57 protein-coding genes and 1 pseudogene (1 of these 58 running past the window's edge) are annotated in these 55,529 nt (G+C 71.9%); 30 read left to right on the top strand and 28 right to left on the bottom strand.

All coding sequences use genetic code 11. From position 1 onward, the window contains the following. Positions 1 to 142, top strand: the 3' end of a protein-coding gene (locus ACWDVW_RS22605; RefSeq protein WP_449952091.1) for a hypothetical protein. The gene continues 197 nt to the left of window position 1, outside the view; 142 of the gene's 339 nt are visible here — the last part of the coding sequence; its start codon lies off the left edge, out of view; it ends in the stop codon at positions 140 to 142. A 33-nt stretch (positions 143 to 175) separates the two neighbouring features. On the opposite strand, the gene ACWDVW_RS22600 is transcribed toward ACWDVW_RS22605, so the two are convergent. The 3 genes from ACWDVW_RS22600 to ACWDVW_RS22590 all read right to left on the bottom strand — a co-directional run bounded on the left by ACWDVW_RS22600 (position 176) and on the right by ACWDVW_RS22590 (position 2,979). Next, the gene (locus ACWDVW_RS22600; protein WP_449952088.1) at positions 176 to 745 is read right to left on the bottom strand and encodes a nucleosidase; all 570 of its coding nucleotides are present in this window, start codon (positions 743 to 745) and stop codon (positions 176 to 178) included. Between the two features lie 66 nt (positions 746 to 811). Then, entirely contained in the window at positions 812 to 1,537 is a 726-nt protein-coding gene (locus ACWDVW_RS22595; protein WP_449952085.1) for a hypothetical protein, read from the bottom strand. A gap of 44 nt (positions 1,538 to 1,581) precedes the next feature. Beyond that, positions 1,582 to 2,979: an aminotransferase-like domain-containing protein gene (locus tag ACWDVW_RS22590; RefSeq protein WP_449952083.1), complete on the bottom strand. Its 1,398-nt coding sequence runs from the start codon at positions 2,977 to 2,979 to the stop codon at positions 1,582 to 1,584. Here ACWDVW_RS22590 and ACWDVW_RS22585 point away from each other — a divergent pair. After that, a complete protein-coding gene (locus ACWDVW_RS22585) occupies positions 2,978 to 3,895 on the top strand; it encodes a DMT family transporter (protein ID WP_449952080.1) in 918 nt (305 codons plus the stop codon). The genes ACWDVW_RS22590 and ACWDVW_RS22585 overlap by 2 nt on opposite strands. Before the next feature lie 248 nt (positions 3,896 to 4,143). Here ACWDVW_RS22585 and ACWDVW_RS22580 read toward each other — a convergent pair whose 3' ends face one another. The 5 genes from ACWDVW_RS22580 to ACWDVW_RS22560 all read right to left on the bottom strand — a co-directional run bounded on the left by ACWDVW_RS22580 (position 4,144) and on the right by ACWDVW_RS22560 (position 8,718). Then, entirely contained in the window at positions 4,144 to 5,082 is a 939-nt protein-coding gene (locus ACWDVW_RS22580) for a hypothetical protein (protein ID WP_449952077.1), read from the bottom strand. Between the two features lie 94 nt (positions 5,083 to 5,176). Continuing rightward, positions 5,177 to 7,117 (bottom strand): DNA/RNA helicase domain-containing protein, encoded by a 1,941-nt coding sequence (locus tag ACWDVW_RS22575; RefSeq protein ID WP_449952074.1) that lies wholly within the window; start codon positions 7,115 to 7,117, stop codon positions 5,177 to 5,179. Positions 7,118 to 7,245: 128 nt separating this feature from the next. After that, the gene (locus tag ACWDVW_RS22570) at positions 7,246 to 7,581 is read right to left on the bottom strand and encodes a nucleotide pyrophosphohydrolase (protein ID WP_449952071.1); all 336 of its coding nucleotides are present in this window, start codon (positions 7,579 to 7,581) and stop codon (positions 7,246 to 7,248) included. A gap of 62 nt (positions 7,582 to 7,643) precedes the next feature. Next, positions 7,644 to 7,838, bottom strand: a complete 195-nt coding sequence (locus ACWDVW_RS22565) for a DUF397 domain-containing protein (RefSeq protein ID WP_449952069.1) — start codon at positions 7,836 to 7,838, stop codon at positions 7,644 to 7,646. After that, positions 7,831 to 8,718 (bottom strand): helix-turn-helix domain-containing protein, encoded by an 888-nt coding sequence (locus ACWDVW_RS22560; RefSeq protein ID WP_449952066.1) that lies wholly within the window; start codon positions 8,716 to 8,718, stop codon positions 7,831 to 7,833. The genes ACWDVW_RS22565 and ACWDVW_RS22560 overlap by 8 nt, the downstream gene beginning before the upstream one ends. A 315-nt stretch (positions 8,719 to 9,033) precedes the next feature. Here ACWDVW_RS22560 and ACWDVW_RS22555 point away from each other — a divergent pair, with 315 nt between their 5' ends. Further along, positions 9,034 to 9,318 carry a DivIVA domain-containing protein gene (locus ACWDVW_RS22555; RefSeq protein ID WP_449952064.1) on the top strand — a complete coding sequence of 95 codons (285 nt, stop codon included), beginning with the start codon at positions 9,034 to 9,036 and terminating at the stop codon, positions 9,316 to 9,318. Continuing rightward, the gene (locus ACWDVW_RS22550) at positions 9,315 to 9,566 is read left to right on the top strand and encodes a hypothetical protein (protein WP_449952061.1); all 252 of its coding nucleotides are present in this window, start codon (positions 9,315 to 9,317) and stop codon (positions 9,564 to 9,566) included. The genes ACWDVW_RS22555 and ACWDVW_RS22550 overlap by 4 nt, the downstream gene beginning before the upstream one ends. Positions 9,567 to 9,575: 9 nt before the next feature. Here ACWDVW_RS22550 and ACWDVW_RS22545 read toward each other — a convergent pair whose 3' ends face one another. Beyond that, positions 9,576 to 10,247 (bottom strand): TMEM175 family protein, encoded by a 672-nt coding sequence (locus ACWDVW_RS22545; protein ID WP_449952058.1) that lies wholly within the window; start codon positions 10,245 to 10,247, stop codon positions 9,576 to 9,578. A gap of 181 nt (positions 10,248 to 10,428) precedes the next feature. Here ACWDVW_RS22545 and ACWDVW_RS22540 point away from each other — a divergent pair, with 181 nt between their 5' ends. The 3 genes from ACWDVW_RS22540 to ACWDVW_RS22530 all read left to right on the top strand — a co-directional run bounded on the left by ACWDVW_RS22540 (position 10,429) and on the right by ACWDVW_RS22530 (position 13,671). Beyond that, the gene (locus ACWDVW_RS22540; RefSeq protein ID WP_449952056.1) at positions 10,429 to 12,045 is read left to right on the top strand and encodes a flavin monoamine oxidase family protein; all 1,617 of its coding nucleotides are present in this window, start codon (positions 10,429 to 10,431) and stop codon (positions 12,043 to 12,045) included. 205 nt (positions 12,046 to 12,250) lie between these two features. Further along, entirely contained in the window at positions 12,251 to 13,366 is a 1,116-nt protein-coding gene (locus ACWDVW_RS22535; RefSeq protein ID WP_449952053.1) for a WD40/YVTN/BNR-like repeat-containing protein, read from the top strand. After that, the gene (locus ACWDVW_RS22530) at positions 13,363 to 13,671 is read left to right on the top strand and encodes a MoaD/ThiS family protein (protein ID WP_396750628.1); all 309 of its coding nucleotides are present in this window, start codon (positions 13,363 to 13,365) and stop codon (positions 13,669 to 13,671) included. Before ACWDVW_RS22535 ends, ACWDVW_RS22530 begins: the two co-directional genes overlap by 4 nt. A 34-nt stretch (positions 13,672 to 13,705) precedes the next feature. On the opposite strand, the gene ACWDVW_RS22525 is transcribed toward ACWDVW_RS22530, so the two are convergent. The 4 genes from ACWDVW_RS22525 to ACWDVW_RS22510 are packed head-to-tail and all read right to left on the bottom strand — an operon-like array spanning position 13,706 to position 16,963. Next, positions 13,706 to 14,332 carry a response regulator transcription factor gene (locus ACWDVW_RS22525; protein WP_449952051.1) on the bottom strand — a complete coding sequence of 209 codons (627 nt, stop codon included), beginning with the start codon at positions 14,330 to 14,332 and terminating at the stop codon, positions 13,706 to 13,708. Beyond that, positions 14,329 to 15,531: a sensor histidine kinase gene (locus ACWDVW_RS22520; protein WP_449952048.1), complete on the bottom strand. Its 1,203-nt coding sequence runs from the start codon at positions 15,529 to 15,531 to the stop codon at positions 14,329 to 14,331. Before ACWDVW_RS22520 ends, ACWDVW_RS22525 begins: the two co-directional genes overlap by 4 nt. 11 nt (positions 15,532 to 15,542) lie before the next feature. Further along, positions 15,543 to 15,986, bottom strand: a complete 444-nt coding sequence (locus tag ACWDVW_RS22515; protein ID WP_449952046.1) for an ABA4-like family protein — start codon at positions 15,984 to 15,986, stop codon at positions 15,543 to 15,545. Next, positions 15,983 to 16,963, bottom strand: a complete 981-nt coding sequence (locus ACWDVW_RS22510; protein WP_449952043.1) for a hypothetical protein — start codon at positions 16,961 to 16,963, stop codon at positions 15,983 to 15,985. Before ACWDVW_RS22510 ends, ACWDVW_RS22515 begins: the two co-directional genes overlap by 4 nt. A 170-nt stretch (positions 16,964 to 17,133) precedes the next feature. Between ACWDVW_RS22510 and ACWDVW_RS22505 the strand changes: the two genes are divergently transcribed. Further along, a complete protein-coding gene (locus ACWDVW_RS22505; RefSeq protein WP_449952040.1) occupies positions 17,134 to 18,144 on the top strand; it encodes a CehA/McbA family metallohydrolase in 1,011 nt (336 codons plus the stop codon). Positions 18,145 to 18,208: 64 nt separating this feature from the next. On the opposite strand, the gene ACWDVW_RS22500 is transcribed toward ACWDVW_RS22505, so the two are convergent. From ACWDVW_RS22500 to ACWDVW_RS22480, 5 genes are all read right to left on the bottom strand, one after another. Next, positions 18,209 to 18,601 (bottom strand): hypothetical protein, encoded by a 393-nt coding sequence (locus ACWDVW_RS22500; RefSeq protein ID WP_449952038.1) that lies wholly within the window; start codon positions 18,599 to 18,601, stop codon positions 18,209 to 18,211. Next, complete coding sequence (locus ACWDVW_RS22495) at positions 18,598 to 19,911, bottom strand: WXG100 family type VII secretion target (protein ID WP_449952035.1); 1,314 nt, start codon at positions 19,909 to 19,911, stop codon at positions 18,598 to 18,600. Before ACWDVW_RS22495 ends, ACWDVW_RS22500 begins: the two co-directional genes overlap by 4 nt. Next, a complete protein-coding gene (locus ACWDVW_RS22490) occupies positions 19,901 to 20,227 on the bottom strand; it encodes a type VII secretion target (protein ID WP_449952033.1) in 327 nt (108 codons plus the stop codon). The genes ACWDVW_RS22495 and ACWDVW_RS22490 overlap by 11 nt, the downstream gene beginning before the upstream one ends. After that, positions 20,214 to 20,615, bottom strand: a complete 402-nt coding sequence (locus ACWDVW_RS22485; RefSeq protein ID WP_449952030.1) for a YbaB/EbfC family nucleoid-associated protein — start codon at positions 20,613 to 20,615, stop codon at positions 20,214 to 20,216. The genes ACWDVW_RS22490 and ACWDVW_RS22485 overlap by 14 nt, the downstream gene beginning before the upstream one ends. 77 nt (positions 20,616 to 20,692) lie before the next feature. Next, entirely contained in the window at positions 20,693 to 21,460 is a 768-nt protein-coding gene (locus ACWDVW_RS22480; protein ID WP_449952027.1) for an SDR family oxidoreductase, read from the bottom strand. Between the two features lie 154 nt (positions 21,461 to 21,614). On the opposite strand from ACWDVW_RS22480, the gene sigJ reads away from it, so the two are divergent. Further along, the gene (gene sigJ, locus ACWDVW_RS22475) at positions 21,615 to 22,499 is read left to right on the top strand and encodes an RNA polymerase sigma factor SigJ (protein ID WP_449952024.1); all 885 of its coding nucleotides are present in this window, start codon (positions 21,615 to 21,617) and stop codon (positions 22,497 to 22,499) included. Between the two features lie 9 nt (positions 22,500 to 22,508). Here the strand turns inward: sigJ and ACWDVW_RS22470 are convergent, their stop codons facing one another. Both ACWDVW_RS22470 and ACWDVW_RS22465 read right to left on the bottom strand, forming a co-directional pair. Continuing rightward, the gene (locus tag ACWDVW_RS22470) at positions 22,509 to 23,132 is read right to left on the bottom strand and encodes a DUF6518 family protein (protein WP_449952021.1); all 624 of its coding nucleotides are present in this window, start codon (positions 23,130 to 23,132) and stop codon (positions 22,509 to 22,511) included. Positions 23,133 to 23,195: 63 nt separating this feature from the next. Then, positions 23,196 to 23,819 carry a CG0192-related protein gene (locus ACWDVW_RS22465; RefSeq protein WP_449952018.1) on the bottom strand — a complete coding sequence of 208 codons (624 nt, stop codon included), beginning with the start codon at positions 23,817 to 23,819 and terminating at the stop codon, positions 23,196 to 23,198. A 158-nt stretch (positions 23,820 to 23,977) separates the two neighbouring features. Here ACWDVW_RS22465 and ACWDVW_RS22460 point away from each other — a divergent pair, with 158 nt between their 5' ends. Then, the gene (locus tag ACWDVW_RS22460) at positions 23,978 to 25,606 is read left to right on the top strand and encodes a serine/threonine protein kinase (protein WP_449952015.1); all 1,629 of its coding nucleotides are present in this window, start codon (positions 23,978 to 23,980) and stop codon (positions 25,604 to 25,606) included. A 108-nt stretch (positions 25,607 to 25,714) separates the two neighbouring features. Here the strand turns inward: ACWDVW_RS22460 and ACWDVW_RS22455 are convergent, their stop codons facing one another. After that, positions 25,715 to 26,473: a FadR/GntR family transcriptional regulator gene (locus ACWDVW_RS22455; protein WP_396750601.1), complete on the bottom strand. Its 759-nt coding sequence runs from the start codon at positions 26,471 to 26,473 to the stop codon at positions 25,715 to 25,717. Positions 26,474 to 26,721: 248 nt separating this feature from the next. Here ACWDVW_RS22455 and ACWDVW_RS22450 point away from each other — a divergent pair, with 248 nt between their 5' ends. The 13 genes from ACWDVW_RS22450 to ACWDVW_RS22390 all read left to right on the top strand — a co-directional run bounded on the left by ACWDVW_RS22450 (position 26,722) and on the right by ACWDVW_RS22390 (position 39,909). Continuing rightward, entirely contained in the window at positions 26,722 to 27,903 is a 1,182-nt protein-coding gene (locus tag ACWDVW_RS22450) for an ABC transporter substrate-binding protein (protein ID WP_449952012.1), read from the top strand. A 70-nt stretch (positions 27,904 to 27,973) separates the two neighbouring features. Next, on the top strand, positions 27,974 to 28,924 hold the full coding sequence (locus ACWDVW_RS22445) for a carbohydrate ABC transporter permease (RefSeq protein ID WP_350694482.1): 951 nt from the start codon (positions 27,974 to 27,976) through the stop codon (positions 28,922 to 28,924). After that, positions 28,921 to 29,736: a carbohydrate ABC transporter permease gene (locus ACWDVW_RS22440; protein WP_449952009.1), complete on the top strand. Its 816-nt coding sequence runs from the start codon at positions 28,921 to 28,923 to the stop codon at positions 29,734 to 29,736. The genes ACWDVW_RS22445 and ACWDVW_RS22440 overlap by 4 nt, the downstream gene beginning before the upstream one ends. A gap of 7 nt (positions 29,737 to 29,743) precedes the next feature. Further along, positions 29,744 to 30,892, top strand: a complete 1,149-nt coding sequence (gene dgoD, locus ACWDVW_RS22435) for a galactonate dehydratase (RefSeq protein ID WP_396750594.1) — start codon at positions 29,744 to 29,746, stop codon at positions 30,890 to 30,892. Positions 30,893 to 30,894: 2 nt separating this feature from the next. Beyond that, positions 30,895 to 31,530 carry a bifunctional 4-hydroxy-2-oxoglutarate aldolase/2-dehydro-3-deoxy-phosphogluconate aldolase gene (locus tag ACWDVW_RS22430; RefSeq protein WP_449952006.1) on the top strand — a complete coding sequence of 212 codons (636 nt, stop codon included), beginning with the start codon at positions 30,895 to 30,897 and terminating at the stop codon, positions 31,528 to 31,530. Beyond that, positions 31,527 to 32,486 carry a sugar kinase gene (locus tag ACWDVW_RS22425; protein WP_449952003.1) on the top strand — a complete coding sequence of 320 codons (960 nt, stop codon included), beginning with the start codon at positions 31,527 to 31,529 and terminating at the stop codon, positions 32,484 to 32,486. The genes ACWDVW_RS22430 and ACWDVW_RS22425 overlap by 4 nt, the downstream gene beginning before the upstream one ends. 26 nt (positions 32,487 to 32,512) lie before the next feature. Then, entirely contained in the window at positions 32,513 to 33,742 is a 1,230-nt protein-coding gene (manD, locus tag ACWDVW_RS22420; RefSeq protein ID WP_449952000.1) for a D-mannonate dehydratase ManD, read from the top strand. Beyond that, entirely contained in the window at positions 33,732 to 34,298 is a 567-nt protein-coding gene (locus ACWDVW_RS22415) for a gluconokinase (protein ID WP_449951997.1), read from the top strand. The genes manD and ACWDVW_RS22415 overlap by 11 nt, the downstream gene beginning before the upstream one ends. A gap of 268 nt (positions 34,299 to 34,566) precedes the next feature. Further along, positions 34,567 to 35,166: a hypothetical protein gene (locus ACWDVW_RS22410; RefSeq protein WP_449951994.1), complete on the top strand. Its 600-nt coding sequence runs from the start codon at positions 34,567 to 34,569 to the stop codon at positions 35,164 to 35,166. A 138-nt stretch (positions 35,167 to 35,304) separates the two neighbouring features. Further along, complete coding sequence (locus ACWDVW_RS22405; RefSeq protein ID WP_449951992.1) at positions 35,305 to 37,134, top strand: AMP-dependent synthetase/ligase; 1,830 nt, start codon at positions 35,305 to 35,307, stop codon at positions 37,132 to 37,134. 284 nt (positions 37,135 to 37,418) lie between these two features. Next, positions 37,419 to 37,988, top strand: a complete 570-nt coding sequence (locus ACWDVW_RS22400; protein WP_449951989.1) for a hypothetical protein — start codon at positions 37,419 to 37,421, stop codon at positions 37,986 to 37,988. A gap of 65 nt (positions 37,989 to 38,053) precedes the next feature. Next, positions 38,054 to 39,259: a sensor histidine kinase gene (locus ACWDVW_RS22395; protein WP_449951987.1), complete on the top strand. Its 1,206-nt coding sequence runs from the start codon at positions 38,054 to 38,056 to the stop codon at positions 39,257 to 39,259. Then, positions 39,256 to 39,909, top strand: a complete 654-nt coding sequence (locus ACWDVW_RS22390; protein WP_449951984.1) for a response regulator — start codon at positions 39,256 to 39,258, stop codon at positions 39,907 to 39,909. The genes ACWDVW_RS22395 and ACWDVW_RS22390 overlap by 4 nt, the downstream gene beginning before the upstream one ends. On the opposite strand, the gene ACWDVW_RS22385 is transcribed toward ACWDVW_RS22390, so the two are convergent. Continuing rightward, on the bottom strand, positions 39,879 to 40,619 hold the full coding sequence (locus ACWDVW_RS22385) for a lysoplasmalogenase (protein WP_449951981.1): 741 nt from the start codon (positions 40,617 to 40,619) through the stop codon (positions 39,879 to 39,881). The two genes, ACWDVW_RS22390 and ACWDVW_RS22385, sit on opposite strands and share 31 nt — an antisense overlap. Positions 40,620 to 40,829: 210 nt before the next feature. Between ACWDVW_RS22385 and ACWDVW_RS22380 the strand changes: the two genes are divergently transcribed. Next, the gene (locus ACWDVW_RS22380) at positions 40,830 to 41,522 is read left to right on the top strand and encodes a hypothetical protein (RefSeq protein ID WP_449951979.1); all 693 of its coding nucleotides are present in this window, start codon (positions 40,830 to 40,832) and stop codon (positions 41,520 to 41,522) included. 61 nt (positions 41,523 to 41,583) lie between these two features. Here the strand turns inward: ACWDVW_RS22380 and dinB are convergent, their stop codons facing one another. The 3 genes from dinB to ACWDVW_RS22365 form a co-directional block, all read right to left on the bottom strand. After that, positions 41,584 to 42,777, bottom strand: coding sequence for a DNA polymerase IV (dinB, locus tag ACWDVW_RS22375; RefSeq protein ID WP_449951976.1), 1,194 nt, complete (start codon positions 42,775 to 42,777; stop codon positions 41,584 to 41,586). Positions 42,778 to 42,852: 75 nt separating this feature from the next. Then, complete coding sequence (locus tag ACWDVW_RS22370; protein ID WP_449951975.1) at positions 42,853 to 44,427, bottom strand: glutamate synthase-related protein; 1,575 nt, start codon at positions 44,425 to 44,427, stop codon at positions 42,853 to 42,855. A 43-nt stretch (positions 44,428 to 44,470) separates the two neighbouring features. Continuing rightward, positions 44,471 to 45,598, bottom strand: a complete 1,128-nt coding sequence (locus ACWDVW_RS22365; RefSeq protein ID WP_449951972.1) for a peptidoglycan recognition protein family protein — start codon at positions 45,596 to 45,598, stop codon at positions 44,471 to 44,473. Between the two features lie 360 nt (positions 45,599 to 45,958). Here ACWDVW_RS22365 and ACWDVW_RS22360 point away from each other — a divergent pair, with 360 nt between their 5' ends. The 4 genes and pseudogenes from ACWDVW_RS22360 (at position 45,959) to ACWDVW_RS22345 (ending at position 51,240) form a co-directional block, all read left to right on the top strand. Then, entirely contained in the window at positions 45,959 to 47,620 is a 1,662-nt protein-coding gene (locus ACWDVW_RS22360; protein WP_449951971.1) for a serine/threonine-protein kinase, read from the top strand. Positions 47,621 to 47,657: 37 nt separating this feature from the next. Continuing rightward, positions 47,658 to 48,413, top strand: coding sequence for a hypothetical protein (locus tag ACWDVW_RS22355; protein ID WP_449951968.1), 756 nt, complete (start codon positions 47,658 to 47,660; stop codon positions 48,411 to 48,413). Between the two features lie 86 nt (positions 48,414 to 48,499). Continuing rightward, positions 48,500 to 49,211: pseudogene (locus ACWDVW_RS22350) on the top strand (membrane protein); the annotation flags it as partial. An 802-nt stretch (positions 49,212 to 50,013) separates the two neighbouring features. Further along, positions 50,014 to 51,240 (top strand): MFS transporter, encoded by a 1,227-nt coding sequence (locus ACWDVW_RS22345; protein ID WP_449951965.1) that lies wholly within the window; start codon positions 50,014 to 50,016, stop codon positions 51,238 to 51,240. 11 nt (positions 51,241 to 51,251) lie between these two features. Here ACWDVW_RS22345 and ACWDVW_RS22340 read toward each other — a convergent pair whose 3' ends face one another. Beyond that, positions 51,252 to 51,602 carry a YchJ family protein gene (locus tag ACWDVW_RS22340; protein WP_449952139.1) on the bottom strand — a complete coding sequence of 117 codons (351 nt, stop codon included), beginning with the start codon at positions 51,600 to 51,602 and terminating at the stop codon, positions 51,252 to 51,254. 148 nt (positions 51,603 to 51,750) lie between these two features. On the opposite strand from ACWDVW_RS22340, the gene ACWDVW_RS22335 reads away from it, so the two are divergent. After that, positions 51,751 to 52,467: an MBL fold metallo-hydrolase gene (locus ACWDVW_RS22335; protein WP_449951962.1), complete on the top strand. Its 717-nt coding sequence runs from the start codon at positions 51,751 to 51,753 to the stop codon at positions 52,465 to 52,467. A gap of 105 nt (positions 52,468 to 52,572) precedes the next feature. After that, positions 52,573 to 53,316, top strand: coding sequence for a hypothetical protein (locus ACWDVW_RS22330; protein ID WP_449951959.1), 744 nt, complete (start codon positions 52,573 to 52,575; stop codon positions 53,314 to 53,316). On the opposite strand, the gene ACWDVW_RS22325 is transcribed toward ACWDVW_RS22330, so the two are convergent. Together ACWDVW_RS22325 and ACWDVW_RS22320 are read right to left on the bottom strand one after the other, a co-directional pair. After that, entirely contained in the window at positions 53,237 to 53,845 is a 609-nt protein-coding gene (locus ACWDVW_RS22325; RefSeq protein ID WP_449951956.1) for a class F sortase, read from the bottom strand. The genes ACWDVW_RS22330 and ACWDVW_RS22325 overlap by 80 nt on opposite strands. A 124-nt stretch (positions 53,846 to 53,969) precedes the next feature. Further along, positions 53,970 to 54,461, bottom strand: coding sequence for a hypothetical protein (locus tag ACWDVW_RS22320; protein WP_449951954.1), 492 nt, complete (start codon positions 54,459 to 54,461; stop codon positions 53,970 to 53,972). Positions 54,462 to 55,529: the final 1,068 nt, after the last annotated feature.

Genomic DNA, 55,529 nt, shown 5'->3' with positions numbered 1-55,529 from the left:
GGTGCTGGCCCGCTCGTGGCCGGCGGGGGTCCGCCGCAGGGGTGCCACCCGATCGATGTGGCGCTACTCCGAGCAGGACCAGGACGCCCCACCGGCCGACGACGACCCGTCGACGACCTCGTCCCGATCGGAGCGACGATAGGGGCAGGATCGCACGGCACGGTCCGGGACACGGTCAGAGGTGGTCCCGGACCCAGCCGGCGAGCAGCCGCGCGCAGTCGTCCACCGACTCCTTCCAGGTCCGGTCCGCCCCGGCGCCGGCCTCGTCACTGACCTGCTTGACCAGCCGCACCGGGACGCCGAATCGCAGCGCCGTCGAGGCCACCGCGTAGCCCTCCATGTCCACCAACTGGGCGCGTGCGGCCAGTTCGGCGCGCGCCTCGTCGTCGGCGATGAACCGGTCGCCAGTCGCCAGCACCGGCCCGTCGCCGCCCAGCGCCAGCGGCGCCCCGACGGCCTGCCCGGTCAACCGGCGGAGGAACTCCGTGTCCAGGTCGTGCTGGAGCACACTGCCGACCTGGTGGGTGCCCGTCCAGTCGGGGTGCAGCGCACCGGCCGTACCGAGGTTGACCACCGCAGACGGCAGCGGGCCACGGGCCAGCGTCGCCGCCACCGCGACCGCCGCGTTCACCTTCCCCATCCCGGTGAGCAGCACCGGCAGGCGCGCATCGAGGTAGACGGCCTCCTCGGCGATGGCCAGGACGAGCAACGGACGGTCCGGGCTGATCGTTCCGCGAAGATCCATCCGGCGATGGTATCGGCCGTTCGTGACCACCCCGTTGCCGGCGGCCACGGCCGGACGGGCGAGCAGTCAGTGTGCCCCCACGGTGGCAGCGGCGGCGGCGAGCAGGGTCCGCAGCTCGGCGTGCGGAAACCCACCGGCTACCGGTGCCCCACGGGTGCTGTAGAAGTCGCGCTTCTGCCCGTCCTCCTGGACGGCCCACCGATTGCCGGCCTCGTCGCTCTGCCAGACGACGCCATGACCACGGAAGTCCGCACCGACGAGCCAGTCCGTCCCACGCGGCCAGTAGCCGTCCCACCCCGCCGGGCGCAGCGAGGCGTACGCCGCCTCCACCGCCGCGACCGCCGCGTCCACGTCGTCGTCGGCGAAGACCGCGGCGTACCGGCAGAGCAGCGCCAGCGGTGCCCCGGGATGCGGCGAGCCCGGGTCGAGGGCGGCGATCGCCCGGCAGATCAGGTCGAGTTCCGACCAGCGCAGCGCGTACGGGTGCCAGTGCGCCAGATCGTCCCAACCCAGCTCCGCCGGCTCGGCCGAGCCCGGCACGACGATCTCCAGACTGTGGAAGTCGATCCCGACGTCGGCGGTCAGCAGCAGGCGACAACCGTCGCCCACCTCGAACTCCGCATCCGGGTCGTCGTCCTCCCCGTCCTCGTCGTCGTCAGGTTCGGCATCAAGGTCGTCGTCGATCAGGTCGCCGAGCCGGTCGGCGCCCGCGCGGTCCGCGTGGGCGAAGGTGTAACGAGCCCAGAACGACGGGCTGTGCAACGACTCGGACAGGGGTGCGGAGGCGGCCATCGCACGATTCTCGTCGAGCCGTACGACACGATGCCGGAGGGTGGTCACGCCACCGTGCGCAGCGCCCGGGCGAGTCGGCGGACGGCCTCGTCCATCACCTCCGGCGGGGCGGCGGCGTAGGTGAGGCGCAGGTGCGGCGCCGGTGGTTCCGCCGCGTACCAGGGGCGGCCGGGGAAGACGACGACCCCTTCGGCGGCTGCGGTCGCGGCCAGCGCCACGTCGTCGGTGCCGTCGGGCAGGCGTACCCAGAGGTGCAGACCGCCGCGCGGCACGGGCTGCCCGGCCAGGTCCGGCAGGTGCCGACGCAGCGCGGCCAGCAGCGCTTCGCGACGGGTACGCAGTGCGGTCCGCAGCGTCCGACGGTGTCGCGCCCAGGCCGGCGCGGTGACGACCTCGATGGTCGCCTGCTGCAACGGCCCGGCGACGAAGAAATCGTCCAGCAGTCGGGCCGCGCGCAGCCGGGCACCGGCCGGACCCCGTGCGCCGATCGCCGCGACCCGCAGACCGGGAGCGGCCGACTTGGTCAACGACCGCAGATAGACGACGTGCCCGTGCGGGTCGTCGGCGGCCAACGGTGCCGGGGCCACCCCGTCGAGCGTGAGATCGCGGGCGTAGTCGTCCTCGATCAGGAACGCCCCCGCGTCCCGTACCGCCTCGGCGACCGAGGTTCGCCGGTCGGCCGCCAACGTGGCACCGTGTGGGTTGGCGTGCAGTGGCTGGCAGTAGAACAGCCGCGCGCCGGTCCGGGCGAAGGCGGCGGCGAGCTGGTCGGGGCGTACCCCCTCGGTGTCGGCGGGCACCGGCACCACCCGCAGCCCGGCGGCCCGCGCGGCGGCCAACGCACCCAGGTAGGTCGGAGACTCGACCAGCAGGGTGTCGCCGGGCGCGGCGAGCGCCCGCAACGCCGTCGACAACGCGGCCTGCCCGCCCGGACAGATCACCATGTCCTCGGCGCGCAACCCGGTGCCCGCCTCGCGGGCGAACCAGGCCCGCAGGTCCGCGCGCCCCTCGGTCGGACCGCGCTGCCACGCGGCGGGCTGCCGGGCGGCGCGCGCGAGCGCGGCACCGAGCGCGGCGGCCGGCTGCAACTCCGCGCCCGGGTAGCCACCGGACAACGGGATCGCGCCATCCGGCGGTATCGCCAGTAACGCTTGCAGCTCCTCCTCACCGGCCGGGCGAGGGCCGAGCGCCACCGTCTGCCAGGACAGGTCGGGTGCCGGTGGCTCGTCCGGCCGGGCGGCCACGAAGGTGCCCCGGCCGGACCGCGCCTCGATCAGCCCTTCGCCCACCAACTGCCGGATCGCCTCGGCGACGGTGACCGGCGACGCGCGGTGCCGGGCGGTCAGCTCGCGCACCGACGGCAGCCGGGCACCGGGCTCCGCAGCCGCCGCCAGCCGCCGCAGGTCCAGGACAACGCGAGCGGATGCGTTATCGTGATCCATGAGAGCACAGAGTAGCGGTACTGTCCGCACGGCGATAGCAGTGGACCGGCCGCTCGGCCTCACCCTCGGCGCGCTCGGCGTCCTCGCCTTCTCCCTGTCACTGCCCGCGACCCGCGTCGCCGTACAGCACCTCGACCCGTGGTTCGTCGCCTTCGGCCGAGCCGTCGGTGCCGCGCTGCTCGCCGGGGCGTACCTGCGACTCACCGCAGCCCGGCCACCCACCCGCCGCCAGTGGCGACGCCTGGCGACCGTCGCCCTCGGCGTGGTCGTCGGGTTCCCGCTGTTCACCTCGCTGGCCCTCACCACCCAGACCGCCGCCCACGGCGCCGTCGTCGTCGCCGTCCTGCCCGCCATGACCGCCGTCTTCGCCGTGCTGCGTGCCGGCGAACGTCCACCGAGGCGGTTCTGGCTCGCCGGTGCCGCCGGACTGCTCGCCGTCCTCGTCTTCCTCGTCGCCACCGGTACCGTGCACGGCGCCCTGTCCCTGGCCGACCTCTATCTCCTGGCCGCCGTCGTCCTCTGCGGCCTCGGCTACGCCGAAGGCGGCGCGCTCGCCCGCGAACTCGGCGGCGCCCGGACCATCTGCTGGGCCCTGCTGCTCGCGCTGCCGGTCACCCTGCCCGTCACCGTCGTCGCCGCCGTGGTCCACCCGCCGACGGCCGACGCCGCCGCCTGGTCGGCCTTCGGCTATCTCACCGTGGTCTCCATGTTCCTGGGCTTCTTCGCCTGGTACGCGGGCCTGGCCCGAGGCGGCATCGCCCAGGTCGGCCAGATCCAACTGGCCCAGCCGGTGCTCACGCTGCTCTGGTCCGCGCTGCTGCTCGCCGAGACCGTGAGCGCGGCGTCGATCCTCGCTGCGCTGGTCGTGCTGGTCTGTGTCGTGTGGACCCAACGCACCCGCGTCCCCGCCGGGTGAGCGGTCGTGGACGTCACGCCGCGGCCGGCGCCAACTCTGCCGGTGCTGTCTCTACCGGCACGGCAGTGGCCTCGGCCACGAGCCCATGCCACCGTGTCCGCGTCGGCTGCTGTCGAGCTGACCCGTTCGTGCTATCGAGATGCAGACCTGCGGATCGGTTACGCCCTCGCACCGATCGACAGCGCGCCCGACCTCGTTGTCGTGCCGCCGCCGGACTGGGCGTGCGTCTGACGCCCGCTCAGGATTGCCTACTTCGGGGCCGCCGGAAGCCATCGAATGTCCAGGCGATCGGGAGGAAGTCTTCGGGCGTGCGCTTCGAAGAACGGGCGTGATAGCGGCCCGTACGCCGCACACTGTCGACCCGAAAGGTGATGCGTCGCCGAGAGGAGTTCGCCCCGCACATCCTGGCTGATGCGGATAGCGCCGGTGTTGTCCACATAGATATGGCCATGCTCGAAAAGCGCGTCGCAGCCAAGGAGACAGGCCGCCATGATGTTGCTGAGGTTCCTGCGCTCGCTGTTTGTCGCCTCGGAGCGCCGCTTGATGTGCGCGGCCGACACGAGACGTATCGGCAGCCTCCGTCCGCAGAGGTCACATGTCGCCTCGGTCTGCGTACCGAACTTCAACCTGCGGAGGAGTCGCTGTTCACGGCGCCGTTTCGCGGTGGCCAGGGCATCGAGATCATCGGCAAGCCCTATTTCTGCACTCTGGCCGTGGGTGGCTTCCTCCTGAAAGGCTGTGATCGCCATACTGCCGCCCGGCACCGGCGCTCCCTGCTTGGTGCCGGAAAGCCGGAGAGCCTCCATCGCAGCTCTTCCGAGCCGCAGTCCCGGCACATCCTCTAGGCTTTCGAGCACTTTAAGGTCGACCCGCTCGGGGTACGGCTTGTCGTCCCACACCACTGAATCCGACGTGTACAGGGAACAAGTGACCTCAGTGACCAGGACCTCGGTGAGGTTCTGTGCGAGGAAGCTATGCGGGTCCACCCTCGGGCCGCCGGGTGCGCCGAACCCAAGGATCAGGTAGTCGCCGGACCGTATTCGGGAGGCGACACCCCGATTGGTGGTGCCATCGCCGCTACGGCGATCGAGGACGCTGGTTTGCCAACCCCAGACGCCGTGGGTCCTGCCTGTCGCGTAGTTGACTCTGGAGGCCTTTCCGACATAGACGTAGAAGGACGCCGACAACCTTTCGCCCCCGATTGCACGAGATACTCGTGCGGTGGAGGCATGTTCACGTGCGAAAGCCTGTCGGTCCGCCTGACCGGGTCGACTCTAACCGCTACCTCGGAGATCCAGCCAGACCCACTGAGCCGCCCGTGGCCGCGTCGACCTCGTCGGACTCGTACGTCGTCTCCACCGGACGTTTGATCTGGATCAGCGAGGCCAGGTAGTCGCGGGTCTCCGGGTCGGTGGAGTACAAGACGGTGCCCTTCATGCCGCGCGTCATGAGCACCTTGTAGGTGTTGCGGATCAGCCGGTCCGCCTCGTCGTCGCTGAGCGCCTTGCGGCTGCGGAACGCCGGGTCCTTCGACTCCGCCCGAACGGTGACCAGGCGGCCGTCCCGAGCGACCAGGTCCGGCCCGAAGATGACGCCCGACCATGCGTACTCGAAGCCCTGCGCCGTGTAGACGCAGCCCACCTGGCCGAATCCGTTCGGATCGGTGGCCCAGAACGCGCTACCAGGTGCCTCGCCGACACTGCGGTCGCTCTTGACGTTCCACGGCCGCGCCCAGCCTCCGATCTGCACGTCCGCGACCAGGGAGTCGTCCGGGCGCGGGTCGCTCCACGGCCAGCAGTAGCCCGCCGACATGCGGGCGGTTTCCCCGGCGTCCTGGTGGCCGGACAGGAACGCCTCCATCTCCTCGGGTGACTCCGCCAGCCGTAGGTCGAACCGGCCGTCACCGGTCCAGACCGAGGGCTCACCGCCGTCGAGGCCGAGCAGGTCGAGAACCCACTGCTCGTACGCGTCGCTGCCGCCGCACCGGAACTGGTCGTGCAGCCGAACGACCTCGACGTGCAGGTCGAGCTGCGCGGCGTACGCGGAGATGACCTCGACGTTGCCCAACTCGCCCGGCTTGACCACCTGGTGCTCGTCGAGCAGGAAGACCGGCACCCGTGCCGCCGCGATCAGTTCGTCGATCTGGGGGCGTGCCTTGTCCCGCTTGGCCTTGGGCGTGAACCGGTTGACCGACGTCTCCCGGATGCGGTGTGCCTCGTCGCAGATCAGGACGTCGAGGCCGTTGCGCTCGGCGGTCATGAAGCTGTTGAAGTAGCCGAACAGGTTCTTCAGCCGCGAGGAGCCCTTGCCGGCGTACTTGCGCAGGGTCTGGGTGAAGGACCGGGAACCGGTGGCGTGCATGACCGACCGGCTCTGGCGGGCCAGCTCACCCAGGACCGACAGGGCGATCACGCTCTTTCCGCTGCCAGGACCGCCCGACACCACCACGACCGACTTGCGGTCCCCGGCGCGGGACCGTTCCACGGCGTGCAGCACGAGTTCGTACGCCAGGCGCTGCTTACCGAGCAACGTGAAGTGCGACCGCTGCTTCAACTCGGCCGCCGCGTACGACAGCAGGTGCTTGCTCGGTCGGACGGCGCTGGTGAGGAACCGGTCGGCGGCGGCCGCGCCCGACGCGGGGGCCAGGTGGCTACGCAGGAAGTCGAGGAACTGGCCACGCCGCTGCCGGGTGAAGATCCGGCTCTGCTCGGTGGGCCTGAGCTGGAAGAGTTCCTCCACGTCCCGGTCGACGGCGTTGTGCAGGTACGCGGCACCCGCGATCGGGTTGCGCCGTCCGGAGAGCACACCGAGGAAGTCGCCGAGGTACTCGCAGTAGCCACCGACCTGCACACCCGGATGCACACGCGGCTCGCGGACGCGCTCGACCAGCACCAGCCGGTCGGACCCCTCGTAGGACTCCGCCCGCGACCACTGCTTGAGTTCCACCACCACGTAGGAGTCTTCGTCGGTCTGTGGGTGCGTGCCGGCCAGGACCACGTCGACGCGCTTGCTGGTCAGCGGGAGCTGGTACTCGACGAGCATCTCGACCTGGCCGAGTCCGGCATCGACCAGATCCTGACCGAGTACCGGCAGGCTCCGCTCCCAGGATCTGCGTTCGGCCGGGCTCACCCCACGGCCGATCTGGTCGATGATGCGGTCGGCGAGATCGCCGACGGCGGCGTGACGGAGAAGTCCCTCGGCGGAGGTGCGGAACGTCGACAACACTTGCCCCCGGGCAGCACGAAATGATCGTGCGCATGGGGGGCGTGTCCGTTCGTCGCCGGAAGCCCGTCGTTACGCGCCTGTACGCGCCGGACTTTAGCGGAGAGATCATTTCTCCGCACGCACCGCTACCGCTTGGCCGCCGAACCCTTCGCCTCGCTGACGGGATAACGGGTGGCGACCTCGGTGAGCTTGTCCCTGGCGGCGTCCTCCAGGTCGATGTCGAGGACGTCCGCGAGTCGGGTCAGGTAGATCATCACGTCGCCGATCTCCGCGCGTACGCGGGCACCCGCCTCGGCGTCGGCCATGACCGCGCTCGCCTGCTCGGGGGTGAGCCACTGGAACTCGGCCAGCAACTCGCCGACCTCGCCCGCGAGAGCCATGGCGAGGTTCTTGGGCGTGTGGAACTGCTGCCAGTCCCGTTCGTCGGCAAAGGCGCGTACCCGCTCGGTCAGGTCTTTCACCGAGGCATGCTCTCACGGCCGACCGCAGGCGACCGGAAGGCTACTCGTTCACTCTGCGAAATCTAGGAGGCTGCCTGGAGCGTGTGGACGAAGGTGTTCCAGGCGGCTGGGGAGAAGGTGAGGGCGGGCCCGGCCGGGTTCTTGGAGTCGCGTACGGCGACGAGGTCGGGGAGGTTGTCGGCCACCTCGACGCAGGCGCCGCCGTTGTCGCCGCTACGGGTGCTCTTGCGCCAGACGGCGCCGGTCAGGTCAGTCATGCCGTATCTCCCCGATGAGCCTTTTGATCATGTCCTTCGATTCTGCCTCGCCGAGGGCGAGCGCATCCAGTCCCCGCCAGACCCGTTCATAGGCCGCCAGTTCATCGGGTTTGTCGAGATAGAGCGCTCCGGTCAACGACTCGCTGTAGACGATGGACGGCTCTGGTGCGGCCCGACCGCCCTTGGTCGCCGGAAAGTCGAGAATCATGAACGTGCCCGCGACGGCACCGGGCTGCGGGCCTGCTGCCAGCGGCAGCACCCTGACCGACACGTTCGGCAGATCAGACAGCCGGAGAAGGTGGTCGAGTTGACCGCTCATGATCGCGGGACCGCCGACGCCGCGTCGAAGAACCGCCTCCGACAGAACTGACTCAAGGCGGGGCGCGGCGGGGAGGCGGCGGGTGAGCAGTGCCTGGCGCTGCAATCGCACCTCGACGGCCTGCTCTCGTTCCTCATCGCTCATCATCCGCCCGAGGCGGATCAGTGCGTGGGCGTACTCCTTCGTCTGAAGGATGCCGGGGATCAGTGATTCGTCGTAGCCCCGCAGCCGCGAGGCGGCGGATTCCAGGCCGACGTACAGCTCGAACCAGCTCGGCACCGCGTCGCCGTACGCGTGCCACCAGCCTTTGGACTTCGTCTCGGCGGCCAGCCCGCGCATCGCGTCGGTCATCTCCGGCGACACGCCGTACAGCTCGCACATGGCCTTGACGTCGAGGATCCGGACCGACCCCATGCCGCATTCGAGGCGCCAGATCTTCTGCCGGCTGTACTCCAATGCCTCGGCGGCGGCGTCGAGGGTCACCCCGGCCTCGTTGCGGTACTGGCGCAGCAGTCGGCCGAGCTGGCGGCGCGGCACGGTCGATCCGATGTCCTCGGGCATTCGCACACTCCCTGGTTCCGGTACGCAACACTGCGTCACCCGTCTCTGTAACTCATAGGGGTTCCGGCAAAGAAAGTCAATGCATAAGCGCGAAATCCAGTGGTGGAACGTTGCGAACCAATTGCGGAGTGTCGCAGGATGACCACAGCGCGGCGGCCGGACGATTCCCCCCGGACGGCCGCCGCAGCGCACATCCCCCGTTGAGCAGCCCTGGTGCCGTACTGCGCAGTGAAGCTGCGGTGGCAGGGCGGGGTGGGTCGCCCGCCGGGGTGGGTGGGCGACCCACTCCATCCAGGACGTGGAAAGGCAGGCGACATGCCGAATCAGCGATCCTTTCCGGCCGGTGGGGCGACTTACCGCTCCGCCGCGTACGCCGGTCTGCTGCCCTGGCAGGTGCGTGGGCGCCGATTCCGTCGCGCCCGGCTCGGGCGGCGCGGTCTGGCGTCTGACGAGGTGTACGCGTTCCTGGACCGCGTCGCCGGTGACCTGGCCGCCCTGCGCGACGCGCTGTCCGAGAGTCGCCGCGAGACCGCCCGGGTCAAGGGCGCACTGCGCGACTGGCAGTCCGCGCAGGCCCGGGCTCGGGGCTACGACCGGTGAGCCGGCGCTACGTCATCCACCTGCCCGTGGTCGCCGCCGACCTGCCCACCGCGCAGCGGTTGGCCCGGGTGATCGGCCGCTGGACACTGATCATGCCGTGGGCCGACCCCGCCGAGACCACCGTCTCGGCCGAGGACGCCCAGGGCGTACGCCATCGGGTCTTCTGCGACCTGCCGCTGCTCGGCGGCCGGCGTTGCCTGCTGCACGCCGACCACGACGGCCGCTGTGCCCACCGCCTGCATCGGTAGACGTCGACCCTATCCGCAGCCACGGGTCGAGGGTGCTCTGGTGAGTCGGGCGGCGATGGCCTGCGCCAAGGGTAGGCCGACGAGCACCAGCAGGCCGGCGGTCGGCGCGGCGAGCGCGGTCAGGGTGGCGGCGGCGAAGGTCACGCTGAGCGCGACCGGCGGGGCCAGGGTTCGGGCGCTCGACTGACTCTTCGGGGCGCGCAGGTGGGGGTGGCGGTCGACCCACCATGCCTGGGTCAGCGCGAGAAGGCTGATGAGCAGCATGTTGCTGAGGTAGAGGACCGTCGAGTCGGTGCGCAGGTGTGTCTCGACGAAGAGTCGCGCGGTGGGGAACGGCAGGAAGACCACTGCCATCAGCCATGCCGTGTTGAGCAGGACGAGGGGCTCGTCGTAGTCGACGAGTTGTTCGTAGAGGTGCCGGTGGGTTCGCCAGAACAGTGCGATGACCAGGAATGACACCGCGAAGGAGAGGATGTCGCCGAGGTGCGCGGCGAACAGTTCGGCCACGGACTGCCGAGCCGTGCTCGCGTCGGCGAAGTTGACCAGGGGGAGCGCCAGCAGTGTCAGCGCGATCGCCACGGCCCCGTCGGTGAAGGCGGCGGTGCGCTGGAGGGTGCGCTGACGCCGTTCCCGGAAGTCGGGAACCTGCCGTGGGTCGGCGCAGCCGGCGTCCTCGCTCATGCCCTGATTGTGGCGAATCGGACACCCTTCGGTGTCGTGCTTCCTCGCCTTGCCGGTGGCGGTAGCGCGGACACGCTTGGTGTGTGCAGGAGCGCGATGACCATTCGGGCGGGTGTTACCAATGGGCTACGTCGATGAAACACGCCGCTGAGATCGTCGTCCATCGATCTAGGAGGCGGCGATGACGACACCCACCACGCGACGGCAGTTCCTCCAGGCGGTCGGGGTCTCCGGCGGCGCCGGGGTGCTCTACGGGACGATGGGCGCGCTCGGTCTGGCACCCGCCGCGCAGGCCGCGCCGCCGTTCCGGGCGCCGAACCGGTCGGACTTCACGCTGACCGGCCGGTCCGCGAAGTCCGTCGTCGTGCTCGGCGCCGGCATCGCCGGACTGACGACGGCGTACGAACTCGGCAAGGCGGGTTACCGGGTGACCGTGTTGGAGGCGCGTAGCCGCCCGGGTGGGCGTAACTGGACGGTGCGCGGTGGCACCAGCGAGACCGACCTGGACGGGCACACCCAGCGCGCCCGGTTCACCGGCGGGCAGTACATGAACGCCGGTCCGGCGCGGATCGCCCAGCACATGGTGACCATGGACTACTGCCGGGAGCTGGGCGTGCCGGTCGAGATCTTCGGCAACCAGAACGCCGACGGCTACTACTACAACGAGAACGTCGGCCCGCTCTCCGGCACCCCCATCCGGCACCGTGAGGCGAAGGCGGACGTCTACGGGTACGTCTCCGAACTGCTCGCCAAGGCCACCGACCAGGGCGCGCTCGACGGGCACCTCACCGCCGACGACAAGGAACGGCTGCTGGAGTTCCTGCGCGGGTTCGGTGCGATCGGCGGCCGGGTGGCGGGCGACCCGGCGGCCAGTTGGCGGTACGCGGGCACCAACCGCCGGGGCTACCAGGTGGAGCCGGGCGCCGGCAACGAGGCGGGTACGCCGAAACTGACCCCGCACTCCCTGCCGGACGTGCTGGCCAGCGGCGTCGGCCGGTACTTCTCCTTCGAGTTCGGCTACGACCAGGCGATGCTGATGTTCCAACCGGTCGGCGGGATGGACCGCATCGCGTACGCCCTGGAGGAGGCCGTGGGGCGCGGACGGATCACCTACGGCGCCGAGGTGCGGTCCATCTCGAACACCGGCTCCGGTGTCTCGGTCGTCCACGCCGGACCCGGCGGTCGGGTGCGGACCGTCGTCGCGGACTTCTGCGTCTGCACGATTCCGCCGCCGGTGCTGGCGCGGATCCCGTCGAACCTGTCCCCGCCGGTGCGGGACGCACTCGGCTACGCGGTGCCGACCGCCACCGGCAAGATCGGGTTGCAGTACCGGCGGCGCTGGTGGGAGCAGGACGAGAACATCTACGCCGGCATCACCAACACCAACCTGGACCTGTCCGCGATCTGGTACCCGTCCTACGGCTACCACGGCGCGAAGGGCCTGGTCATCGGCTACTACAACTTCGGCGCCAACGCCCAGTCGTACGCGGCCCTGCCGCCCGCCGAGCGGGAGGCCCGTGCCGTCGCCCAGGGCGTGAAGATCCACGGCGAGGCGTACCGCAGCGAGGTGGAGACGTCGTTCTCGGTGGCCTGGGAGCGGACCCGCTACAGCGAGGGCGGCTGGATGTCCTGGCCATCGCGGACCAGCGGCGGGCACTACGGGCGCCTGCTGGAGCCGGACGGCCGGGTCTACTTCGCCGGTGACCACCTCAGCCACTACATCGCCTGGCAGGCCGGTGCCTTCGAGTCGGCCCGCAAGGTGGTGTCCGACCTGCACGCCCGCGTGATGTCGAGCTGAGATGTCCGACCCCTCCTCGTCAGCCTGCCCGGCGGACGAGTGCCGCGCCCGCCGGGCGGATCCTGTCGTACCCGGCGAGTATGACCGTCAGTGAACGGTCCGGCGTGGCAATCGGGGTTCATCGGACACGACAGGAGAATGGCGACATGGCCACACGACAACGAACAACACACCAGGTCGGTACGGTGCGCCGGGGAGAGCCGCGATGACCGGCGTACGGGTGCTGGTCGGCACCCGCAAGGGCGCGTTCGTGCTCACCTCGGACGGTCGACGCGCCGACTGGACGGTCGACGGGCCGCACTTCGGCGGCTGGGAGATCTTCCACCTCACCGGTTCACCTGCCGACCCGGACCGGCTCTACGCCTCACAGTCCGGCGGTTGGTTCGGGCAGTTGATCCAGCGTTCCGACGACGGCGGCAGGACGTGGGCCACCGTCGGCAACGACTTCGCGTACACCGGCGAGGTCGGCGAGCACCTCTGGTACGACGGCACTCCGCGCCCGTGGGAGTTCAAGCGGATCTGGCACCTGGAGCCGTCCCGCGACGACCCCGACACGGTGTACGCCGGTGCCGAGGATGCCGCCCTCTACGTCTCCGGCGACGGCGGCCAGAAGTGGACCGAGCTGACCGCGTTGCGGACCCACCGGACCGGCCCGTCGTGGCAGCCGGGTGCGGGTGGCCTGTGCCTGCACACGATCATCCTGGACCCGGTGCACCCGGGTCGGATCTACACCGCCATCTCGGCGGCGGGCGCGTTCCGCAGCGACGACTCGGGCGCGAGCTGGCTGCCGATCAACAAGGGACTGCGGTCGGGGGAGATCCCGGACACCGACGCCGAGGTGGGCCACTGCGTGCACCACATCACCCAGCACCCGTCGCGGCCGGACACGCTGTTCATGCAGAAGCACTGGGACGTGATGCGCAGCGACGACGCCGGTGCGAACTGGCGTGAGATCAGCGGCGACCTGCCGTCGGACTTCGGATTCCCGATCGCGGTGCACGCGCACGAGCCGGAGACGATCTACGTCGTACCGATCAAGAGCGACTCCGAGCACTACCCGCCGGAGGGGCGGTTACGGGTCTACCGCAGCCGCACCGGCGGCGACGAGTGGGAGCCGCTGACCGACGGGCTGCCGCAGTCCGACTGCTACGTCAACGTCCTGCGCGACGCGATGGCGGTCGACACGCTCGACGAGTGCGGCATCTACGTCGGCACCACCGGCGGACAGGTCTACCACTCGGCGGACAGCGGCGACACCTGGGCGCCGATCGTCCGGGACCTGCCCCCGGTGCTCTCCGTGGAAGTCCAGGTGTTGCCGTGATCCGGGTCGTCCTTCCGGCCCACCTGAAGACCCTCGCCAAGGTCACCGGCGAGGTACGCCTGGAGGTGGCCGGTCCGGACGGCGGGCCGGCCACCCAGCGCCTGGTGCTGGACGCGTTGGAGGCGCGCTACCCGATGCTGCTCGGCACCATCCGGGACCGGCACAGCGGCAAACGTCGCGCCTTCGTCCGCTTCTACGCCTGCGAGGAGGACCTCTCCCACTCCCCACCCGACGCACCGCTGCCCGAGGCGGTGCTCACCGGCGCGGAGCCGTACATCGTCCTGGGCGCGATGGCCGGGGGATAGCCGCCCTCCGCGATGGTCCGGGGGATCGCCGGGCTCACAGCCCACGGGCGAACAGCGCCAGCCGTACCCGGTTGGAGCTGCCGGTCTTGGTCATCAGGCTGGTGATGTGGGTCTTCACCGTGGTCACCCCGATGTGCAGGCGCTCGCCGATCTCCGCGTTGGACAGTCCCTCCGCGACCAGGTCCAGCACGTCCTGCTCCCGAGTGGTCAGGCCGTCGACCGGTGCCGGTGTCTCGGCGCGGGCGTGCACCGCCCGGGTCACCAGACGTCGCAGCACGTCCTGGCTGAACGGGCTGTCGCCGACGGCGGCCCGCCGGACGCCGTCCAGCAGTTCGGTGGGCGGTGCGTCCTTGAGCAGGAAACCGCAGGCACCGGCGGTCAGCGCCGGATAGAGATGGTCGTCGTCGCCGAACGTCGTCAGCACCAGCACCCGGGTGGCGGGCCGGTCGGCCAGGATGCGGCTGGTCGCGGTGATCCCGTCGACGCCGGGCATGCGCAGGTCCATCACCACCACGTCGGGCACCAGCCGCGCGGCCATCGTGATCGCCTCGCGGCCGTTGTCGGCCTCACCGACCACCTCGATGTCGGGCTGCGCGTCGCAGAGCATGCGCAACCCGGCGCGGATCAGATGTTGGTCGTCCACCAGCAGCACACGGATCATGAGGCCTCCACCTGGTGCGGCACGTCGCGGTCCGGCGTGGCGGGCAGGATCGTACGGACCCGCCAGCCGCCGTCGGTCGGCCCGGCCTCCAGGTGGCCACCGAGGACCTCGACCCGTTCCCGCATCCCGGTGATGCCGTGGCCGCCGCCCGCCGGCACCACGGCCGGCACCGCACCGCGCCCGTTGTCCGTCACCTCCAGGTGCACCGCGCCGTCGACCACGCTGACGCTCAGCCGGGCCAGCGCGGCGGCACCGGCGTGCTTGGCGACGTTGGTCAGCGACTCCTGGGTCAGGCGCAGCACCGCCAGACCCCGGACCGCGTCGAGTGACGCGACCGCCGGGTCGACCTCCGCCTCCACCGTCACCCCGGCCTGACGGGCCCGGTCCACCGCCGCGCCGATGGCGGCCGGCACCGCCGACGGTTCGATCGCGGTGAGTGCCGCGTCGCCGCGTACGCCGTCCGGGTCGCGCAGCACAGCGACCAGTCGGCGCAGGTCGGCCAGGGCGGCGCTGCCGGTGCCGTGCACGTCGTCGAAGACCTCGTTCACCCGTGGATCCAGGTCGGTCAGCACGTGCCGGGCCACCCCGACCCGCAACACCATCGACGCCACGTGGTGCGCGACGACGTCGTGTAGTTCCCGCGCGATGGCGCTGCGCTCGTCGGCCCGGGCGGCGCGGCTCTCCGACTCGCGCCGCCGCTGCTCCTCCTCGGCGCGCTGCTGCGCCTGCCGACCCAGCTCCTGCGTGGTCCGGATGACCAGGCCCAGCAGCACCGGCACGCCAACGTCCACCACCAGCCCGGACGCCGCGGAGAGAAGCCACTCGACCGGTTCGCCCCGCACGCCGGTCAGGTCGACCAGGGCCAGCAGGCCGGCGCCCCACCAGACCGTGCGGGTCCGGCGCGCCCGCACGGTCAGCTCCAGCAACGCCCACCCGGCGCCCACCTGGTTGATCATCACGTCGTCGATGACGTGGATCGCGACCGCCAGCAGCGCCACCTGCACCAGCAGGTTGCCCACCAGCCGGCGGAACAGCAGCAGCCCGGCGGTGAACGCGGCCACCGCGAGGACCAACTGCGTGGTGGTGGGCGTACCGGCGTGCAGCCCACCGAAGGAGAGGTAGAAGATGCCCGCGATGATGACCAGGGCCATCCGCACGCGGGCGTCCCGCGCGTCGAACAAGCGTCCCAGCCATCCCACGGTGACCAAGCCTAGGCCCTGCCGTCCGACGGCGAGATCGGCCGTGTCCAGCGGGTACGCACCGCCAGATAGACGGCCAGCCCGATCGGCCCGAGCAGAATCGTCGACACCAGCACCGGCGCCATGACCAGCGCGGGCACCTGTCGCTCGCGGCTGTCCCGCCACGCCCACGCCCCGACGAACAGGTCGAACGCGATCATGTGCGCCCAGGCCGCCGCCGCACCGTCGTCGGTGCCCAGCAGGTCGCGGATGCCGTCCAGGGTCGGCGAGGCCACGGCCGGCAGCACGTCGCCCAGCGCCGGGAGCACCAACACCGCATAGACCACCAGGACCGGGGCCACGATCAGTGGCGAGGCGATGATCCGGCTGGTCATGTGCCAGCGCGGCAGCAGGATCATCAGCACCCAGAAGGGCGCGGCCAGCGCGAACGTCAGCGTGAACAGGGCGCCGGTCACACCGTCACCTCGACCCGCGCGGTGTCGGCCTGCTCCGGGCTGCGTTCGGCGGGCGCGGCCACCGGTTCGGGTCGACGTCGCCGCACGAGCACCGCACCGACGGCCACCACGGTCGCGACCAGCAGCGCCGCAGCGGCGCCCAGGGTCAGCGCGTCCGGGCCCAGCAGCGGCTGCCCGCGCAGCGCCTGCCAGGTCAGGAGCAGAGTCCCCACGCCGTACGCCGTACCGGCGACCACCAGCAGCCGCACCTGGTCACGCTGATGCAGCCGTTCATTGCGGAACCGGCCCAGCAGCAGCGCCAGGGCCGGCACTACCTGCAACGCGTGCATGCCCACGAAGTGCGGGATCCGCAGGTCCCCACCGGTGGTGCTCCAGCCCAGGATCGGCAACCCGGGGCCGCCGTCCGGCACGCCGACACTGTGCGCCCCGACGATCCCGGCGACAGCCGATTCCGCGCCGTTCATCGTCATCGGGACCGCGGTCAGCATGCCGAGCAGCGTCAGACCCAGACCCAGCCCCACCGCGTACCGGCCGACCCGGTCGGGGATCGGTCGCCGCAGCACCGCCACACCGACGACTATGTGCGCGACCATCAGCACGTTGATCGCTATCCCCATCGCCTGCCAGAGGGCGGCGTTCAGCGGGCTGCTCACGTTGAAGTGGCTGGTGGTGCCGCGCAGCACCTGCCCGACGATGATCGCCATCTCCACCACCCCCATGGCGACGATGACGGTGCCGGCCCATTCCGCGACTCGGCTGCGTCGGGGCAACAGGGTGAGCATCCAGGCCAGGGTGGCGCCGTACAGCATCAACGAGACGGAGAACTTCAACGGCTTGAGCCAGATCGGCGCGCCGGTCAGTACCCGGGGATCGGCGAAGACACCGACGGCGCAGACGACGGCGAGGAGCGTCATCGCCGAGACGAAGACCAACAGGGGGCGGTGCCAGGGTGCCCGGAGGGGCAGCGCGGAAGTCATGTCCTGATGCTGTTCGGGCGGTGACCCGGAAGCGCCCGACCAGCGGCCCCACCTGCGGCCGTCGGTCCGAGCGGCGTCTCCGACCCAGGTCGGAGGTGGCTCCGGTACCTCGGGCCTCGGACCGGGGCAGTGCCCCCTGCGGTGGACGCGATCCGCGTACGCTGCCGGGCATGGTCACCCGACCGGACGCCGCACCCCGCTTTCCGGCCCTGGGGGCGACGGGCCGGGGTCCGGCCTGGTACCGGGGCGACTGTCATCTGCACTCGACGCTCTCGCACGGCGCGGAGCTGACCGTGCCGCAGCTCGCGACGGCGGCCCGCGCGCTCGGGCTGGACTTCGTGGCCACCACCGAACACGACACGGTCCGTGGCCACGCGCAGTGGGCCCCACCCCACTCCGGCGACGACCTGCTGGTGATCCTCGGGCAGGAGGTCACCACCCGCACCGGCCACTGGCTGGCCCTCGGCCTCCCACCGGAGCAACAGGTCGACTCCGACTACGGCATCCGCGACGACACCGTCGAGCGCCACCTGCACCGGGTACGCGACGCGGGTGGACTGTGCGTGCTGGCCCACCCGTACGCGCCGTACCCCTCGGGCACGTCTGCCTACCCGTACCGCTGGTTCGACGCGGTGGAGGTGTGGAACGGCCGCTGGGCCTCGGACCTGCCGTGGAACGCCGACAACGAGGCCGCCCTGGCCGAGTGGGGACGCACCCTGGCCCACGATGTCCACCGGGGACGCTGGCGCCCGGCGGTCGGCAACAGCGACACCCACCTCGCCGACCAGCTCGGCACACCGCACACCGTCGTGTTCGCGCAGGATCTGAGCACCGAGGCGATCCTCGCCGGCCTCCGCCAGGGCCGCAGCTGGCTCGCCGAGTCGACGCGCGTCCATCTCAAGGTCGAGGCGTCGACCGCCGACCGCGTCGCCGCCGTCGGCGAACGCCTCCCCCCCGGCGGCAAGCAGGTCACGGTACGCGTCCAGGTGTCCGGCGTACCCTCCGGTGTCGTCACCCTGCACACCGAACGCGGCACCGTGCACCGCGAGGCGCTGTCTCCCGACGGAACGGGAACGACCCGGTGGCACACCACGGCGGACGAGGCCGGCTACGTCCGCGTCGAGGTCCGCCACCCCACCCGCCAGATGGCCGCCCTCACCAACCCCATCATCCTGACCTGAGGCGCTCTCGTCGTCTGCGATGAGCATCGACGCTGGGGCAGTAGATAGGTGCGTTGAGCGTTCCTCATTGGTAGCCGAGTCGGCGGAAAGCCTCTTCGCCAGCGGCCTGCAACTCCGATGTCGATAGATCAGGCACCTGATGACGGAGTCGCCTGATCCGAGCCAGGAACTCGTCGGGTAGTTCAAGGTGGTAACTGGCGACGTAGAAGCGGAGGTCGTCGCGCCACAACCATCCGCCGTCCGTCAACACGGAAGCACCGCCGACAAGGTGTCGACCGCTGCCGAGGACGTCGACCTCGGCACCCATGACATCGATGAGTACGTGACCGTGGCGCAGATAATCGATGACCCCAGGCGCATCTTCCAGCGGTTCGCTACCGAGGTGAGCCTCGATGCTGCCCGTGTACGCGCCGCTCTCTTCCGGGCCGAGTTCTCGGAAGAATCCGACCGTCCTCACGAGCCGTCCGCCTTGTGTGGCACGAAGACCTCCCAGGTGCCACCCGCCTCGACCGCAGGCGGATGTGGTTGCGATGTCCAACGCGGAGTTCCGACTCGCGCGGTCGGCGCCGTGACGGTGACGCCGAGTTCGTCGGCCACCTGCTGGGCGAGTGGCACGTCATCGAGCCCGGGTCTGGTGGTCCCGGCGTAGCAGGACACCAGGCGGACCGGACCACCCGAATAATCAGGGTTCTCTCTGATGGCGGCGGCGATCTGTGCCGCGTTGGTGGGGTCACCGTCCATGTGATCCCCCTTCGCCGACACCCTGCCCGGGACGAAGTATCCCCTATCGGTGCCGTGCACGATGACGTCGTGGTGACCATCGAGTGCCAGCACGTTGTCGATGTTCCGCATGGTCTTCTCGTCGTATCCGATGCCCGTCGATCGAGGCGTGTGATAGACCGGATCGCCCGCCGGCAGGTAGGACTCGGGCCGGCGGACCGGCGGAAGTGGCCGGTCTCTCGGGTCAGCCCAATCACGCCGTCGTCCCATCTGATCGGCAGGGCCGAGACGGGTGAGCCGGTCCAGGGCGCGTTTGAGGTGGTCGATGAGGTCGGCGAGGCGGCGGATGTGGGGGATGATCGCCCGGAGGCTGTTCAGCAGACCGCGCAGTAGTTTGGCGATCCGGGCCGCCCAAGACGCGACAAGCGTGGTGACCTGTTCGACCACCAGTGGGGTGGCCAGTCCGGCGGTGGCGACGAGTTCGGCGGCGTACACGGTGAGGCGGGAGACGCAGGTGGCGATGGCGTCGCGGACCAGGAGCCGGACGGCGGCGACCAGTCCTGCGGTGCCCTCGGTGATGGCGGCCATGGTCTCGGCGCCCTGGGCCAGACCGGTGACGGCCTGGTGCTGCTCGGCGGCCCAGGTCCGGTAGGCGTGCCCGGCGCTGCCGTCCCAGCCGGTCACCTGGGTGCGGACGGCGTCGGTGAGCCCGGTGGCCTCGGCGCGCAGCGACGCGGCGACGTTTCGCCAGGTCTGGGCGTGTGCGGTGATCTGCGCGGGGTCGCCCGCCAGCCAGTCCAGCGCCTCGCTGAGCGGTTTGACGTGCTCGATGAGCCAGGCGACACCGTACTGGAGCAGGGCGCCGACCGGGTCGGAGACGAAGGCGAGGGCGTCCAGGCCGGCGCTGACCACGCCGAGGCTGCCGTCGATCCAGCTTCCCTCGCGTACGCCCTTGGCGATGAGTTCGATGTCCTCGCAGATCCAGACACCGGCCCAGGCGCTGGGCGCGACCGGCGTCGGGGCGGCGACGAGCGGGTTACCCGGCACGCCGGTCCCGCACCCGGTCGAGCCGGTGTCGGGCGCGCGTGTCGGCGGCCCGGTATCGGTCGGCGCCGGTGCGCAGGCGGGTGGCGGTGTCGCGGACCGAGGTGGTGGCGGTGCCGATGCCGTCGACCAGGACGCGGTGCAGGCCGTCGAGCAACGTCGGCATGAACGCGCAGAGTTGCCCGTACGCGCCGGTGTCGAGCCGGACCTGCTGGCCGGCCCGGCGGGCGGTGTCGAGGGTGTCGGCGTGCCGGTCGAGGCGCGCCGCGTGGGTGGTCAGGTCGTCCGGGTCGACCCGGACCGGGTCATCGGTCGGCATCCGGCTGGCTTCGCTCGTCGCCCAGCCGTCGCCGGTAGGAGTCGACGACGGCCTGTCCCGTCGGGTCGTCGGCGCCGATCGTCTCGCGGGTCGTCTCGGCGACACGGCGCAGCAGGTCCGCGTGTGCGGCGCGGGTGGTGGCCACGATCAGGCGCGCGGTGTGGGCGGCGGGGTGCTGGCGTACGCGGTCGTCAAGCCGCAGGTCGACCAGGAGCCCGGCCGAGTCGACGGTGGCGGTGACGGTGCGGTCCGGACTGTGCGCGGTGCCGGTGAGCGCCGCGACCCGGGCCGCCAGCGACTGGGCCCGCCGCGCCCGGTCGGCGACGGCGGACTCCCACTCGTCGAGGCGGCGCTGCGTGGCGTCCAAGGCCGCCTCGTCCGCCCACACGCGACCCTCCCCAAGGGACACCACCGCAGAACGCCGCCACGTTACCAACCGGTGGCGCTGCGTGCTGTCCCGTGTGGCTACCGGGCGGCGACGACCCGTTCGGCGAGGAACGCCTCCCAGGTCCGGGTGCCGACGGTGGCGCCGCGCAGCGTCAGGTTCGCCCCGTCGCGGTAGGCGCGTCCCGCCTTTCCGGGCAGGCGGACCGGCAGGGTGAGCCGACGTTTCCCGCTGGCCCGCAGATAACCTCGGATCAGTTCGGCCGTGGTGTGCACCTGGGGGCCGACGATGTCGGGCACCAGGCCGGCCGGGGTGCCCAGCGTCAGTTCGGCGAGGCGGTCGGCGACCTCGCGGCCGTCCACCGACTGCAGCCGCAGACCGGGCAGCGGCACCACCGGCAGGGCGGTCAGCCTCTGCGCCATGGTCAGCACCAGGTCGTGGAGCTGCGCGGCCCGCAGGATGGTCCAGGGCAGGCCGGAAAAGCGGATCGCCTCCTCGGCGTGCAGCTTGGTCCGCAGCCAGGCGAGCGGGACGCGGTCCGCGCCGACGACCGAGACGAAGACCAGATGCCGTACGTCCGCCTGCCGTGCGGCGTCGACCAGGGTACGGGCCAACGTGTCGTCGCCCTGCTGGCCACCGGCCAGGTGCAGCACGGTGTCGACGCCGCGTACCGCCCTCTCCACGCCCTCGCCGGTGCGCAGGTCGGCCCGGACGTGCGCGATTCCGGGGACGCTGTGGCCACCTCGCCGGCTCAGCACGCGTACCGACCGGCCGGTGTCGCGCAGCAGTGGGGTGACCAGGCGGCCCAGTGTGCCGGTACCGCCGGTGACCAGGATCGGTGGGTTCATCGTCTCTCCCTGCGTCGCGACCGCCCGTCGTGCGGTCGGCTACCGTTCGTGGCTTCACCGGGGTCGACCCCGACCGGACGCCGATGGTGACCGGCCGACGTCACATCGCCGGGCGCGGCGGGGTCGAGTGGGTGGACCCGGAGGAGGGCGAACGATGATCGAGTCCGACTGGCTGGCCGCGCGGTTCGAGGTGCAGCGACCACACCTGCGGGCGGTGGCCTACCGGATGCTCGGCTCCCTGGGGGAGGCCGACGACGCGGTGCAGGAGGCGTGGCTGCGCCTGGCCCGGACCGACGCCGCCGCGCTGGACAACCTGCCCGCCTGGCTGACCACGGTGGTGGCGCGGGTCTGCCTGAACACGCTGCGGACCCGTCGGCGTCGCGGCGAGGAGCCGCTCGACGTCCGGGTGCCCGACCCGCTGGTCAGCCCGGAGGGCGCCGACGACCCGGAGCACGCCGCGGTGCTGGCCGACTCGGTGGGGCTGGCGCTGCTGGTGGTGCTCGACACGCTCGGCCCGGCGGAGCGGCTGGCGTTCGTCCTGCACGACATGTTCGCGGTGCCGTTCGACGAGATCGCGCCGATGATCGACCGGACGCCGGCGGCCGCGCGTCAACTGGCCAGTCGGGCCCGTCGCCGGGTACGCGGGCAGTCGCCGCTGCCGGACACCGACCTCGCCCGTCAGCGCGAGGTGGTCGACGCGTTCCTGACCGCCGCCCGGGACGGCGACTTCGACGCCCTGGTCGCCGTGCTGCACCCGGAGGTGGTGCTGCGGTCGGACGGCGGTGCCGGTCGCGCCCGGTTCACCACCGTGATCAGGGGCGCTACCAGCGTCGCCGACGAGGCCACGTCGTTCGGCCGGTTCTCGCCGTTCGCCCGGCCGGCTCTGGTCAACGGCACGGCCGGGGTGGTCGTGACCGCCGCCGGTCGACCGTTGTCGGTGATGGCCTTCACCGTCGCGGGCGGACGCATCGCCGCGATCGACGTGATCGCCGATCCGGAGCGCCTGGACGTGCTGGATCTCGCCGCGTTCAGCGACTGACGCGGGCGGTCAGCCGAAGCCCGCCAGCCGGAACGCCACGAATCCGGCCAGCGCCAGCGGCACGGCCGTGCCCAGCGCGACCAGTCGCTGCCGGGCGGTGCGGCCGACCAGGACCACGACCAGGACGCCGAGCACCGCGTTGATCAGGGCGTTCCAGAGCGGTTCGATCCCGTAGCTCGGGTGGTTGATCCGTTGCGCCTGGAGCAGCGCCTCGGCGAACAGCACGGCGGCGGGCAGCGCCGTGCCGGTCACCCGCCGCCACCCCGACCCGCGTGCCCAGACGCCGCCGACGCCGAAGATCACTCCGGCGAGTACGCCGAACGCCATCCAGGTCAGCGAGGTGGTCGCCCACAGCACCGCCCAGTCGTCGCCCTGGATGAGCGCCGCCGCGACGTAGTAACTGGGCACCGCGACGACGAGCCCGACGGCGGCGCCGATGGCCGCGCGGACCGGGCCGGAGCGGACCCAGAACCCGAAGGCGAACGCGGCCACCGCCCACACCGCGCTGGAGTTGCCCAGGTTGGCGAAGGGGTACGGCACGTACTTGATCCACACGAAGTCGAGGAAGCCGAGCAGGAAACCGCCGAGCACGGCGACGAGTGCCACGCGTCGGTGGTCGGGGGCGGGTCGCATGGCGCAGAAGCATACTCGGTATGCAGTGGCGGCCGCTGGCTGGGGAAGCCGTATCGGCGGTGGTCAGCGCGGTGCGGCGTACGCCAGTGGTGCGCTCACGTCGTCCCAGGTGCCGATCAACGCGACCCCGGACGCCGTCGCGCCGGAGCCCGGACGGCGCACCACGGTCAGCTCGACGCCGTCCGTGACGATCACGGTCAGGTCGCCGTCCGCCACCGAACGCACCGCGCCGACCGGGGGCGCCTCGGCTGCCGGGGCGTCGCTGGCGATCTCCATGTTCGGTGGGCGGACCTGCCGCTCGCCGTCCTCCTCGAAGTACTCCTCGGCCTGACCGGCGTCGGCGAGCACCGCGTCGGCGAGTGCGGCGGCGTACACCGGGTCGCCGCAGGCGTCGTAGACCCACCGCCGGCCCAGCGCCGAGTGCTCCATCGTGCCGACCAACCACTCCTCCGCGCCGGCCAGCGGCTCGCCCCGATAGGTGAGCGGCACCTGGTGCACCGGGCCGGTGCCGACGCGTACCAGCAGCGTCTCGATCCCGACCTCACCGGCCGGATCGTCGAACCGGTACGCGCCCACGCGGACCACCTCGGCGTCGGCGTCCCCGCGATACCAGACGCGGCCGGGCAGCCACGTCGCCAACAGCTCGAGTTTGGTGGGGCGCAGTTCCGCCCGGTGCAGCAACGCCATGCCCGCATGGTACGGACGCGGGCTTCCGATCCCGCACTCACCGTTGGTCGTTTCGCTCAGGAGTGACGGTAGGGTGTCGAATCGACCTCCGAGTATCCGTAGGGGAAGATCATGCGCAGAACGGTTCCCGGGTCGGCCACGCACTGTGGAATGGGGACGTGAACCAGCCACTGCGCCCCAATGATCCGGTGCGGCTCGGCGGGTACGACCTGCTCGGCCGGCTCGGTGAGGGCGGGATGGGTGAGGTGTTCCTGGCCCGGAACGGGCAGGGCCGCCAGGTGGCGATCAAGATGATCCGCCCGGATCTCTCCGACGACAGCGAGTTCCGGGCCCGGTTCCGCAGCGAGGTGAACCAGGCTCGCCTGGTGCCGCCGTTCTGCACCGCCGAGGTGTTGGACGCCGACCCGGATCACGATCCGCCGTACCTGGTGGTGGAGTACGTCGACGGGCCGAGCCTCGCCCAGGTGATCCGGGCGCAGGGGCCACTCGGTGCGGGCGCTCTGCACAGCATGGCCGTCGGGGTGGCGACCGCGCTGGCCGCGATCCACGGCGCAGGGGTGATCCACCGGGACCTCAAGCCGGCCAACGTCCTGGTCGCGTTGGGCGGCATCAAGGTCATCGACTTCGGCCTCGCCCGGGCCTTCGAGGCGACCAGTCAGCACACCCGGACGAATCAGATGGTCGGCACCATCGCGTACATGGCACCGGAGCGGTTCGAGACCGGGCGTGACCGGACGGTCGGTCCGGCGGCGGACGTCTTCGCCTGGGGCGCGGTGGTCGCCTACGCGGCCACCGGGCGTACCCCGTTCGCCGGCGACTCGCCGGCCTCCACCGCGATGCGGATCCTCAGCCAGCCGCCGGATCTCACCGGCCTCGGCAGGCCGTTGCGCGGGTTGGTCGAGCGGGCGCTCGCGAAGGACCCGGCCGAGCGTCCCACCGCCCGGGCACTGCTCGACGAACTGTTGACGACGGCACCGTCGTCGCGCGAGGCCGACCGCATGCTGGCCGCCGCGGCGTCGGCATCCGCCGGCTCGGCCGAGGTCTCGTCGGTGTCGGCGGTGAACGGCAGTGGAACGCCCGGTCGCGGGAGCGACGCCCCGATGTCCCTGGAGCCGGTGTCCGACGGCCGGGTGAGGAAGCGGCGGAGCCGGCTGGTGCTGGTCGCCACGGTGGTCGCGGCGGCGCTGCTGGTGCCGGCCGTGCTGGTCGGCCCGCGTCTGGTGCGTGGCGTCCTCGATGGTGCCGCGACCCCCACCGGGCCGTCCGTCTCGCGGAGTCTGGACCCGGTGCCCGCCGGATCGGCTAGGCCGAGGACGTCGCTGGATCCCGTCGAGGCCGCCCTGGGCATTCTCAACGGGCAGCGTCGCACCCTGCTGCATGTGGCGGAGATCGACCGTGACCTGTCGGTGGACGGCGACGGCAGGGTCCACGTCGGTGACGGCACCGGGCCGGACGCCGTCTTCGTCCTTCAGCCGTTCGGCGTCGACTACATGATCAAATCCTTGAATCCCGAGATCGCACACCGGCCCTGCCTCGGGGTGAAACGCCAACCGAGCACGTCCTCCTCACTGGTGGGCGCCGATTGTGTGGCGACTCAGGCGACGCTGTTCAGCATCAGGCCCCTCGAGGAGAGCAGGGACGACCAGGGTCGCCCCACCCACGTGCTGTACAACGAGGAGCACGGCTTCGTGCAGTGGAGCCGCAGCCGCAAGGTGATCTACGTGGAGTTCATCGGGAACGGCGAGGTCGACACCACGTTCAGCCTGGTCGACCGCGGGGCCGTCTGATCCGACCATCCTGCCGGCCGGCCCGGACCGGCCGGCGCGGTAGGCGTGGCCACGTCGACCCGGGGCGGATCGGGTGGACCGCGCTGCCCCGGGTCGGTCCCGATCCCGTCAGGCCGGCTCGGTGGTGCGCTGCTCCCAGATCGAGGACATCTCCTCGAACGCGTGCTCCATGATCTGCACCATCGCCTCGCGCGCGGTCTCGCCGTCGTGGCGCTGGATCGACTGGGCGACGTCCGCGTGCAGTTGCAGTGCCTGCTCGTGGGGGTAGTGCGGCATCAGGTGGTAGTGGTGGCGTCCGATGAGGACCTCGGCGACCAGGTCCTGGAGCTTGACGAACATCTCGTTGCCGGAGGCGCGCAGCACCCGCTGGTGGAACTCGATGTCGAGGTCGAGGAAGCGCTTCTCGTCCCCGGCCTTGCCGGCGGCCCACAGCTTGGCGGCGAGGCCCACCAGGTCGCTGGCCTCGTCGTGGTCGACCCGGTGGGCGGCGAGCCAGGCGGCGTGCGGCTCCACCGCGGTCCGCAGCTCGGTGATCGACCGGATCTGGGCGATGCGGCCGACGGAGGCGAGTCGCCAGCGGATCACTTGGGGATCGAAGACGTTCCAGTGGTGGGCCGGACGGATCATGACGCCGACCCGGCGGCGGGTCTCGATGAAGCCCATCGACGCCAGCACCCGGAGGACCTCCCGGATCACCGAGCGGGACACGGCGTAGCGGTCCACCAGGTCGTCGATGTTGAGCACCGCTCCGGAGGTCAGCTCACCGCCGCAGATGGCCGTACCGAGGTGGTCGAGGACACGGCCGTGCAGCCCGTTCTCGGTCCGGGTGGTTTGGGCGGGTGTCACCCCGGGTGAGGGAACCTTCACGGCTCGGATCATATCAGTTAGGTCTCCCCCTTGTATAAGTCTGCTTTTTCGGCCTAACATCCGGACGTTAAGCGGATGTAACAGCCCGAGGTCGCGCCCGTCCCCCCGAGGCGTCGGCCAGGACAGAAGGAGAGACGGACGTGGGACGTCGATCAATAGTTGGGACATCTCTGGCGGTCGTGGCCGCCATGACCCTCTCCGCCTGTGGCGGTGGTGGTGAAGACAGCGGCGCGTCGGACACCGTGCGCGTGACGCTGGTCAACCACGTCTGGACCGAGAACATCCGGAAGGCGCTGCCCGAGTTCGAGCAGCAGACCGGTCTCAAGGTCGAGGTCACCCAGCTCGGTGAGGACCAGCTGTCGGACCAGTACAACGTGAAGCTCAACGCCGGCTCGGACGACATCGACGTGATGATGTACCGGCCGCTGCAGGAAGGCCGGCTGTTCGCCAAGAACGGGTACCTGGCCGACCTGACCGACAAGGCCAAGGACAGCTCGGAATTCGACTTCGCCGACTTCCAGGACGCCCCGGTGAGCGCCACCACCTACGAGGAGAAGGTGGTGGGCATCCCGATCATCACCGAGCAGCAGGTGCTCTACTACCGCAAGGACCTGCTGGAGAAGTCCGGCTTCAGCGCCCCGCCGCAGACGCTCGACGAGCTCAAGGCGCAGGCGACCAAGATCCAGGCGGACAACCCGGGCGTGGCCGGCTTCGTGGCCCGGACCGGTAAGGCCGCCGCCGTCACCCAGTTCTCCAGCTTCCTCTACAGCTTCGGCGGCGACTTCGTCGACGAGGCCGGCAACTCCGCCGTCAACAGCGAGGCCGCCAAGCAGGCGTACGCCTTCTACGGCGGGCTGCTGCGCGAGCAGGGTCCGGCCAACATCAGCACCGACATGAGCTGGTCCGAGGCGATGGCCATCTTCACCCAGGGCCAGGCCGCCTTCTACCCGGAGGCCAACTCTCTCTACGCGAACGCCACCGACCCGAGCAAGTCGCGGGTCTCCGAGAACGTCGGGTTCGCACCGTTCCCGGCCGGTCCGGCCGGCTCCAAGCCGTACAACATCCCCTCGTGGGGCCTGGCGATCAACGAGGCCTCGGGCAACCAGACCAACGCCTGGAAGTTCATCGAGTGGGCGGCCGGCAAGGAGCAGTCGCTGGAGCAGCAGAAGGCCGGCACCCCCGGCGCCCGCGCCTCCGTCTTCGAGAACCCGGAGGGCACCTCGACCTACCCGGAGGACATGGCGCAGGCGATCACCGTGAGCCTCGCCAACGGCGTGGGTCACGACCGGCCCGTGGTCGAGCGCGTGGCGCAGGCCCGGGAGATCGTCGGTCAGCCGATCGTGGACGCCATCACCGGTCGGGACGCCGCCGCCTCGGCGGACACCGCCCACGAGGCGTTCCAGAAGTTCCTGGACGACGAGGCCCGCTAGGTCCGAGCGCGGGGGTGGTGGGGCCGATCGCCCCGCCACCCCCGCCCGGCCTTCCCATCACGGAGATCTGATGTCAGCAGTCAGCGCCCCCGAGCGGGCGACCAGTAGCGCCTCTGTCATGCCCGACACGCCCGGTTGGGCGCGTTGGGCCAACGACCATCGCAAGTGGCTCTTCGCGGCCCCGGCCATGGCCTTCGTCGCCGCGCTGATCATCTTCCCGCTCGCCTGGACGGCGTACCTCAGCCTCACCGACTCCTCGGGGTCGGTCCGCGCCGAGTCGGAGTTCATCGGTTTCCGGAACTACGTCGACGTCCTCACCGACACCGACCGGTTCTGGCCCGCCGTCGCGCGTACCGGTGCCTTCACCGGCGTCGCGTTGCTCGTCGAGGTCGTGCTCGGCATGGCGATCGCCCTGCTGCTGTGGCGGCCGTTCCGGGGCGAGAAGTGGGTCCGCGTCGCCATCCTGCTACCGCTGGTGGCCACCCCGGTCGCGGTCGGCATGATGTGGCGGCTCATCTTCGACCCGAACATCGGTCTGGCCAACCAGGCGCTCGGCTGGGTCGGCATCGGCCCGCAGCCGTGGCTCGCCGGTCAGCACACCGCGCTGCCCACCACGATCTTCATCGACATCTGGCAGTGGACGCCGATGGTCGTGCTGATCCTGCTCGCCGGGCTCACCTCGCTCTCCGACGAGCCGCAGGAAGCCGCGATGATCGACGGCGCCAGCGCCTGGCAGCGCTTCCGGCACGTCACCCTGCCGCTGCTGATGCCCACCGTGATCGTCGCGGTGCTGCTGCGCGGTATCGACGCGCTGAAGACCTTCGACATCCTGTACGCCACCAAGGGGCGCGGCGGTGGTTCGTTCAACGAGGTCGAGACGCTCAACGTGTACGCGTACGGCCTGAGCTTCGACTACAACGAGTACGGCCTGTCGTCGACCGTGTTGATCCTGTTCTTCCTGCTCATCATCGCCCTGATGTGGGTCCTCACCGCGCGCAAGAAGAAGGAGGAGGGCCGATGAAACCGGGCAAGGGTTTCAAGATCTTCCGCGTGGTCGCGCTGATCGTCGTGGTGCTGTCGCTGGTGGCGCCGCTGATCTGGATGGTCGCCGCCTCGTTCAAGACCAACGTCGACATCTACGACTCCAGCAAGGCACTGGTCTTCACGCCCACGCTGGACAACTACAGCACCGTCCTACAGCAGGCCAACTACGTCCAGTTCATCGTCAACAGCCTCTGGGTGGCGTTCGCGGCGACGACGCTGTCGTTGCTGCTGGGCGTGCCGGCGGCGTACTCGATGAGCCGCTTCAACATGAAGAAGTCGGCGCTGGTCGTGCTGATGGCCCGGATCATCCCCGGCGTCTCGCTGCTGGTGCCCTGGTACTACGTCTTCTCGAACCTGCGCATGGTCGGCGGCTTCAGCGTGCTGATCCTGAGCCACATGTTCGTCTCGCTGCCGCTCATCGTCTACATCATGATGGGCTACTTCGACGGCCTGCCGGAGGAGTTGGAGGAGGCCGCGCTGGTCGACGGGCTCACCCCGATCGGCGCGTTCCGGCGGATCACCCTGCCGCTGTCCGTCCCGGGCATCGCCACCGCCGGCATCCTGTCCTTCATCTTCTCCTGGAACAACTTCATGTTCGCGCTGGTGCTCTCCGGTGCGAGCACGAAGACCCTGCCGGTGGCGATCTTCGACTTCGTCGGATACGCCAGCATCGACTGGGGCGGCCTGATGGCGGCGACCACGGTGGTCACCCTGCCGATCATGCTGATCGCCCTGTTCGTGCAGAAGTACGTGGTCTCCGGTCTCACCGCCGGTGCGACGAAGGGCTGACCCGATCATGACCACCATTGCCCGCGTCGAGACCTTCCTCGTCGCACCCCGCTGGCTGTTCGTGCGGGTGGAGACCACCGACGGCCTCGTCGGCTGGGGCGAGGCCACCTGCGAGGGCCGCTCGGAGACCGTCCGCACCGCCGTCGAGCAGCTCTCCGAGCTGCTCGTCGGGCAGGACGCGCTGCGCATCGAGGACCACTGGCAGGTGATGACCAAGGGCTCCTTCTATCGCGGCGGGGCGATCCTGGCCAGCGCCGTCGCCGGCCTGGACCAGGCGCTGTGGGACATCGCCGGCAAGCGGTACGGTGCGCCCGTGCACCAGTTGCTCGGTGGGCCCGTCCGGGACCGGATCCGGGTCTACGGCTGGGTCGGCGGTGACGAACCGAACGAGGTCCGGGACCACATCGCCGCCCGGGTCGAGTCCGGCCTGACCGCGGTCAAGATGAACGCGTCCGGGCGGATGAGCCCGCTCGCCTCCGTCGCCGAACTCGACGCGGTGGTGCAGCGGGTCGCCGCCGCCCGGGAGGTGCTCGGCGACGAGCGGGACGTGGCCGTGGACTTCCACGGCCGGTTCACCCTGGCCAACGCCCGCCGGGTCGCGCCGCTGCTGGAGCCGTTCCGGCCGCTGTTCCTGGAGGAGCCGGTGGTGCCGGAGAACTCCCACCTGATCGGTGAGTTCGTCCGCTCCACCAGCACGCCGGTCTCCACCGGGGAGCGGCTGTACAACCGGCAGGAGTTCCTGCCGGTGCTCCAGGCCGGTATCGCGGTCGCCCAGCCGGACCTCGCGCACGCCGGTGGCATCACCGAGGTACGCAAGATCGCCGCGCTGGCCGAGACGTTCGACGTGCAGCTCGCCCCGCACTGCCCGCTCGGGCCGATCGCGCTGGCCGCCTGCCTCCAGGTCGGCTTCGCCACGCCGAACTACCTGATCCAGGAGCAGAGCATCGGCATCCACTACAACCTCGGCGCCGAGGTGCTGGACTACTGCGTCGACCAGCAGCCGCTGACCTTCGTCGACGGGTACGTGCAGCGGCTCACCGCACCGGGGCTGGGCATCGAGATCGACGAGCAGGCGGTGCGGGCGGCCGACAAGCGCGGCCACGCCTGGCGCAGCCCGATGTTCCGGCACCCCGACGGCTCGTACGCGGAGTGGTGACCATGACCTTCGATCTCACCGCCGAACTCACCCGATCCCGGGTGCTGGCCATCATCCGGGGCACCGACACCGCCGCCGCCATCGCCGCCGGCACGGCCCTGCTGGCCGAGGGCGTCCGCGCGGTGGAGGTGGCGCTGACCACCCCGAACGCGCTCGATGCCATCGCGGCCATCCGGGCCGACGCGCCGGCCGACACGTTCGTCGGCGCCGGCACGGTGCTCACCGTGGCCGACGTGGCCGACGTGGCGGCGGCCGGCGCGCAGTTCGTGGTGACGCCGGCCGTGGTCGAGTCGGTCGCCGAGGCGGCCCGGCGGGGCCTGCCGGTGGCGGCCGGCGCGCTGAGCCCGACCGAGGCGTACACGGCGGTGCGGTCGGGGGCGAGCGTGGTCAAGCTCTTCCCGGCCTCGGTCGGCGGACCCGGGTACCTCAAGGCACTCCGTGACCCGTTCCCGGACATCCCGTTCGTCGCGGTCGGCGGGGTCGGCCTGGCCGAGATGCCCGGCTACCTGGCGGTCGGCGCGATCGCCGTCGGCGTCGGCGGCCCGCTGGTGGGCGACGCCGCCTCCGGCGGAGACCTCGACGCGCTCCGCGACCGCGCCCGCCGCTACCTCGACGCGGTGCGCGGAGAGACGGCATGAGCGAGCCTCGGCGGGATCTGCTCACCATCGGTGAGGCGCTCGTGTCGTTGCGGTCGTCCGGCCCGCTGGCGGCCGGCGGACCGTTGACCATGCACCTGGCCGGTGCCGAGTCCAACGTGGCCATCGGGGTGGCGCGGCTCGGTCACCGGGCGGCCTGGGCCGGTCGGATCAGCGACGACGAGCTGGGCGAGTTCGTGCTGCGGCAGTTGCGCGCCGAGGGCGTCGACACCACCGACGTACGGCGGGACCCGCAGCGCCCGCCCGGGGTGATGTTCCTGGAGCGGCGGACCGCCGACGTGTCCCGGGTGCGTTACCTCCGGGCCGGTTCGGCGGGCGCGGCGCTCGACGTCGACGACCTGCGTGCTCCGCTCGCCGCCGGGGCCCGCCTGCTGCACCTGAGCGGGATCACCCCGGCCCTGTCCGAGGGCGCGCGGGCTGCGGCGAGTTGGGCGGTCCGCACTGCGGCCGAGTCCGACATCGCGGTCAGCCTGGACGTCAACTACCGGGCCGGGCTGTGGTCCCGGGAGGAGGCTCGGGCGACCCTGACCCCGCTGGCCGGGTACGCCTCGGTCGTGGTGGCCTCCACCGACGAGCTGGACCTGGTCGCCGAGGCCGGGGCCGACGAGCGTGACGCCGCCGCCGACCTGCTCCGGCGGGGCGTGTCGACGGTGCTGGTCAAGCTCGGTGCCGACGGCGTCCGCGCCTGGACCGTCGACGGAGTGGAGCACGTGCCGGCGGTGCCGGTCACCGCCGTCGACACCGTCGGTGCGGGTGACGCGTTCACCGCCGGCTACCTCTCCGGGCACCTGGACGGGCTGGACCTGACCGACCGGCTCCGGCGCGCGGTGGCGCTCGGGGCGTTCGCGGTCGCCGGACACGGCGACTGGGAGGGCCTACCCCGCCGCGACGAGTTGTCCCTGATCACCGGCAACGCCGCCGGCACCACCCTTCGCTGAGCATCACCTGCGAGAAAGGCACCCTCGTGAAGATCGTCGCTGCAGACGTCATCGTCTCCAGTCCGGACCGCAACTTCGTCACCTTGAAGATCACAACCGAGGATGGCATCACCGGCCTGGGCGACGGCACACTCAACGGGCGTGAACTCTCGGTCGCCTCGTACCTGCGCGACCACGTCGTCCCGCTGCTGATCGGCCGGGACGCGCACCGCATCGAGGACGCCTGGCAGTTCCTCTACCGCTCGGCGTACTGGCGGCGGGGACCGGTGACCATGGCCGCCATCGCCGCGGTGGACGTGGCGCTCTGGGACATCAAGGCCAAGGCCGCCGGGATGCCGCTCTACCAGCTGCTCGGTGGCGCGTCCCGCACCGGCATCATGGCGTACGGGCACGCCTCGGGGCGGGACCTGCCGGAGCTGTTCGACTCGATCCGCGCGCACCTCGACCAGGGCTACCGGTCGATCCGGGTGCAGACGTCGGTGCCCGGCATCAACGCCGTGTACGGGGTCGCCGCGCAACCCAGCACCGACGGCAAGCGCTACGACTACGAGCCGGCCCAGCGCACCCCGCTGCCGGCCGAGGAGGACTGGGACACCCGCGCGTACATGCGTCACCTGCCCGGTGTCTTCGAGGCGGTCCGTGGCGAGTTCGGCCCGGAGCTGCCGCTGCTGCACGACGGCCACCACCGGATGACGCCGATCCAGGCCGCCAAGCTGGGCAAGGCGCTGGAGCCGTACGACCTGTTCTGGCTGGAGGACTGCACCCCGGCGGAGAACCAGGAGGCGCTGCGGCTGGTGCGTCACCACACCACCACGCCGCTGGCCATCGGCGAGATCTTCAACACGGTGTGGGACTACCAGACCCTGATCCGGGAGCAGCTCATCGACTACGTGCGCTCCGCCGTCACCCACACCGGTGGCATCACGGCGATGCGCAAGCTGCTCGACTTCGCCGCGCAGTACCAGATCAAGTCCGGTATCCACGGCCCGACCGACATCTCGCCGGTCGGCATGGCCGCCGCGCTGCACCTGGACCTGGCCATCCACAACTTCGGCATCCAGGAGTACATGCGTCACGGCCCGCTTACCAACGAGGTGTTCCGCCAGTCGTTCACCTTCGCCGACGGCTACCTGCACCCGGGCGAGCAGCCGGGCATCGGTGTCGAACTCGACGAGGAGGCCGCCGCGCGGTTCCCGTACCAGCCGGCCTATCTGCCGTTCAACCGGCTGATGGACGGCACGGTCCATGACTGGTGACTCACCGACCCGGCACATCGTGGTGATGGGGGTGTCGGGCGCGGGCAAGACCACCGTGGCCCAGGGCGTCGCCGCGCTGACCGGGCTGGTGTTCGCCGAGGCCGACGAGTTCCACTCCGAGGCCAACGTGGCGCGGATGCGGGCGGGCGTACCGCTCGACGACGACGCCCGGTGGCCGTGGCTGCGGGCCCTGGCCGGGTGGATGGCCGACCGGCACCGGGAGGGCGTGTCGACGGTGCTGGCCTGCTCGGCGTTGAAGCGTTCCTACCGCGACGTGCTGCGGCAGGGCCCGCCGAGCGTCGACTTCGTGCACCTGGACGGCCCGACCGAGACGATCCGGCAACGGATGTCGCTGCGGGCCGGCCACTACATGCCGGCGAGTCTGCTGGACTCGCAGACCGCGACGTTGGAACCGCTCTGGCGCGACGAGCGCGGCGTGGTGCTCGACCTGCAACTGACCACCGGGGACCTGATCGAGGCGGCGGTACGGCGACTCGGCCTACCGGTGCGTGACCTGGCCGCCGGCGTACCCGCGGTGGCCGAGCCTCCGGCGTAACCCGTCGGACGGCGCGTGGGGGGCGGTGGTCCCGGCTTGTCCCGGTCGGGCCACCGCCGTCCGCGTCTGCACCCGCCATTGATACCGATCGTCACCGTTCGACTGGCTGCGACCGATTCGACGCGCTCTGTTGCTTCGTGCACATGCCGAGTGATCAAGCCGATGGCTACTAGATCGGTCGGCCTCCATACTCGTCGTAATTCTCTCGGCTTGGAGGCCCGTGATGTCTGTCGGTCGCATAGCACGACAAGCCCGGCGTATCGGTGCGGTGACCGTTCTCATCCTGCTCTCCACACTGGCGATCGCGACCCCGGCCCGGGCCGATCTGATCTGGCCGCCGCGCGGCTGGTGCGGGCCGAACACCACCGGTGGCCCGTGGTACGAGATCCTCGCCTCCGAGGTGAACCCGACGCTGACCCATTTCATGAGCCTGAACATCGCCCCGGGCACGACCGGTGAGCGGACCGAGACCCTGACCAAGGTCAGTTCGGTGAGTACGACCATCGGTGGCAGTGTCGAGGTGAGCAGCTCCGCCGGTGCGATCTTCACGAAGGTCTCGGTCAAGGTCGGATTCTCCGTGCAGAACACCAGAGCCAGTACGGACACCGAGACGACGAGCATGCGCTGGAGCTTCAACGAGCCCGGCTACTACGGCCTCTACAAGGGCACCCGGGCCGTCTCCGGTGAGTACACCTGGTTCAGGTGTCTCCGTCACGTCGGTCCGCTGGGTGTGCAATACATCGTCGTACGCGAGGGCACGCAGACGTACACGACCTTCGACAACATCGAGGTCGGCACCGTCCGCTGCGGCGACGTCGTACCGATGGGCACCCTGCGCTTCAAGGCGCGCCTGCAACTGGGGTGCTGACGCCCTCGGGTCGCCCTGACGGAACCGGCCCTACCACCGGTCGGGTGACGCCGGACGGGTTTTTCGGGTTCCCGGGACCGCGCTCGCGTCGCAGGGCCACCATCAGCCGGACGGGGACGCGACGGCAGGTGGGCGGACGTGCGGGAGACAGCGGTTGATCCGATCGTCGGCGGCGAGGACGGCAGCCTGGCCGACCGGGTGTGGCACAACGCGGCGGAGGACCCGGACGCCGTGCAGTTCGTACGCCCCGACCCGGATCCGCGCTCGTGGCCGGTGCGGCGCTCCGGGCGCGGCGGCCCGCTGCCGGTGACCTGCCGGCAGTTCCGCGACGACGTGTCGGCGCTGGCCCGGGGCTTCCTCGCGGTCGGCATCGCGCACGGCGACCGGGTAGGGCTGCTCAGCCGGACCCGGTACGAGTGGACCGTGGTCGACTACGCGCTCTGGTCCATCGGCGCGGTCACCGTGCCGATCTACGACACCTCCAGCACCGACCAGATCCGCTGGATCCTGAGCAACTCCGGTGCGGTCGGCTGCGTGGTGGAGACCGCGGACCACGCCGCCACGGTGACCGGACTGCGGCCGGACCTGCCCGAGCTGCACCAGACCTGGCGCATCGACGCGGGTGACCTGATCACGTTGACGGCCCAGGGCCGCGCCGTCGAGGCCGACGAGGTGGACCGCCGCCGCGCGGCGGTGACCGGCCGGGACATCGCCACGATCGTCTATACCAGCGGCACCACCGGCGCGCCGAAGGGCTGCGTGCTGACCCACTGCAACATCTCCACCGACATCGGCAACGCCACCGCCGTACTGCCCGAACTGCTGCACCCCGGCGCGTCGACGCTGCTGTTCCTGCCGCTGGCGCACGCCTTCGCCCGGCTGATCCAGGTCGGCATGGTGCACAGCCGGGCCACCATGGTGCACAGCGCCGACATGTCCGGCGTGCTCGACCAACTCCGCCGCTTCCGGCCCACGTTCATCCTCACCGTGCCCCGGATGTTCGAGAAGATGTACGACCAGGCCCGGCAAACGGCGCAGGACGGTCACCGGGGCGTGCTGTTCACCCTCGCCGAGAAGGTGGCCGTTCGGTACAGCCGGGCCCTGGACCACTCGGGCGGGCCCGGACTGCCGCTGCGCCTGGCCCACCTGGTGTTCGACCTCGTCGCGTACCGCCGGCTGCGGGCCACCCTCGGCGGGCGGTGCCGGATGGCGATCGTCGGCGGGGCGCCGCTGGGGGAGCGGCTCGGACACTTCTTCCGGGGCGCGGGCATCACCGTGCTGGAGGGGTACGGGCTGACGGAGACCTCCCCGGCCCTCGCGGCCAACCTGCCGACCGCGATCCGGATCGGCACGGTCGGTCGGCCGCTGCCCGGGGTGCGCGTCCGCATCGCCGACGACGGGGAGATCCACGTTCGCGGCGAGGTGGTGTTCCCGGGGTACTGGAACAATCCCGAGGCCACCCGGGAGGCGAAGACCGACGACGGCTGGCTGCGCACCGGTGACCTCGGCCGGCTCGACGACGACGGTTACCTGCGTATCACCGGCCGCACGAAGGAGATCATGGTGACCGCGGCGGGCAAGAACGTCGCGCCCGCGCCGATCGAGGAACTCATCCGCGCGCATCCGCTGGTCAGCCAGTCGATGCTGGTCGGCGACGGTCGCCCGTACGTCTCCGCGCTGGTCACGGTCGACCCGCAGGCGTGGCTCCGGTGGCGGGACAGCCACGGGCACTCCGGCGCCTCGCTGGCGTCCCTGCGCGACGACCCGCGCCTGCGCGGCGAGATCCAGCACGCCATCGACAAGGCCAACCGCACGGTCTCCCGCGCCGAACAGGTCAAGACCTTCCGCATCCTGGTCCGGGACCTGACCGAGGCCGACGGCGAGCTGACCCCCACCCTCAAGATCAAAAGGAACGCCGTCGAGTCCCACTTCGCCGACGACATAGCCGCCCTCTACCCCCAGCCCTGACCCACCCCACCCCCAGCCCTCCACCCACCCCCGCCCCCAACCCCACCCCCAACCCCGCTCTCGCCTCGTTGATCAAGGAGTTTGGGTCCTGTCTCCTCGTGGATCGTGACCCAAACTCCTTGATCAACCCGGACGGGGGTGGGGTGGGGTGGGGGTGGGAGGGGAGAGGGGGTGGAGGGGGGAGTTGTCAAGCGGCGGATGGACGGATTCGGTGTCGGTATCTGACAGCCGGATGATCGTTTTCGGCCTACGGTTCACGCACCCGCTGCCCCGGAGGAACCAGAGTGTGCGTCGACACGGCCATCCGCGCCGAGATCAGAGTCTCCATCCAGGACCGTCGTGCGACCGACCGGGCCGCCGGTCACCTCGCCGCCGGTGTGTTGATCGACGGCGACCAGGTGCTCGTACCCGACCCGCCGAAGCTGCTGCTCGACCCGCACGCCGACCTCGAGGTCGTGATCTTCCCCGCCGGACTGGCCGAACACCTGCCGGTCGAGGTGGCGCCGGTGTGGAAGTGGCGGCGGTTCGGGCTGACCGACCGGGCGCCGCTGGCGCTCGTCGCCGCCCTCGGCCGGACCTCCGGCTATCGCACGCAGGTCGGTGCCGCCGACCCGGCCGCCCTGGCCGAGGCGATCGAGGCCGCCGGTGGTGACCTGTGGGAGGCGCTGCGTCGGCAGGAGATCGTCCGGGACGACATCCACCTGATCGACGAGGATCTGCTCCGTCGGGCCGGTGAGCTGGAGCAGGCCCAACGCGAGCCGCGCCGCGCCGAGCACCGGTTCGACTCGCTGCGGGAAATGACCGGCGGCTTCTGCATCCTGTTCTGCTTCTGCCAGCCGCACGGCCCCCGATGACCACCCCACCCAGACCTCCGACCGCCACCGGGTCCCCGCCCACGCAGGCCACCCCGGCACCCTCGGTGGCGACGACCGTGGAACCGTCGGCGGGTACCCGCCGACCGGCCGGGCGGGACGTCCTGGTCGCCGTGGCGGTCTGGGTGCTCGACCTGGCGCTCTTCTCCACCGCCGGCTCCGACCTGGGGCGGGCCGGACCCGACGGTTCGACGCTCCTGCTGGTGGCCTTCGCGGCGCTCGCCCCGGTCGCCCTGCTCTGGCGTCGCCGGGCACCGGTCACCGTGTTCGCGCTGGTCTGGGCGCTCGGCCTGGTCGGCACCGCGCTGGTGCCCGGCTACCAGCCGGTGCTCGGCGTGCTGGTGGCCCTCTACGCGGTGGGCGCCCACGCGCCGGCCGACCGCGCCTGGGCCACCGTCCCGGCGCTGGCGCCGTACCTGGTGATCGCCGCCAACGAGGCGTGGCTGGCGGGACGGGAGGACGCCGGTCGCCGTACCGCCGTCTTCGTCGGTCTCGCCCTGGTCTACGCCACGGTCGTCGCCGGGACGTGGGCGCTGGGCCGGTGGGCCGGCAGCAACCGGCGTCGGCTCGCCGCCGCCGAGCGGCTGCGGGTGGTCGAGGCGCAGCGGGCCGTGACCGACGAACGGGCCCGGATCTCCCGAGAGTTGCACGACATCGTCGCGCACAGCGTCACGGTGATGTTGTTGCAGGCCGGCGGCGCCCGCCGGATCGTGACGACCGACCCGGACCGGGCCGGTCAGGCGCTGGCCCACATCGAGCAGGCCGGCCGGCAGGCCGTCGAGGAACTGCGGCGGATGCTCGCCGTCATCGCGCCCGGTGACCCGCCCGCACCCGCCGAGGACCGGCATCCGGGGCCCGCCGAGGTCGACGAGCTGGTGGTCCGGATGCGGGACGCCGGACTGCCGGTCACCCTGACCGTCGACGGCCCGCCGCGACCGGTGGACGCGAGTGTGGGCCTGGCCGCCTACCGGACGGTGCAGGAGGCGCTGACCAACACCGCCCGCTACGCCGGCCCGCAGGCCACCGCCACCGTGCGGCTCACCTGGGGCGACGACCTGGAGGTCGAGGTCCGCGACACCGGCGGCACGGCGACCGGCGGACTGCCGTCCACCGGGCGGGGCCTGCTCGGCCTGCGCGAGCGGGTCGCCGTGGTCGGCGGCGAGCTGGCCGCCGGGCCGCTGCCGGGCGAGGGCTTCCGGGTGTACGCGCGACTGCCGCTGCGCGCCGCACCGACGGTGGCGGTGACCTCGTGATCCGGGTGCTGCTCGCCGACGACCAGCCGCTGGTGCGGTCCGGGATCGCCATGCTGCTCGCCGCCGAGGCGGACATCGAGGTGGTCGGCGAGTGCGACGACGGTGCCGCCGCAGTCGAGCTGGCCCGCCGGATACGCCCCGACGTGGTGCTGATGGACGTGCGGATGCCGGGCACCGACGGGGTGGCCGCCACCCGCCAGATCACCACCGACACCGCCGAGGTGCGGGTCCTCGTCCTCACCACCTACCACGTGGACGACGCGGTCCGCGCCGCGCTGCGGGCCGGCGCGTCCGGGTTCCTGCTCAAGGACGCCGTACCCGACGAACTGACCCTGGCTGTCCGCGCGGTCGCGGCGGGGGAGGCGTGGCTGGACCCGGCGGTGACCCGGACCCTGCTGACCGAGTTCGCGGCGCTCGGCGAGCACCGCGCGCCCACCACCGCCGAGCTGGACCGGCTCACCGACCGGGAGCGGCAGGTGCTGGTGCAGATGGCGCACGGGCTGTCCAACGCCGAGATCGCCGCCCGGCTGCACATCGGCGACGCGACGGTGAAGACCCACGTCGGCCGGGTGCTGATGAAACTCGGACTGCGTGATCGTGCCCAGGCCGTTGCCGCCGCCTACCGGGGCGGGCTGATGCCGCCGGTCTGAGCGGGCTCGTCGGCGCGCGCCGCCCAGCCCGTGGTGATCAGCAGCAGTGCCGCGCTGTAGGTCGTCATCACCAGCACCCCGTGTGCGGGCAGCGTGGTGCCGGCCGCGCCGAGGCCGATCAGCAGGTCCGACACGAGGAACAGCGCGGCGCCGACCGCGACCCGGCGGTTGACGCCGGTCGCGGTCGCGCCCATCAGACTCAGCGCCAGGCCGTACCCGAGCACCGGCCAGCGCAGGTCGCCGAGGCGCGGCCACAGCAGCGCGATCGCGCCTGCCCAGAGCAGCAGGTATCCGGCCAGCGCGGGCACCGGCGGCCGCCGATGCCGGACGAACGCGGTGATCAGCGCCAGTTGCGTACCGAGGAAGCAGCCCATCCCCACCAGGAACGCGACCTCGCCCGGCACCAGCAGCGCGATGTCACCGGCGGTGGCGAAGACCAGCGCGAGAGCGACCGGGCCGGTCTGTCCGCGTACCCGCCACAGCCACCCCAGCAGCAGCGGCGCGAGCAGCGGCTTGGCCAGCCACTGCACCACGGTTGCGTCGGCCGCCACGGCGACCAGCTCCACGACCGCCACCACCAGGAACGCCCAGAGCCAGGGCGCGCCGCGCCGGGTACGCGCCACCCGGTCCACCTGGCGCGTCGGGCCGGTGGTGTCCGTCGGCCCGTTCCTCCGGCCAGTGGACGCCCGAGTGACGGGGCCGAATGCCATGCCGGGCAGTGTGCCCAGTGCACATCCACTCGTCAACCGCTGGGAGTAGTCCGTCCGAAGTGTCACTGTCACGACACATCGAGCACTATGTGATCGGAGCATCGCTGTGGGTTAGGGTCGTTCGCGTTCGCCGGTCGTGACCGTACGGCACCGGCCTTCTCCGACGTCCGTGTCAGCGAAGCGGACCGGCCCGACGACACAGGAGCCCCCGTGCAGGTCACCCCGCCGGTCCACCGCGCCCGCTGGAGCGACATCGACTGGATCGTCGACCTCGTGACCGCCGCCGTCGCACCGACCGCCGCCGGGGCGTGGCTCGTACCCGATCCGCGACGGCGTCCCGCCGTCCTCGCCGCCGTGGCCCGGATCTGGGTCGAACACGCCCTCCTCTTCGGCGACGCGTTCCTGTTGGCGAACGGAGCGGCAGCCAGCGTCTGGTTCCACCGGTACCGGCCGATCCCGCCACCGCCCCGCTACGACGAGCGGCTCGCCGACGCCTGCGGCGGGCACGCCGGACGCTTCCGCCGGTTCGACGAGGTTCTCGCCGCACGGCGCCCCGAGGAACCCCACCAGCACCTGGCCCTGCTCGCCGCGCCGCCGGACACCGACCGGGTGGGGCAGGCGGCCACGCTCCTCGCCGGTAGCCACCGGTGGATGGACACGCTCGGGCTGCCCACCTACGCCGAGGCGCACCACGGTGCCGACCGCCGCCTCTATCGCCGCGCCGGCTACCAGGAGCGGTGTCGCCTCGTCCGGGTGGACGGGCACCCGGTGACCGGGCTCTGGCGGCCCGCGCCGCAGGCCCGCCTCGACCGGCTCTCCGACGTCCGGTCCGGCGCGGGCATCGCCGCACCCCGTGCCACCGCGCTCCCCGCCGCCGACGCGGACGCCCGGCTCGTGCGGTGACCGGGCTGTCGGAGGCGTTCGACCCCGGTCCTCGGAACTGCCCGGCCCGCGCCGCCCGAGGTCAGGGGTCGGGCAGCAGCGGCATCTCCGGGCCGGTGTCGCGGCCGAGCAGCGCGCCACGGGTCAGGGCGGTCGAGCCGAACCGGTCCCGGACCGCGTCGACCGCCGCGTCCAACTCCGCCGTGGGCGGCGCGGCGTGCCAGGGCAACGTGAGTTGTACGTGCCCGTCGCCGAGGTTGCCGACCGCCACGCCGATCAGCGTCACGCCGCGCCGCTCCATCTCGGGCAGCGCCGTCCGCAGCAACGCCCGCGCGGTGCCGAGCACCGTGACCGTGTCGGCGGTCGGCTTCGCCAGCGTGCGCGAGCGGGCGGCCCGGGTGTAGTCGGCGAACCGCAGCCGCAGCGTGACCGTCCGCCCGGTGCGGGTGCTCGATCGCATCCGCCGGGTGACCCGGTCGACCAGCCCGGCGAGGACGGCGTCCCACTCGGCCGGACCGTGCCCCGCCGCGCCCAGCGCGTGCTGGGCGCCCATCGAGCCGCGCCGTCGGCCCACCTGCACCGGGCGTGGGTCGCGGTTGTGGGCCAGGGCGTGCAGGTGCCGACCGACGCCCGCGCCGAGCAGGGACACCAGGGTCGCCTCGCCGAGCCGGGCCACGTCGCCGACGGTCCGGATGCGGTGCTGGCGCAGCTTCGCGGCGGTCACCGGCCCGACTCCCCACAATCGGTCGACCGGCAGCGGATGCAGGAAGGCGAGCTCACCGGCCGGCGGCACGACCAGCAGCCCGTCCGGCTTGGCCGCGCCGCTGGCCACCTTGGCCAGGAACTTCGTCCGCGCCACCCCGACCGTGATCGGCAGCCCGACCTGCTCCCGCACCACCTCGCGTAACCGTGCCGCGATGTCGGCCGGTGTCCCGGCCAGTCGCCGTAGACCACCCACGTCGAGGAACGCCTCGTCGATCGAGAGCCCCTCGACCAGCGGGGTGGTCCGCCGGAAGATCTCGAACACCGCCCGGCTGGCCGCCGTGTACGCCGCCATCCGGGGCGGGACGACGACCGCCTCCGGGCAGAGCCGGCGGGCCTGCGCCCCGCCCATGCCGCTGCGGACACCCCTTGCCTTGGCCTGATAGCTGGCGGCCAGCACCACGCCGCCGCCGACGAGCACCGCGCGACCCCGCAACCGAGGGTCGTCACGCTGCTCGACCGAGGCGTAGAACGCGTCCAGGTCCGCGTGCAGGATGGTGGCGTCGACCGACACGCCGCCATCATCGCACACATGTTCTAAAGCAGGCGATGAGCTGCGGTGAGGCGGTCGGTCAGCGGGCTCGGGGACTCATCTGCGGGCGGTGCGCGACGGGGGAGCGCTGCCGCCCTGGGGGGCCTCGGTGGACATCAGGTCCACGATCGCCTTCCGGTCGGCGGCCGAGGGCAGGCCCCAGTCGGGCTGGTAGCCGTACACCTCGCGCAGTGGGGTGGAACTGGTGCGGCCGCCCAGGATCTCGACGGAGTCGGCGTCGATGAGACCGGGGTGTTCCACCCCGCAGGCCTCGGCCACCTTCATCAGGTCGCGCCGCAGGGTCTTGATGTAGTGCGCGGCGCGGTCGGCCTTCGACGTCGGGTCCAGGCCCCGGGCCAGCCAGGCGTTCTGGGTGGCGACCCCGGTCGGGCAGCTGTCGTCGTGGCACTTCTGCGCCTGGATGCAGCCGATGGCCAGCATCGCCTCCCGCCCGACGGCGAGCATGTCGCAACCGAGGGCGAACGCGACCACCGCGTTGTCGGGCAGGCCGAGCTTGCCGGCGCCGACGAACACCACCTGCTCGTGCAGGCCACGCTCGGCGAAGATCGGATAGACCCGGGCGAAGCCCTGCTGGAACGGCAGCGACACGGAGTCGGTGAAGATCATCGGTGCGGCGCCGGTGCCGCCCTCACCGCCGTCGACGCTGACGAAGTCGACGCCCCGGTCGGTGTCCCGCATCAGGTCCGCCAGCTCGGTCCAGAACCCCAGGTCGCCGACGGCGGACTTGATGCCGACCGGCAGGCCGGTCTCGGCGGCCAGCAGCTCCACCCAGTCGAGCAGGCTGTCGCAGTCGGAGAACTCGGCGTGCCGGGACGGGCTCACGCAGTCCCGGCCGACCGGGATGCCCCGGGTCTCGGCGATCTCGGCGGAGACCTTCGCCGCCGGCAGCAGCCCGCCGAGGCTCGGCTTGGCGCCCTGGCTGAGCTTGATCTCCAACGCCCGGACCGGGTTGGCGGCCACCACGTCCTTGAGTCGGGCCAGGTCGAACCGGCCCCGGTCGTCGCGGCACCCGAAGTACGCGGTGCCGATCTGGAGGATCAGCTCACCGCCGTTGCGGTGGTACGGGGACACCCCGCCCTCGCCGGTGTTGTGCAGGCAGCCGGCGAGGGCCGCGCCCCGGTTCAGTGCCTCGACGGCCCGGCCGGACAGCGAACCGAAGCTCATTCCGCTGATGGACACCACCGACTCGGGCCGGAAGGCGCGGGCGCGACCCCGGGCCGCGCCGAGCACCTTGGCGACCGGCAGCCGTACGTCGTGGCCCATGGTCGGGATCGACGGGGGGACCGTCCGACCGAAGGTACGGTGCTTGATGATCGGATAACCGGCGGTGTACTCGATGTCGTTGTCGGTGCCGAACCCGAAGTAGTTGTTCTCCTGCTTCGCCGAGGCGTACACCCAACGGCGCTGGTCGCGGGTGAACGGGCGTTCCTCGTTGTTGCCGGCGACGATGTACTGCCGCAGTTCCGGCCCGATCGACTCCAGCAGGTAGCGTGCCCGGCCGAGCACCGGGAAGTTGCGACGCAGCGCGTGTTCGCGTTGGAGCAGATCGCGTGCGGCGAGCGCGGCGAGTGCGGCGACGGCGGCGGGTACGGCGTGACGAGCCCATCTCATCCCGCCACACTTTCCGGCTCCGGGCCAGGTCAAACGTCCCGGCTCAGCCACGGACCAGGGACTGCCGCACCACCCCGCCGACGATCGCGCACCAGGTGTCGGTGTCGACGGTGCCGGTGCGGGGCAGGCGGTGCAGCGCCTGGAGGTCGCGGACCGCTCCTCGGGTCGGCTCGTCGAGCACACCCGTCGGCGCCACGTCCGCGTACCCCTTGACGGCGAGCAACTCCTGCGCGGCGGTGACCGGCCGCCCGACGCCGCCTCGGCCCAGGCCCGGGGCGAGGGTCTCCCAGGTGGCGGCGGTCAGCGTGGCGTCCACGTCGACCGGGAGCCCCTGGCGGGCCTGCCAGTCCTGCACCGCCGCCACGGTGGCCGGGTCGAAGGTGCCGGTCGGCTCCACGGGGTAGCCGTGGTGGGCGAGCAGGTGCTGCGCCACGCGGACGGTGGGGGCGTTGACGAAGCGCCACACGTCCGGCCAACGGCGGACCGGCACGTCGCGCCGTGGCGTGCCCAGGGCGTGGAAGACCCGGCGGCGCAGCGTCGGGAACTGCCGGTAGAAGGCCGCGCCGGGACACTGGGTGGTGCGGAAGTCCCAGTGTCCGAAGATGTCGTGCGCGTGCAGACCGTACCGGCGGCAGACGGCCACGCAGAGCCGCACCAGCGAGTCCAGCAGCGCGGCCGGCGGGGTCTGGTCGACGTAGGTGCCCTCGTTCTCGATGCCGATGGCCCGCCCGTTCTCCCCGGGGCAGTGGGCGGCGATCATCTGCCGGTCACCGGCCCGTAGTCGGTCCAGACTGCCGTGCCGGCCCTCCAGGACGTACCCGCCCCGGCTGACCGTGAAGTGCTGGCCGGTGTCCGACCAGCCGTTGCCGTCGACGTGCAGGTCCTGGCACTCCCGGGCGAGCGCGACCGCCCGTTCCCGCGAGTGGTCGGTGACGTTGGGGAAGGCCATGTGGTGCACGATGATCTTGTTGGTGGGTGTCGCGCTGACCGCCAGCGGGCCGGTCGCCGGTCGGGCGCCCCACTCGTCGCAGCCGATGATCCAGTCCAGGTCGTCGCCGGCCCGGGCCGGCGCGGGGCGGGCGAGGCCGGTCCCGACGACGGCGACCGTGGCGGCGCCCAGGCCCGCGCGCAGTATCGTCCGGCGGTCCCACTCGGTGTGCTCGGCAGGCATGGCGTCTCCTCCGGGATGGGCGCGCGTGTGAAAACCAGCGCCACGAATTGATCCTGAGGTGGAGGATATTGCCGAAGCCGTGCCCGGCGCCAGAGGTCGACGGACGTCGACATCCGGACCCGCCGTGGCGATCGCGCCGCAGGTGTTGACCCGAGGTGCTACCTCTGACGGCGTGTCCGAGACCGACCATCGCGCGGCGACCGCCGGATCGTCCGGCGGTCACCTCGTCGATCGGACGAGCCGGCGGGCGGCCACCCGGCCGACGACGGCACCTGTCGGGCGGATGGTCCCGCCGCCACGGGCGGCCACAATGAGCAGCGTGCCCACCCTCACGCTGGGCGGAGCGCGGGGAGCGGCGACATGACCGGATGGCAGGTTCCCGGATACACCCTGGTCCGGCGGCTCGGTGCCGGCGCGTCCGGCACCGTCGACCTCGCCGTGCACGACGTCACCGGCACCCCGGTCGCGATCAAGTACCTGACCGGGCAGCTCTACGACGAGCTGTTCCGGTACGCCTTCCGGGACGAGGCCCGACTGCTGGCCGAGATCGACGACCCGTACGTCTGCCGCCTCTACGAGTACGTCGAGGCACCCGACGGCGCGGCCATCGTGATGGAGTTGGTGAACGGCGTCTCGCTGCGCCAGATGCTGCGCGCGCAGGGGCCCACCACACCCGAGTCGGCGCTCTGTGTCCTCAAGGGATCACTGGCCGGGCTGGCCGCCGCGCATGCGCACGGCGTGGTGCACCGCGACTACAAGCCGGAGAACGTGCTGGTCACCGCCGAGGGCACCAGCAAGTTGGCGGACTTCGGCATCGCCATGCCGGTCGGCGCCGACGCCGGTGGCAGCGTCACCGGCACCCCCCGCTACATGGCCCCCGAGCAGTGGACGGGTGCCCCGGCCGAACCGGCGTGCGACATCTACGCCGCCACCGCGACCTTCTTCGAGTGCCTGACCGGCCGCCCCCCGTACGACGGGGGCGACCTGGCCACCCTGCGCCGACAGCACGCGCGTGCGCCGATCCCCACCGACGGAGCCCCGCGACCGGTGCACGGGCTGCTGCGGCACGGCATGGCCAAACGTCCCGCCGACCGGCCGCAGCCCGCCCGGGTCTTCCTCGCCGAGTTGGAGGAGACGGCCATCGGCGCGTACGGGGCGGACTGGGAGGAGCGCGGGCTGCGCGAGCTGGCCCAGCGGGCCGCGCTGCTGGCCGCCCTGTTCCCGTTCCGGGACGGCAACGGTGGCACCGTCAGCGTGGCCACCACCGCGCTCGGCGCGAGCACCGCCGACGACGGCTCCGGCCGCCGACCGACGTCGCGGCGGACCGGCCGGGCCCGGGCCGCGCTGGTCGGTGGTGGCCTGGTGGCGGCCATGCTGGTCGGCGGCGCCGGGCTCGGCTACGCGATGGAGGAGGCGCCGGTGCCGACCGGTGCGGCGTCCGAGGTGACCACCGACCTGACCAGCTCACCCGTGCCGACCGAGGCCGCACCGACCCCCACGCCGACGCCCGGACCCACCGCCACTCCCACCCCGACGTCCGTCACGCCCCCCACCCCGACCGGCGGCACCGCCACGGCCGACCCGACCGACTCGCCGACCCCCACCGGCGAACCCACACCGTCCACGGCCGATCCGTCACCGTCGACGAGCACCAGCCCGCCGCCGCCACCGGACGTCACCGCACCCACCGTCGGTCGGGTCGCCGCGAGCCCGACCACACTCGATCCCGCCGGCTGCCCGTACGGGCCGACCACGAGCACCGTCACCGCACTCGTCCAGGACGACCGCACGGACGCCGACGACCTGCGGGTCCGCGTCCGCTACACGATCGAGAAGCAGACGTACGAGCGGCGGATGGCATCGGCCGGCGGCAACCGCTTCCAGGGCGTCCTCGCGGACCTGCCCCACCCCGGGAACACCGCCCGGATCCCGGTGACGGTGGTGGCGACCGACGCCGCCGGCAACACCACCACCGGTGACCCGACGTACGTCACCCTCTACTCCTACTGCACGCCGGGCTGACCGGGCGCGTGCACCACCACGACCCGGGAGACCCGCCGTGACCCAGCCCGACGATCCGACCCACGCCCTGCCGCCCCAGCCGGTGTCGCCGTCCGACGAACCGACGGTCCGGTGGGCCGACGGCGATCCGACCACCCGTCTCGGCGTCACGGCACCGTGGACCACCTCGGACCTCGACGCCACCCAGGGGGCGACCTACCCGCCGCCTGGCACGACCACCGCGTACCCGGCAGGGACCCCGACGGTGCGTACGAGCGCCGCGCGGGGTGCGCTCGCGGCACCGACCACCGGACCCGGCGGTGAACTGCGGTTCGGGCCCGGCGTGCCGGCCGCTCCGCCGTCGGCCCCCGCGTGGCCGACCCCCGCACCGGCACCACGCCGCAGGTCCCGCTGGCGTCGCTCGGTGTCGGTGCTGTCCACGCTGCTCACCCTCGCGCTGCTGGCGGCGGTCGGGCTCTGGATCTGGCAGCGGCTGCACCCGCTGGAGATCAGCGGCGTCAGCGTGGCGGTGCCGCAGCCGTCGGGACAGCGGTGCGACGTCACCGTCGACGTGGTCGCCACGGTACGCACCAACGGCCGCCCGGGCACCGTCGAGTACCAGTGGCTGCGGTCCGGGAGCGCGCCGGGTGCCCTGCTGACCGAGCGCGTGGGCCCGGGGCAGCGGACCGTGGAACTGACCCTGCGGTGGACGTTCAGCGGGGTGGGCAGCACCACCGAGACGGCCACCGTGAACGTCGTCTCGCCGTCGTCGGCGCAGGCGGTCACCGAGGTCGCGTACTCCTGTCCGGGCTGAGCGGCGGACACCCGCGACGTTTCTCGCGCCACGCCCGGGGGTAGGTCGGGCCGGAATAACCGACCGCCCGTGCAAAGGACCCTTGGATGCGAGACAACTTCGGCGATGCGGTGGGGGACACCCTCCGCGCCATACTCCTCTTCCTTCCCAAAGCCGTCGCCTTCGTGGCGATCCTGGTGGCCGGCTGGCTGATCGCCAAGGCGGTGCTGAAGCTCGTCGGCCGGCTGCTGGAACGCGTCGGCTTCGACCGGGCGGTCGAACGTGGCGGCATCCGTCGGGCGCTGGCCCGCTCCCGGTACGACGCCAGCGACATCGTGGCGCGGCTCGCGTACTACGGGATCCTGCTGCTCACCCTCTACCTGGCGTTCGGCATCTGGGGACCGAACCCGATCTCGGACCTGATCGCCGGGGTCATCGCCTGGCTGCCGAGGGCCTTCGTCGCCATCGTCATCGTGGTGGTCGCCGCCGCCATCGCCAGCGCCGTCAAGGACCTGATCTCGGGTGCGCTCGGCGGACTGTCGTACGGCCGGCTGCTGGCCACCATCGCCTCGGCGTTCATCCTCGGTCTCGGCATCATCGCGGCGCTGAACCAGATCGGCGTGGCCACCGCCGTCACCACTCCGGTGCTGATCGCGGTGCTCGCCACCGTCGGCGGCATCCTCGTGGTCGGGGTCGGCGGCGGGCTGATCCGTCCGATGCAGAGCCGCTGGGAGTCCTGGCTGTCCCGGGCCGAGACGGAGTCGCGGACCATCGCCGAGCACGCCCGCGCCTACTCCGCCGGCCGCCGCGAGCGCGAGGAGCAGGCCGCCCGGGAACGCGAGGCGGAGGCGGCCCGGGAACGCGAGGAGCAGCGGATCGCCGCCGAGCGGCGGCTGGCCGAGTCGGCGGCGGCACCCGTACCGCCCGCTGGGGCGACCTTCGGCGCGCCGGCCGTCGGCCCGCCGCCCGCCACGCCGGTGTTCGCGACCGGAACGTCGGCGGGTACGCCGGTGGCGGACGACCCGGAGGCGACCCAGGTCGTCACCCCGCCCCACGTCGGCTCCGACGCCACCACGGTGATGCCGCGTCAGTCCACGGCGAGCCACGACGACCCGGACGCCACCACGGCGTTCCCGCGCCAGTCGGCGGCGGCCCCTGAGGACCCCGACGCCACCACCGCGTTCCCGCGTCAGTCGGTGGCGGACTCCGACGACCCGGATGCCACGACCGCGTTGCCGCGCCAGTCCGCCGCGACGACCGACGACGCGGACACCACCCAGGTCACGTCGACCGGCCCGACCGTGCCGGCGCCGCGAACCTCGGCCGACGAGAGCGAGTCGACGATCATCCTGCCGAAGTCCGACGACCCGCCCGGTCGCTGAGCCGACGGCGTCACCTCGCGGGACGGGACCGATGGGTCCCGTCCCGCGACGCGTCCGGCAGTCCTCGTCTCCGGGCAACGGTCCGCCGGAGCCCGCAACGGGGTGGCACCGGGTGGTGCCGCCGCTTACGATCACCGCATGACCTGGCGACATTGATGCCTCGACCGAGGCCGGGGGCCGCCCTCGGACACCGTGCACACCGGTGTCCGTAATCGCCCCCACCCATCCGGACGGCCTCGATGACCCTCGCTTCCGCCGCCGGCCGTCGCCTGGCGGCCACTCTCTACGCGTACACGTTCCTCACCGACCTGATCCTGCTCTACCCGGTGTACGTGCTGCTCTTCTCCGACACCGGGCTGTCGGTCGGGCAGATCTCCTCGCTGTTCGTGATCTGGTCGCTGGCCGGTCTGGTGCTGGAGGTCCCCGCCGGTGCCTGGGCCGACGCGACCTCCCGCCGCCTGGTGCTCGCCCTGGCACCGCTGTGCAGCGCCGTCGGCTTCGGCCTCTGGACGGTCCTGCCGTCCTATCCGGCGTTCGCCGTCGGGTTCGTGCTCTGGGGAGCCGGTGGTGCGCTCGCCTCCGGCGCGCTGGAGGCGTTGGTCTTCGACGAACTCGACCACGTCGGCGCCGCCGACCGGTACGCCCGGACCATCGGTCGTGCCCGGACCGCCGGCACCGCCGGGGTGCTCGGGTCGATCCTGCTCGCCGGTCCGGTGCTCGGGCTCGGCGGCTACCCGGCGGTCGGGGCGGCCAGCGTCGCGGCCTGTCTGCTGGCCGCCGCCGTCGCGACCCGCTTCCCGGAACACCGGCGTCCCGCCGCCGAGCCTTCCGAACCGGACGAGCCCGGCTGGTGGCAGGGGCTACGGCTGGGCGTCGCCGAGGCGCGCGGCAACCGGCCCGTACGCGCGGCGGTGCTGCTGGTGGCGGTGGTCAGCGCGATCTGGGGCGCGCTGGAGGAGTACCTCCCCCTGGTGGCCCGGGACACCGGCGTCGCCCTGACCACCGTGCCGCTGTTGCTGCTGGTGGTCACCCTCGGGCAGATGGCCGGTGGGCTGCTCGCCCCGGCCGGGCAGCGGCTGCGCACCGGCGGGTACGCCCTGCTGCTGGCCGCCTCGGCGGTGCTCCTGGCGGCGGGGGCGCTGCTCCGCCGACCGGTGGGGTTCCTGCTGGTCGCGGCCGCGTTCGCCGGTTTTCAACTCGCCTCGGTGCTGGCCGACGCCCGCCTCCAGGCCCGGATCAGCGGCCCGGCCCGGGCCACCGTCACCTCGCTGGCGGGCACGCTCACCGACCTGACCACGATCGCGGTGTACGTCGGCTTCGGCCTGCTCGCCACGGCCACAGACACCACGTGGGCGTTCGCCCTGGCCGTCGTGCCGTACCTGCTGGTCGCGGCGGCACAGATGCTCCGTACGGGTCGGACCCGACGCGCACCGGTCGACGTGCCGTCCGCCCGGATCGACGCGTGAGCGTGCCCGGCTCAGGGCCGCTCGGCGTCCAGATAGACCCAGCGGCCGTCCTCCCGGACGAAGCGGCTGCGTTCGGTCACCGTGCCGGGATCGCGGCCCTCGCGGTAGTGGGCGCGGAACTCCACGGTCCCGGTGCTGTCGAACAGCCCGCCACCGCCGGTGCCGACGACCTCCAGCCCGGTCCACCGCTGCGCCGGGTCCAGGTGCAGCCGGGGCGGGCGGGTGCGGGAGTGCCAACTGCGCAGCAGGTAGTCCCGGTCACCGACGGCGAACGCCGCGTACCGGGAGCGCATCAGCGCCTCGGCCGTCGGCGCGTCCGCCTCGCCACGGTGCAGTCGCCCACAGCAGTCCGCGTACGGCATGCCCTGCCCGCAGGGGCACGCCCCGGTCACCTCGGTCCGCCTGTTCCGCTTCGCCACCTCGTCATCCTCTCGGCACCGGCCCCCACGGATGACGCCGGGGGCGTCGCGCGTCCCGGATATCGGGGGAGGTGGATGGTATGGTGCGCCGATGGCGCGGTCCGCCGCAGTGGCCATCGCCCCGGGTGTCTGGCGTATCCCCACCGTGGGCAGGTCCTTCATCAACTCGTACGCCCTGGTCGACGACGACGGCAGCGTCACCCTGGTCGACTGCGGGATACGTCGCGCACCGGCCCGGATCGTGCGCGGGCTGGCCGCCATCGGCAAGCACCCGGCCGACGTGACCCGGATCGTGCTCACCCACGCCCATCCCGATCACGCCGGTGGAGCGGCCGAGGTGGCTCGCCGTACCGGTGCGCCGATCGCGGTGCACGCCGCCGACATGCCGTACGCCGAGTCCGGCACCCCGCCGCCGAGGGATCCGACCGTCGCCGGTGCCCGGCTGTTCGGCCGCCTCGCCGGGGGCCGCTTCCCGGCCTTCGAGGTGGCGCAGCCGTTGACCGACGGGGACCTGCTCGATGTCGGCGGTGGACTGCGCGTCGTGCACACCCCCGGCCACTCGCCGGGACACGTGTCGCTGCTGCACGAGCCGACCCGGGTGCTGATCACCGGCGACGCGCTGTTCAACGTGGCGGGTATCCGGTGGCCGGTCAAGGCGTTCTGTACCGACTTCGAGATGACCCGGCAGACCGCCCACGTACTCGGCGAGCTGGAGTACGACGCGGTCGCCTTCACCCACGGTCCGGAGATCACCGAACGGGCCCGCGAGCAGGTCCGGGGCTTCCTCAGCCGGCTGTCCGACGGGTAACGCGCCGGTCAGCGGGTCCGTGCGCCGCGCCGACTGCCGAACGACTCCATCGTGGTCGCCCTCCGGGCCGGCCTCGGCGCGCTCGCCGCCCGGGACCGCGCGGCGGTGGCCTGGCTGGCCGACGTCTTGCGGGTCGCCGCCTTCTTCGTGGCGGTCTTCGTGGCCGGCGCCCGACCACCGGTGGCCTTGCCCGCCGGTGCCTTCCTCGTCGCGGCCTTTTTCGTCGCGGCCTTCCTCGTCGCGGTCTTCTTCGCTGCGGGTGCCTTCTTCGCGACAGCGGCCTTCTTCGCGGCGGTCGCCTTCGCGGTGGGCCGCCGGGTCGGACCCGCGGTGGCGGAGACGGCCTTCTTCCGCGCCGTCCGGGCGGAGGTCGCCGCTGTCGTACCGGTCGTGGCCTTCCTGCCGGTGGCCTTACCGGCCGCAGCCTTGCTGGTCGCGGCCTTGCTGGTCGCCGCCTTACTGCCCGCCGTCTTGCTGGTCGCCGCCTTGCGGGTGGCTGTCGTGCTGGTGGCTGCCTTGCTGGTCGTGGCGCTGCCGCCGGTCGCCTTGGCGGTCGTCTTCCTGGCGGCTGCCGTTCCGGTGGACCGCTTCGCCGCCGGGCTCGTCCGCTTCGCCGCCGCGCCTGCTCCGGTGCTCTTCCTGATCGCTGCCTGGGCCATCGTTGCTCCTCGGGTCTGCCGTGGACGCTCAGGTCTTCCCGGCGTCCGGATGGTCGAACGAGTGCCACCAGTCGCGCGGGCGCACGCGGTGCGGGCGCACCGTGTCGGGCTCACGCGGTGCGGGTGGCGAAGACGATCACGTTGTCGGCGTACTCGCCGCGTGCCGGGTCGAACCGGCCGCCGCAGGTGATCAACCGCAGCCCGGCCAGGCCGCCGGGGCCGTAGACCAGGTCGGTGGGGAACCGCTCCTTCGGGTACGCCTCGACGGCGTCCACGGTGAAACGGGCCACCGTGGCGTCGACCCGGGCGATGTGGACGGTGTCGCCGGGACGCAACCGCCCCAACTCGAAGAAGACGGCCGGGCCGTCCCGGGAGTCGACGTGGCCCACCAGGACCGCGTTGCCGATCTCACCCGGGCTGGCACCCGGCCGGTACCATCCGGCGACCTGCGGGCGGTCCAGCGGCGGCACCTCCAACGCGCCCGAGGCGTCGGCGGCGACCGGCACCAGCGGTGCGCGTACGCCGATGGCCTCGATCCGCACCTCGACGGGCTCGGCGCGCGGCAGCGGCGGCAGGCTCGGCGCGGTGCCCGCCCGCTGCGCAGCGCCGTCGGGCTGCGGCGGTCCGGCCGGCATCCGCCCGAGCCCCGCGCCGACCAGCGCCACCCCGACGGCCGCGACCAGCGCGAGCAGCACGCGTCCCCCGTGGTACGCCCGCACGGTCACCTCCGTTCACGGATGTCGGACGGTCGGCGGGACACCTGTTGTGCGGTGTCCCTCGGGTGCCCGCACCGTGGCGTACGGCGCGGGCACCCGTCGCAGGATGGGATGGAGTGCTGGCGCGTCAGAGACGCGCGGCGGCCTCGGCGTGCCGGCGGCGACGGGCCAGGATGACGCCGCCACCGAGCGCGGTGGCGATCAGGGTCGCCCCGGTGGCCAGGGAGCCCAGTCCGTCGTCGCTCGTGCGGCCCCCGGCCTGGGCGCCACCGATCGGGGTGACCGTGAACGTCGTGCTGCCGTCCGAGGTGCCGTCCCCGCAGGTGGCGGCCACCGTGTACGTGCCGAGGGTGAAACCGGCGGTGAACAGTTCGGCGCTCAGGCCGCCGCCGGCTGCGGCGGTGGTGGAGCGGACGTTCTGGTCCCGGTCGGGGCCGGTGACGCGGAACAGCGCGTCTCCGGTGCTCGGGTTGCAGGTGGTCGCGGTGAGCACGACGGTCCCCCCGACCGGGGTCGTCGCCGGTGACACCGTGATGTCCGCCCATGCGACTCCGGGCATGAGCAGCGCGCCCAAGGCGATGCTGCCCGCAGCCGGTACGAGAACTCTGGTTGCCTTCATACGCGTCTTCCCTCACTTTTCGTCCGCTGACTGCGTGGGACGTCGTTCGGGTGGCCAACTCCGCGACTAGCACCGGTGTGCCCAACACTAGGTGGGCTTGGGACCCGATCCGGTGAAAATGAGAAATCTTCGTTGCCGTCACGTGTCCGCCCGACCGACTCGGGCGTCGCGGAAGGTCCCGCCACGAGCCTGGCGGGCACCGGCATCCGGTCGATGTCCGCCTGCCGCACCGTGTGACCAGTGGGCGGAAGGCGAGGTCGGCGCGGTGTAGCGCCGATCGTGGCACCCGTCCGTTTCCCAGCGACCAGGTCTCCGACGTTCCCACCACCCGGACCCAGCCCCGGCCGCTCGGACCCGGACTCGTGCTCGGACCCGGACCCGGGCTCGGACCCCGACCCGGGCTCGGACCCGTGCTTGGGCTTGGGCTTGGGCTTGGACGAGTTGATCAAGAGGTTTGAGCTGTGGATCCTCCGGCATTTGCACCAAAACTTCTTGATCAACGGGGAATGGGCGGGGGTGCGGGTGGGAGGCCTGTCGACCCTGCGGCAAGCGAGGAGGGGTTATGCGTCGTTCGTTATTGAATGTCCGCTTTCGTGTGTGCCGGTGGGTGGCTGCGGGGCGGAATCGGGGTGGGGTCGGTGGCGCTGTAACCCGGTGGCTGACCGAGCAGGACCTCACCCCGCTGGTGGGTGGTGGGCGGATGCCGGAATGACCTGGGCCGGTCGGTCGTTATACCTGGTCCCGGCGCTGCGAGGGCTCGCGGATATCCCGGGAATGATGCGGGCCGGTCGGTGGTTGTGATCCCGACGCCGCGAGGGCCTTCCCGATATCCCCCCGGGAATGGTCCGGCTCGGCAGGTGGTTGTGTCCCTACCCGACGCCGTGAGCTTGGTCCGGTGAATCCCCCTCGGATTTGGTGCGTCGGTTCCCCTCTCTTGTTCTTGGCGCCTGACGGCGTTCGCGTTGCCTGTCCGTCCCCCCTTGGGCTGGTGGCGTCTACCCCCGAATGGAGCTGTCTCATGAACTCGAAGCTGCTGCGTAAGAGTGTTCTCGGTGTTGCTGGTCTGGC

The organism is Micromonospora sp. NPDC003241 (assembly GCF_053589795.1).
This window is presented reverse-complemented; position numbering and strand designations above follow the sequence as displayed.

Excerpts from the sequence above, each read along its gene's own strand:
- ACWDVW_RS22600 (WP_449952088.1), bottom strand. The coding sequence starts at position 745 with ATGGATCTTCGCGGAACGATCAGCCCGGACCGTCCGTTGCTCGTCCTG.
- ACWDVW_RS22440 (WP_449952009.1), top strand. The coding sequence starts at position 28,921 with ATGAAACCGGGCAAGGGTTTCAAGATCTTCCGCGTGGTCGCGCTGATC.
- ACWDVW_RS22490 (WP_449952033.1), bottom strand. The coding sequence starts at position 20,227 with ATGCCGACCGATGACCCGGTCCGGGTCGACCCGGACGACCTGACCACC.
- ACWDVW_RS22525 (WP_449952051.1), bottom strand. The coding sequence starts at position 14,332 with ATGATCCGTGTGCTGCTGGTGGACGACCAACATCTGATCCGCGCCGGG.
- ACWDVW_RS22595 (WP_449952085.1), bottom strand. The coding sequence starts at position 1,537 with ATGGCCGCCTCCGCACCCCTGTCCGAGTCGTTGCACAGCCCGTCGTTC.
- ACWDVW_RS22545 (WP_449952058.1), bottom strand. The coding sequence starts at position 10,247 with ATGAGCGAGGACGCCGGCTGCGCCGACCCACGGCAGGTTCCCGACTTC.
- ACWDVW_RS22535 (WP_449952053.1), top strand. The coding sequence starts at position 12,251 with ATGACCGGCGTACGGGTGCTGGTCGGCACCCGCAAGGGCGCGTTCGTG.
- ACWDVW_RS22340 (WP_449952139.1), bottom strand. The coding sequence starts at position 51,602 with ATGCCGTACGCGGACTGCTGTGGGCGACTGCACCGTGGCGAGGCGGAC.
- ACWDVW_RS22320 (WP_449951954.1), bottom strand. The coding sequence starts at position 54,461 with ATGAAGGCAACCAGAGTTCTCGTACCGGCTGCGGGCAGCATCGCCTTG.
- ACWDVW_RS22510 (WP_449952043.1), bottom strand. The coding sequence starts at position 16,963 with ATGACTTCCGCGCTGCCCCTCCGGGCACCCTGGCACCGCCCCCTGTTG.
- ACWDVW_RS22415 (WP_449951997.1), top strand. The coding sequence starts at position 33,732 with ATGACTGGTGACTCACCGACCCGGCACATCGTGGTGATGGGGGTGTCG.
- ACWDVW_RS22585 (WP_449952080.1), top strand. The coding sequence starts at position 2,978 with ATGAGAGCACAGAGTAGCGGTACTGTCCGCACGGCGATAGCAGTGGAC.
- ACWDVW_RS22470 (WP_449952021.1), bottom strand. The coding sequence starts at position 23,132 with ATGCGACCCGCCCCCGACCACCGACGCGTGGCACTCGTCGCCGTGCTC.
- sigJ (WP_449952024.1), top strand. The coding sequence starts at position 21,615 with ATGATCGAGTCCGACTGGCTGGCCGCGCGGTTCGAGGTGCAGCGACCA.
- ACWDVW_RS22590 (WP_449952083.1), bottom strand. The coding sequence starts at position 2,979 with ATGGATCACGATAACGCATCCGCTCGCGTTGTCCTGGACCTGCGGCGG.
- ACWDVW_RS22555 (WP_449952064.1), top strand. The coding sequence starts at position 9,034 with ATGCCGAATCAGCGATCCTTTCCGGCCGGTGGGGCGACTTACCGCTCC.
- ACWDVW_RS22565 (WP_449952069.1), bottom strand. The coding sequence starts at position 7,838 with ATGACTGACCTGACCGGCGCCGTCTGGCGCAAGAGCACCCGTAGCGGC.
- ACWDVW_RS22385 (WP_449951981.1), bottom strand. The coding sequence starts at position 40,619 with ATGGCATTCGGCCCCGTCACTCGGGCGTCCACTGGCCGGAGGAACGGG.
- ACWDVW_RS22430 (WP_449952006.1), top strand. The coding sequence starts at position 30,895 with ATGACCTTCGATCTCACCGCCGAACTCACCCGATCCCGGGTGCTGGCC.
- ACWDVW_RS22365 (WP_449951972.1), bottom strand. The coding sequence starts at position 45,598 with ATGCCTGCCGAGCACACCGAGTGGGACCGCCGGACGATACTGCGCGCG.
- ACWDVW_RS22370 (WP_449951975.1), bottom strand. The coding sequence starts at position 44,427 with ATGAGATGGGCTCGTCACGCCGTACCCGCCGCCGTCGCCGCACTCGCC.
- ACWDVW_RS22360 (WP_449951971.1), top strand. The coding sequence starts at position 45,959 with ATGACCGGATGGCAGGTTCCCGGATACACCCTGGTCCGGCGGCTCGGT.
- dgoD (WP_396750594.1), top strand. The coding sequence starts at position 29,744 with ATGACCACCATTGCCCGCGTCGAGACCTTCCTCGTCGCACCCCGCTGG.
- ACWDVW_RS22425 (WP_449952003.1), top strand. The coding sequence starts at position 31,527 with ATGAGCGAGCCTCGGCGGGATCTGCTCACCATCGGTGAGGCGCTCGTG.
- ACWDVW_RS22465 (WP_449952018.1), bottom strand. The coding sequence starts at position 23,819 with ATGGCGTTGCTGCACCGGGCGGAACTGCGCCCCACCAAACTCGAGCTG.
- ACWDVW_RS22540 (WP_449952056.1), top strand. The coding sequence starts at position 10,429 with ATGACGACACCCACCACGCGACGGCAGTTCCTCCAGGCGGTCGGGGTC.
- ACWDVW_RS22335 (WP_449951962.1), top strand. The coding sequence starts at position 51,751 with ATGGCGCGGTCCGCCGCAGTGGCCATCGCCCCGGGTGTCTGGCGTATC.
- ACWDVW_RS22560 (WP_449952066.1), bottom strand. The coding sequence starts at position 8,718 with ATGCCCGAGGACATCGGATCGACCGTGCCGCGCCGCCAGCTCGGCCGA.
- ACWDVW_RS22480 (WP_449952027.1), bottom strand. The coding sequence starts at position 21,460 with ATGAACCCACCGATCCTGGTCACCGGCGGTACCGGCACACTGGGCCGC.
- ACWDVW_RS22345 (WP_449951965.1), top strand. The coding sequence starts at position 50,014 with ATGACCCTCGCTTCCGCCGCCGGCCGTCGCCTGGCGGCCACTCTCTAC.
- ACWDVW_RS22445 (WP_350694482.1), top strand. The coding sequence starts at position 27,974 with ATGTCAGCAGTCAGCGCCCCCGAGCGGGCGACCAGTAGCGCCTCTGTC.
- ACWDVW_RS22505 (WP_449952040.1), top strand. The coding sequence starts at position 17,134 with ATGGTCACCCGACCGGACGCCGCACCCCGCTTTCCGGCCCTGGGGGCG.